50 protein-coding genes and 1 pseudogene (1 of these 51 running past the window's edge) are annotated in these 49,162 nt (G+C 60.4%); 23 read left to right on the forward strand and 28 right to left on the reverse strand.

What is annotated here, in order from left to right; all coding sequences use genetic code 11:
- From K5E37_RS21470 to K5E37_RS21480, 3 genes are all read right to left on the reverse strand, one after another.
- On the reverse strand, window positions 1-692 hold the start of the coding sequence (locus K5E37_RS21470; RefSeq protein WP_085607624.1) for a VOC family protein. It extends 694 nt beyond the left edge of the window; only the first 692 of its 1,386 coding nucleotides appear in the window; the start codon lies at window positions 690-692; its stop codon lies beyond the left edge, outside the window.
- Window positions 693-803: 111 nt separating this feature from the next.
- Complete coding sequence (locus tag K5E37_RS21475) at window positions 804-1,742, reverse strand: alpha/beta fold hydrolase (protein WP_221535085.1); 939 nt, start codon at window positions 1,740-1,742, stop codon at window positions 804-806.
- Window positions 1,743-1,758: 16 nt separating this feature from the next.
- On the reverse strand, window positions 1,759-3,213 hold the full coding sequence (locus K5E37_RS21480; protein ID WP_085607621.1) for an NAD(P)/FAD-dependent oxidoreductase: 1,455 nt from the start codon (window positions 3,211-3,213) through the stop codon (window positions 1,759-1,761).
- A gap of 190 nt (window positions 3,214-3,403) precedes the next feature.
- Here K5E37_RS21480 and K5E37_RS21485 point away from each other — a divergent pair, with 190 nt between their 5' ends.
- Complete coding sequence (locus K5E37_RS21485; RefSeq protein WP_085607619.1) at window positions 3,404-4,477, forward strand: diguanylate cyclase; 1,074 nt, start codon at window positions 3,404-3,406, stop codon at window positions 4,475-4,477.
- Window positions 4,478-4,561: 84 nt separating this feature from the next.
- A complete protein-coding gene (locus K5E37_RS21490) occupies window positions 4,562-5,794 on the forward strand; it encodes a M20/M25/M40 family metallo-hydrolase (protein ID WP_085607617.1) in 1,233 nt (410 codons plus the stop codon).
- Window positions 5,795-5,880: 86 nt separating this feature from the next.
- Here K5E37_RS21490 and K5E37_RS21495 read toward each other — a convergent pair whose 3' ends face one another.
- Both K5E37_RS21495 and K5E37_RS21500 read right to left on the reverse strand, forming a co-directional pair.
- Window positions 5,881-7,221, reverse strand: a complete 1,341-nt coding sequence (locus K5E37_RS21495) for an AAA family ATPase (protein WP_221535086.1) — start codon at window positions 7,219-7,221, stop codon at window positions 5,881-5,883.
- Complete coding sequence (locus tag K5E37_RS21500) at window positions 7,221-8,174, reverse strand: reverse transcriptase domain-containing protein (RefSeq protein WP_221535087.1); 954 nt, start codon at window positions 8,172-8,174, stop codon at window positions 7,221-7,223. Before K5E37_RS21500 ends, K5E37_RS21495 begins: the two co-directional genes overlap by 1 nt.
- Before the next feature lie 795 nt (window positions 8,175-8,969).
- Here K5E37_RS21500 and K5E37_RS21505 point away from each other — a divergent pair.
- Window positions 8,970-9,272: a hypothetical protein gene (locus tag K5E37_RS21505; RefSeq protein ID WP_064595275.1), complete on the forward strand. Its 303-nt coding sequence runs from the start codon at window positions 8,970-8,972 to the stop codon at window positions 9,270-9,272.
- Window positions 9,273-9,350: 78 nt separating this feature from the next.
- Here the strand turns inward: K5E37_RS21505 and K5E37_RS21510 are convergent, their stop codons facing one another.
- From K5E37_RS21510 to K5E37_RS21545, 8 genes are all read right to left on the reverse strand, one after another.
- Window positions 9,351-10,220 carry an oxaloacetate decarboxylase gene (locus tag K5E37_RS21510; protein ID WP_007956238.1) on the reverse strand — a complete coding sequence of 290 codons (870 nt, stop codon included), beginning with the start codon at window positions 10,218-10,220 and terminating at the stop codon, window positions 9,351-9,353.
- 160 nt (window positions 10,221-10,380) lie between these two features.
- Window positions 10,381-11,415, reverse strand: a complete 1,035-nt coding sequence (gene astA / locus K5E37_RS21515; protein WP_221535088.1) for an arginine N-succinyltransferase — start codon at window positions 11,413-11,415, stop codon at window positions 10,381-10,383.
- A 55-nt stretch (window positions 11,416-11,470) separates the two neighbouring features.
- Complete coding sequence (locus K5E37_RS21520) at window positions 11,471-12,487, reverse strand: arginine N-succinyltransferase (protein WP_085607611.1); 1,017 nt, start codon at window positions 12,485-12,487, stop codon at window positions 11,471-11,473.
- Between the two features lie 118 nt (window positions 12,488-12,605).
- Complete coding sequence (locus K5E37_RS21525; protein ID WP_011333496.1) at window positions 12,606-13,955, reverse strand: APC family permease; 1,350 nt, start codon at window positions 13,953-13,955, stop codon at window positions 12,606-12,608.
- A gap of 87 nt (window positions 13,956-14,042) precedes the next feature.
- A complete protein-coding gene (locus tag K5E37_RS21530) occupies window positions 14,043-14,795 on the reverse strand; it encodes an N-formylglutamate amidohydrolase (RefSeq protein WP_221535089.1) in 753 nt (250 codons plus the stop codon).
- The gene (locus tag K5E37_RS21535) at window positions 14,779-16,110 is read right to left on the reverse strand and encodes a glutamine synthetase family protein (RefSeq protein WP_221535090.1); all 1,332 of its coding nucleotides are present in this window, start codon (window positions 16,108-16,110) and stop codon (window positions 14,779-14,781) included. Before K5E37_RS21535 ends, K5E37_RS21530 begins: the two co-directional genes overlap by 17 nt.
- Window positions 16,107-16,751 (reverse strand): isochorismatase family cysteine hydrolase, encoded by a 645-nt coding sequence (locus tag K5E37_RS21540; RefSeq protein WP_221535091.1) that lies wholly within the window; start codon window positions 16,749-16,751, stop codon window positions 16,107-16,109. The genes K5E37_RS21535 and K5E37_RS21540 overlap by 4 nt, the downstream gene beginning before the upstream one ends.
- 2 nt (window positions 16,752-16,753) lie before the next feature.
- On the reverse strand, window positions 16,754-17,608 hold the full coding sequence (locus K5E37_RS21545) for a MurR/RpiR family transcriptional regulator (protein ID WP_007956246.1): 855 nt from the start codon (window positions 17,606-17,608) through the stop codon (window positions 16,754-16,756).
- A gap of 320 nt (window positions 17,609-17,928) precedes the next feature.
- Between K5E37_RS21545 and K5E37_RS21550 the strand changes: the two genes are divergently transcribed.
- Together K5E37_RS21550 and cobF are read left to right on the forward strand one after the other, a co-directional pair.
- The gene (locus K5E37_RS21550) at window positions 17,929-18,498 is read left to right on the forward strand and encodes a histidine phosphatase family protein (protein ID WP_085607601.1); all 570 of its coding nucleotides are present in this window, start codon (window positions 17,929-17,931) and stop codon (window positions 18,496-18,498) included.
- A complete protein-coding gene (gene cobF / locus K5E37_RS21555; RefSeq protein ID WP_221535092.1) occupies window positions 18,498-19,250 on the forward strand; it encodes a precorrin-6A synthase (deacetylating) in 753 nt (250 codons plus the stop codon). The genes K5E37_RS21550 and cobF overlap by 1 nt, the downstream gene beginning before the upstream one ends.
- On the opposite strand, the gene ftrA is transcribed toward cobF, so the two are convergent.
- Window positions 19,219-20,208, reverse strand: coding sequence for a transcriptional regulator FtrA (ftrA, locus tag K5E37_RS21560; RefSeq protein ID WP_221535093.1), 990 nt, complete (start codon window positions 20,206-20,208; stop codon window positions 19,219-19,221). The genes cobF and ftrA overlap by 32 nt on opposite strands.
- 100 nt (window positions 20,209-20,308) lie before the next feature.
- On the opposite strand from ftrA, the gene K5E37_RS21565 reads away from it, so the two are divergent.
- From K5E37_RS21565 to K5E37_RS21580, 4 genes are all read left to right on the forward strand, one after another.
- Complete coding sequence (locus tag K5E37_RS21565; protein ID WP_085607595.1) at window positions 20,309-20,743, forward strand: rhodanese-like domain-containing protein; 435 nt, start codon at window positions 20,309-20,311, stop codon at window positions 20,741-20,743.
- 254 nt (window positions 20,744-20,997) lie between these two features.
- Window positions 20,998-21,777, forward strand: a complete 780-nt coding sequence (locus tag K5E37_RS21570) for an ABC transporter substrate-binding protein (protein WP_221535094.1) — start codon at window positions 20,998-21,000, stop codon at window positions 21,775-21,777.
- A 128-nt stretch (window positions 21,778-21,905) separates the two neighbouring features.
- The gene (locus tag K5E37_RS21575; RefSeq protein WP_221535095.1) at window positions 21,906-23,018 is read left to right on the forward strand and encodes a succinylglutamate desuccinylase/aspartoacylase family protein; all 1,113 of its coding nucleotides are present in this window, start codon (window positions 21,906-21,908) and stop codon (window positions 23,016-23,018) included.
- A gap of 181 nt (window positions 23,019-23,199) precedes the next feature.
- Window positions 23,200-23,913 carry an alpha/beta hydrolase gene (locus tag K5E37_RS21580; RefSeq protein WP_221535096.1) on the forward strand — a complete coding sequence of 238 codons (714 nt, stop codon included), beginning with the start codon at window positions 23,200-23,202 and terminating at the stop codon, window positions 23,911-23,913.
- Between the two features lie 3 nt (window positions 23,914-23,916).
- Here K5E37_RS21580 and K5E37_RS21585 read toward each other — a convergent pair whose 3' ends face one another.
- Both K5E37_RS21585 and K5E37_RS21590 read right to left on the reverse strand, forming a co-directional pair.
- On the reverse strand, window positions 23,917-24,483 hold the full coding sequence (locus tag K5E37_RS21585; protein ID WP_085748241.1) for a hypothetical protein: 567 nt from the start codon (window positions 24,481-24,483) through the stop codon (window positions 23,917-23,919).
- Window positions 24,484-24,569: 86 nt separating this feature from the next.
- On the reverse strand, window positions 24,570-25,343 hold the full coding sequence (locus K5E37_RS21590) for a hypothetical protein (RefSeq protein WP_127797602.1): 774 nt from the start codon (window positions 25,341-25,343) through the stop codon (window positions 24,570-24,572).
- Between the two features lie 148 nt (window positions 25,344-25,491).
- On the opposite strand from K5E37_RS21590, the gene K5E37_RS21595 reads away from it, so the two are divergent.
- Together K5E37_RS21595 and K5E37_RS21600 are read left to right on the forward strand one after the other, a co-directional pair.
- Window positions 25,492-26,031: a chalcone isomerase family protein gene (locus tag K5E37_RS21595; RefSeq protein ID WP_221535097.1), complete on the forward strand. Its 540-nt coding sequence runs from the start codon at window positions 25,492-25,494 to the stop codon at window positions 26,029-26,031.
- A 97-nt stretch (window positions 26,032-26,128) separates the two neighbouring features.
- A complete protein-coding gene (locus K5E37_RS21600; RefSeq protein WP_408980476.1) occupies window positions 26,129-27,427 on the forward strand; it encodes an Nramp family divalent metal transporter in 1,299 nt (432 codons plus the stop codon).
- A gap of 118 nt (window positions 27,428-27,545) precedes the next feature.
- On the opposite strand, the gene K5E37_RS21605 is transcribed toward K5E37_RS21600, so the two are convergent.
- Window positions 27,546-28,436, reverse strand: coding sequence for a LysR family transcriptional regulator (locus K5E37_RS21605; protein WP_221535114.1), 891 nt, complete (start codon window positions 28,434-28,436; stop codon window positions 27,546-27,548).
- A gap of 18 nt (window positions 28,437-28,454) precedes the next feature.
- Between K5E37_RS21605 and K5E37_RS21610 the strand changes: the two genes are divergently transcribed.
- Window positions 28,455-29,153 (forward strand): NADPH-dependent F420 reductase, encoded by a 699-nt coding sequence (locus K5E37_RS21610; protein WP_408980468.1) that lies wholly within the window; start codon window positions 28,455-28,457, stop codon window positions 29,151-29,153.
- A gap of 180 nt (window positions 29,154-29,333) precedes the next feature.
- Here K5E37_RS21610 and K5E37_RS21615 read toward each other — a convergent pair whose 3' ends face one another.
- The 3 genes from K5E37_RS21615 to K5E37_RS21625 are packed head-to-tail and all read right to left on the reverse strand — an operon-like array spanning window position 29,334 to window position 31,915.
- Window positions 29,334-30,515 (reverse strand): acetyl-CoA C-acetyltransferase, encoded by a 1,182-nt coding sequence (locus K5E37_RS21615; protein ID WP_007956270.1) that lies wholly within the window; start codon window positions 30,513-30,515, stop codon window positions 29,334-29,336.
- An 11-nt stretch (window positions 30,516-30,526) separates the two neighbouring features.
- The gene (locus tag K5E37_RS21620; protein WP_007956272.1) at window positions 30,527-31,192 is read right to left on the reverse strand and encodes a CoA transferase subunit B; all 666 of its coding nucleotides are present in this window, start codon (window positions 31,190-31,192) and stop codon (window positions 30,527-30,529) included.
- Between the two features lie 24 nt (window positions 31,193-31,216).
- Entirely contained in the window at window positions 31,217-31,915 is a 699-nt protein-coding gene (locus K5E37_RS21625) for a CoA transferase subunit A (protein WP_007956274.1), read from the reverse strand.
- 284 nt (window positions 31,916-32,199) lie between these two features.
- Between K5E37_RS21625 and K5E37_RS21630 the strand changes: the two genes are divergently transcribed.
- Window positions 32,200-33,078, forward strand: a complete 879-nt coding sequence (locus K5E37_RS21630) for a LysR family transcriptional regulator (RefSeq protein WP_221535100.1) — start codon at window positions 32,200-32,202, stop codon at window positions 33,076-33,078.
- Window positions 33,079-33,088: 10 nt separating this feature from the next.
- On the opposite strand, the gene K5E37_RS21635 is transcribed toward K5E37_RS21630, so the two are convergent.
- Together K5E37_RS21635 and K5E37_RS21640 are read right to left on the reverse strand one after the other, a co-directional pair.
- On the reverse strand, window positions 33,089-33,931 hold the full coding sequence (locus K5E37_RS21635; protein WP_221535101.1) for an NAD-dependent protein deacetylase: 843 nt from the start codon (window positions 33,929-33,931) through the stop codon (window positions 33,089-33,091).
- A gap of 80 nt (window positions 33,932-34,011) precedes the next feature.
- Window positions 34,012-35,058 (reverse strand): class I SAM-dependent methyltransferase, encoded by a 1,047-nt coding sequence (locus K5E37_RS21640; protein ID WP_085607571.1) that lies wholly within the window; start codon window positions 35,056-35,058, stop codon window positions 34,012-34,014.
- Window positions 35,059-35,666: 608 nt separating this feature from the next.
- Here K5E37_RS21640 and K5E37_RS21645 point away from each other — a divergent pair.
- The 3 genes from K5E37_RS21645 (at window position 35,667) to K5E37_RS21655 (ending at window position 38,140) form a co-directional block, all read left to right on the forward strand.
- On the forward strand, window positions 35,667-36,200 hold the full coding sequence (locus tag K5E37_RS21645) for a hypothetical protein (protein ID WP_221535102.1): 534 nt from the start codon (window positions 35,667-35,669) through the stop codon (window positions 36,198-36,200).
- Between the two features lie 358 nt (window positions 36,201-36,558).
- Window positions 36,559-37,398: a DUF692 domain-containing protein gene (locus K5E37_RS21650; RefSeq protein ID WP_221535103.1), complete on the forward strand. Its 840-nt coding sequence runs from the start codon at window positions 36,559-36,561 to the stop codon at window positions 37,396-37,398.
- Window positions 37,391-38,140 carry a DUF2063 domain-containing protein gene (locus tag K5E37_RS21655; RefSeq protein WP_221535104.1) on the forward strand — a complete coding sequence of 250 codons (750 nt, stop codon included), beginning with the start codon at window positions 37,391-37,393 and terminating at the stop codon, window positions 38,138-38,140. The genes K5E37_RS21650 and K5E37_RS21655 overlap by 8 nt, the downstream gene beginning before the upstream one ends.
- Window positions 38,141-38,281: 141 nt before the next feature.
- Here K5E37_RS21655 and K5E37_RS21660 read toward each other — a convergent pair whose 3' ends face one another.
- Together K5E37_RS21660 and K5E37_RS21665 are read right to left on the reverse strand one after the other, a co-directional pair.
- Window positions 38,282-39,589, reverse strand: coding sequence for an ATP-binding protein (locus K5E37_RS21660; RefSeq protein ID WP_221535105.1), 1,308 nt, complete (start codon window positions 39,587-39,589; stop codon window positions 38,282-38,284).
- Entirely contained in the window at window positions 39,586-40,326 is a 741-nt protein-coding gene (locus K5E37_RS21665; RefSeq protein WP_085607563.1) for a response regulator, read from the reverse strand. The genes K5E37_RS21660 and K5E37_RS21665 overlap by 4 nt, the downstream gene beginning before the upstream one ends.
- A gap of 306 nt (window positions 40,327-40,632) precedes the next feature.
- On the opposite strand from K5E37_RS21665, the gene K5E37_RS21670 reads away from it, so the two are divergent.
- From K5E37_RS21670 to K5E37_RS21680, 3 genes are all read left to right on the forward strand, one after another.
- Entirely contained in the window at window positions 40,633-40,902 is a 270-nt protein-coding gene (locus K5E37_RS21670) for a DUF2790 domain-containing protein (protein ID WP_007956290.1), read from the forward strand.
- 29 nt (window positions 40,903-40,931) lie between these two features.
- Complete coding sequence (locus K5E37_RS21675; protein ID WP_221535106.1) at window positions 40,932-41,270, forward strand: hypothetical protein; 339 nt, start codon at window positions 40,932-40,934, stop codon at window positions 41,268-41,270.
- Between the two features lie 77 nt (window positions 41,271-41,347).
- The gene (locus K5E37_RS21680) at window positions 41,348-42,562 is read left to right on the forward strand and encodes a cytochrome c biogenesis protein DipZ (protein ID WP_221535107.1); all 1,215 of its coding nucleotides are present in this window, start codon (window positions 41,348-41,350) and stop codon (window positions 42,560-42,562) included.
- 18 nt (window positions 42,563-42,580) lie between these two features.
- Here K5E37_RS21680 and K5E37_RS21685 read toward each other — a convergent pair whose 3' ends face one another.
- A complete protein-coding gene (locus K5E37_RS21685) occupies window positions 42,581-43,042 on the reverse strand; it encodes a GNAT family N-acetyltransferase (RefSeq protein WP_221535108.1) in 462 nt (153 codons plus the stop codon).
- A gap of 229 nt (window positions 43,043-43,271) precedes the next feature.
- Here K5E37_RS21685 and K5E37_RS21690 point away from each other — a divergent pair, with 229 nt between their 5' ends.
- Window positions 43,272-43,544: a DUF4242 domain-containing protein gene (locus tag K5E37_RS21690; protein ID WP_007957179.1), complete on the forward strand. Its 273-nt coding sequence runs from the start codon at window positions 43,272-43,274 to the stop codon at window positions 43,542-43,544.
- A 25-nt stretch (window positions 43,545-43,569) separates the two neighbouring features.
- On the forward strand, window positions 43,570-44,382 hold the full coding sequence (locus K5E37_RS21695; protein ID WP_007957178.1) for a class I SAM-dependent methyltransferase: 813 nt from the start codon (window positions 43,570-43,572) through the stop codon (window positions 44,380-44,382).
- A gap of 110 nt (window positions 44,383-44,492) precedes the next feature.
- Here K5E37_RS21695 and pcsA read toward each other — a convergent pair whose 3' ends face one another.
- The 3 genes from pcsA to K5E37_RS21710 all read right to left on the reverse strand — a co-directional run bounded on the left by pcsA (window position 44,493) and on the right by K5E37_RS21710 (window position 48,133).
- The gene (gene pcsA / locus K5E37_RS21700; protein WP_221535109.1) at window positions 44,493-45,215 is read right to left on the reverse strand and encodes a phosphatidylcholine synthase; all 723 of its coding nucleotides are present in this window, start codon (window positions 45,213-45,215) and stop codon (window positions 44,493-44,495) included.
- 190 nt (window positions 45,216-45,405) lie between these two features.
- Window positions 45,406-46,707: a cation:dicarboxylate symporter family transporter gene (locus K5E37_RS21705; RefSeq protein ID WP_221535110.1), complete on the reverse strand. Its 1,302-nt coding sequence runs from the start codon at window positions 46,705-46,707 to the stop codon at window positions 45,406-45,408.
- A gap of 70 nt (window positions 46,708-46,777) precedes the next feature.
- On the reverse strand, window positions 46,778-48,133 hold the full coding sequence (locus tag K5E37_RS21710; protein WP_221535111.1) for an adenylosuccinate lyase family protein: 1,356 nt from the start codon (window positions 48,131-48,133) through the stop codon (window positions 46,778-46,780).
- 117 nt (window positions 48,134-48,250) lie between these two features.
- Between K5E37_RS21710 and K5E37_RS21715 the strand changes: the two genes are divergently transcribed.
- Both K5E37_RS21715 and K5E37_RS29500 read left to right on the forward strand, forming a co-directional pair.
- Window positions 48,251-48,985 carry a GntR family transcriptional regulator gene (locus K5E37_RS21715; protein ID WP_064595351.1) on the forward strand — a complete coding sequence of 245 codons (735 nt, stop codon included), beginning with the start codon at window positions 48,251-48,253 and terminating at the stop codon, window positions 48,983-48,985.
- A 92-nt stretch (window positions 48,986-49,077) separates the two neighbouring features.
- Window positions 49,078-49,162, forward strand: a pseudogene (locus K5E37_RS29500) (DUF533 domain-containing protein); the annotation flags it as partial.

Consider the following 49,162-nt stretch of genomic DNA (forward strand, 5'->3'; position numbering starts at 1 on the left):
GTGCGCGGGGTCAGGTGGTTGATATGCGGACCCTTGAAGGCCACGACATCGGCGATCAAGCGATGCTGAGCGCTGAGGGTCTGGTATTGCGCAGCGGTGACGGTGGCGCTGTGGTGCCAGCGAAAAGTCTCCAGCGCTTGCAGGACAAATTCCCCGGCCTCGGATTCATTCAGGCCGCCAGCGGCTTCTGCCTGTTCGATCAGCCTTAGCGCCGAAGGCGTAAAGATCGAACGCTTATCCAGCACTGATTGAGCAAAGGCTCGCAGCTCGGGGTCTTCAATCAATTCCAGTCGCAGCAACGAAGTGAACACCCGGAACGGGCTGACCTGCAGCGCCTCTTCATGCACCGCGCGAAATGCCGTGGAATGCACCGGCACCCCGGCAGGTGTCAGGTCGTAATAGCCTACCGGTTGCATGCCCATCACCGCGAACAGGCGGGCGAGGGTGGCCAGTTCAGCGGCGGTGCCGACGCGGATTGCGCCGTGGCGCTCCATGTCCAGCCGTTCGATTTCGCCGGTGCTGTGCAGTTGACTGGCGATCTGCGGTTCGCGTGCCAGCACGTCGCGGTTGGTCTGTTCCACCAGTTCCATCAACGCGCCGTACAGCGGCACTTCTTCGCGGTACATGTCGGACATCGCTTTGGAGAAGCGTTGGCGGATCAGGTCGGGGCTGACGAAAGGCTGCACGGTCATGAAAAAAATTCCTGGCACGGTCACGTAAAGGATGTCGGAAAAGATCGCAGCCTTCGCCGACGCGGGCAAACGAAGAATCCTACGAACTTCATTCTGCCAACGACTGACCGTTTACCTGTCCTGACGCGAATTCTCCCCCAGAAATTCCCGATACAGACGTGCCGTATTCGACGGTTGCTCGACCATCGGCATATGGCCGACGCCGTCCCAGACATCGACTCGCAAATTGCTGATGCCTTTGCTCCAGACCGGCACGCTGCTGACGTCGATCAACCGGTCCTTGCGGCCCCAGAGCAACAGCGCCGGGCATTTGATGTCCGGCAGTTTCGGCTCCATCGGCGGGCTGGCGCGAAAATCCCGGAAGATCTCTTCCAGTTCATCGCGACATTGCTCGTATCGCTGGGCGATCGCGTCGAGCACCAGACCGGGTACCCACGGTGGTGAGGCCATGGTCATCGCATAGAAGCGTCGGAATTCTTCCCGGGAGTTGATCAGAAACGGATTGTGCCCGCGGGCCAGGTGGCGCTCCATGTCGCTGGCTTCGGGCGCAGTGACGCCGGCCGGGTCGATCAGCGCCACCGAAGCGATGCGGTCCGGGTAGGTCGCCGCCAGCCACGCGGCGATGTAACCGCCCATGGAGTTGCCGATCACATGGACCTTCTCGACGCCGCAGACGTCGAGCAACTGAATCATGCGCTTGGCCTGCACCGGAATGTAGTAGCCACCGCCGGCCTTGAAGCCGGTCTCGCCGTGGCCGGCCAGGTCCGGGATGATCACCCGATACTGCCCGACAAAATGCCGGGCAAAGCGTAGCCACAAGTTCTTTTCGGCACTGTAGCCGTGCAGCATCAAAATGCTGCTTGACGCTTCATAAGGCCCGCCTTGCCAGGTCGACACGGTCATTTCGGCAATCGGAACTTCAATCTTGTGCAACCGGTACAGCCTGGCCTCCAGGGCCGCGCTCAGATCGTAGAGCCAATGGCCGACCGCCGGGTAACTCAACCAGCTCCAGGCCACGAAAACCGCGAGGGCGACAAACAGCAAAAGCATCGTGGGTCTTCCTTGTTCAAGACAGAATGTGGTCAGCCGGTTTCAGCGTCCGGGTCAACCGGTGGTAGCTGAAACTGAAGCCGGGGAACATCGCGATCACGTGACCGCTCCTGCTTTGATACCAACTGTGGCAGCCGCCGGTTTTCCAGACCGTGCGTTCCATCTCCCGGTGAATCATCTGAGTGTAGGTACGTTCTGCTTCGGGGCGAACTTCGATGCTGCGCAGACCTTTGGCCTGCAAGGTGCGGATGCAGTCGAGGATGTAGTTCATCTGCGATTCGATGATGAACAGCGCCGAGGTGTGGCCGATGCCGGTGTTCGGCCCGGTGACGATAAACAGGTTGGGAAAGTCCGGCAGGCTGGTGCCGAGGTAGGCGCGCGGGTATTGCGCCCAGATGTCGCGCAGTTGTACGGCGTTTTTTCCGCTGACCGGGTAGGAAATCACGCCGTCGGTGGCGTCGTAACCGGTCGACCAGACGATCAGATCGACGTCGATGTGCCGGCCGTCTGTGGTGACGATGCCGGTTTCGTCGAGGCTGGCGATTCCCTGTTCGCGGCTGTGCAGCGTGACGTTGGGCAGGGTCAGCGCCGGGTAATAGGTGCTGGAGAGCAGCACCCGTTTGCAGCCGATGGTGAAGTCCGGTGTCAGTTTTTTCCGCAACTCAGGGTCAGTCACCTGGCGTTTGAGAAACTTCAGGGCCTGGCTCTGCACCATGTGAATCGCCGGTTTCGAGTATTTGAAGGCGATGACCCGGGTTTCGAATTGCCAGTAGATCATCCAGCGCAGCAGTTTGTAGGCGGGTTTCAGACCCAGCAGCCAGCGCTGGAACCGACCGAACGTACGGTCGGCCCGGGGCAGCACCCAGTGCGCGGTGCGCTGAAACACGTGCAATCGGGCGACCTTCGGTGCAATCGCCGGAATCACCTGGGCCGCACTGGCACCGCTGCCGACAATCGCCACCCGTTTACTGTGATAGTCGTAGCTGTGGTCCCAATTGTTTGTATGAAAGGTCTTGCCCTGAAAGCGATCCTGGCCGGGGAAGTGTGGGATAACCGGTTGGCTCAGTGGCCCGGTGGCATTGATCAGGAACTGCGCATAAAAAATACCTTTGGTGCCGGTGTGTACGGCCCAGCGTTTTTCGGTGTCGTCCCATTCGACGCGTTCGACGTTGGCCTGCAGTTCCACCCGATCACGCAGGCCGAAGCGTTCGACCACATGGTCGGTGTAGCGGTGCAGTTCAGCCTGTTCGGCGAACATCTGGGTCCAGCGGTAAGGCGCAAAGGACAGGGAATACAGCGGCGACGGTACATCCACCGCTGCACCGGGGTAGGTGTTCTGGCACCAGGTGCCGCCGAAAAAGTCCCGGCGTTCCAGCAAGCGAAAGTCGTCGATACCGGCCTTGAGCAGATTGACCGCCGCGCACTGGCCGCCAAAACCGCTGCCGATGATCAACACTTGGTAGGTTTGCATGGGCCTCCTTCTTAGAGTCTTTTTTCCATTTTCCTACTTTCATGTATAGCCAAACATTTGCCTGCCGTATGGCGGTAATGACGGGGTATTCGGCCCGCTGGCCGGTGATGGCTATTTAACGTCGCCCTGATAGACTCTCAGCACATCCGGTCTGCGGCCTGCGCAGTGCCGTTGAGTGGTCGAGGCCCCTATGGGAAGAACGGGAGGAAAGGGACTTTCACTGGCCAGGAGGCTTTATACATCGCGAACCCTCGGCTTGGTCTTGGGGCTTTTGTGCGTGAGCGTCGCGATGTATCCGCTCGACCCGCCGGCCTGGGTCTGGGCGCTGATGCTGTTTAACGGTCTGGTCTGGCCGCACCTCGCGTATCAATGGGCCCGCCGGGCGAAGGTTCCGTACCACGCCGAACACCGCAACCTGTTGATCGACGCCTTCCTCGGTGGCTTCTGGGTCGCCGCCATGCACTTCAATCCCTTGCCCAGCGCCACGACCATTTCGATGATGGCGATGAACAACGTCGCCATCGGCGGCCTGCGTTTTCTGCTGGCCGGGGCGGCGGCGCAGTTGCTCGGCGTCGGCGTTGGACTGGTGGTGTTTGCCCCCGCGTTTGTCCCGATGACCACACCGGCGCAACTCTATGCCTGTCTGCCGTTGTTGATGCTGTATCCGCTGGCGCTGGGCTGGATCTGCTTTCGCCAGGCCTACACCCTCGGCCTGCATAAACGCGAATTGCTGGCCCTGAGCCGCACCGACAGCCTCACCGGTCTGCTCAATCACGGCGCCTGGAAGGATCAACTGGAAGTCGAATTCGAACGCTGCAAACGCCAGCAGACAGGCGCGGCGATTGCGCTGATCGACATCGACCACTTCAAGGCAATCAACGACACCTACGGCCACGTGGCCGGCGATATCGTCCTGCGCCAGCTGAGCAAGATGCTCAAGCAGAACCTGCGTATGGCCGATGTGGCGGGGCGCTACGGCGGCGACGAGTTTTGCGTGATCCTGCCGGACTTGCCGCTGTTCAACGCGGCGCAGGCGATGGAAGCGTTGCGTGAGCGTTTTTCCTTTCTGGTGTACGAACAGAACCCGGCGCTGAAAGTCAGCCTGAGCATTGGTCTGGCGGCGCTCGATCCGGCTCACGGCGACGCGACACGCTGGCTGGATGACGCCGATCAGGCGCTGTACGAAGCCAAGGCCGGCGGGCGTAACCGGGTGATCTGCTGCAGCGACGACAAGCCACGGCGCGAGGTATTCGATTCGGTTTGAACGGATTGGGTGTCGCATCCGGGATAGAGCCTTGGCGCGATGTCAGGTACGGTTCAGTACCCGACACGAAACAAGGATTGATTCATGACGTTCAAATTCCCTCGTTCCCTGCTGGCCGCCGGTCTCGGCCTGACCCTGTCTTTCGCCACCGCTGGCGCGTTCGCCGAACCGCACAAACAGGTGCTGGCCTACGCAGAACAGTACAAACCCGAAGCCCTGAAGCTGCTCGAACGCCTGGTCAATATCGACTCCGGTTCCGGCTATGAGCCGGGGCTCAAGCAAGTCAGCGACATCGCCATCGATGAGCTGAAAAAGCTCGGCGCCACCATCGAGCTGGTGCCCAACACCCCGGAAAAAACCAACCACGTACTCGCTACGCTCAAAGGCACCGGCAAGGCGAAAATCCTGCTGATGGCACACATGGACACGGTGTTCAAGGAAGGCTCCGCCGCCGAGCGACCGTTCCACATCAAGGACGGCCGCGCCTACGGGCCGGGCGTGATGGACGACAAGGGCGGGATCGTCGCCAGCATCTACGCGCTGAAAATCCTCAAGAACCTCGATTTCAAGGACTACGCGCAAATCACCTTCCTGCTCGATGCCAGCGAGGAAACCGGCTCGGACGTCGCCACCGACCTGATCAAGAAAACCGCCAAGCTTCATGACGTTACCCTCAACCTCGAACCGGGCCGCCCGGCCGATGGTCTGGTGGTGTGGCGCAAGGGCAGCGCAACCGCGCTGGTCGAGGTCAAGGGCAAGGCGGCCCACGCCGGCGTCGCACCGGAACTGGGGCGCAACGCGGCGATGGAGGCGGCGCACCAGATCCTGCAACTGGGCAAGCTCGGCGACGAGGCCAAGAAAACCACCATCAACTTCACCGTGCTCAAGGCCGGCGACCGCACCAACGTGATCCCGGATCAGGCCACGGCCAAGGCTGACGTGCGGGCGGCAGTGCCGGAAGAGTTCGACCGGATCGAGAAGGATCTGGCGCGGGTGTCGCAGGACAAGTTGATTCCTGACACCGAGGTGAAAACTTCATTGCAGCGCGGCTTGCCGCCGATGCCGCAGACGGCGGAGTCGGATCGTTTGATGGCGATGGCCCAGGGGATTTACGGTGAGATTGGCCGCAAGTTGACCGAAGAAGGCAGCGGTGGGGCGGCGGATGCGAGTTTGTCGGCCGGGGTTGGGACGCCGACGCTGGATGGGTTCGGGATTGTTGGCGGCAACATTCATACGCCGGAGGAATACGCGGAGGTGGAGAGTGTGGCACCGCGGATTTATCTGTTGTCGCGGATGATTATGGAGTTGGCGAAATAGTAGTTTGATATATCAGAGTTAAGCAGTCGTCGTGAACGTAGGCTGCTTGCTTTGTTTGTAATAAGCCGAATCATAAAGTGTTCATGTTAGTCAGGTTTTTGAGATAGGAAGCAAGCAATTTCTTTGCTTAGAAGAATTATGTTTTCTTCCGATGTGTTACACAGGTGCTCAAATATAGCAAGGTCGTTAATAAACTTGTTTTCTGTGATAGCTTTGTAGAAGTGCTTGTCTGTGGTGATATGATCAGCACATTTAAAGTCCGGTAGAAACTCAGAGATTTTATGGTCTTCGAAAATTTTCTTCTCAACGCTATCGAAGGGTAAGAAGTAAGTGTTAGGGCAGTTTTTGATGTGTTTGTATATTTTTTGATCCCCGTCCAGGATTGAGATTACGTTTTCTGGACTGGAAAGAAAATGTTCTTTTGCGTTGAGCAATAGTAGTTTTATTACATTTGATCCCCCTCCAATTGGTACGATTTTGTACTGGGAAAAATTAGCTGGGCAGTACTTTGAAATCATGAAGATGAGAAAATTTTTTAGCATCTCATCTTCTGTCAGGATGTATTTGTCCCAGCCAATAAATCCAAACATTATGCTTTTAATATAGTTGTAGGAGGCGGGTGTGATATCGCCTTCACCATGAATGTTTGTCATGTAGAAAAGCTCTTTGTTTTTTAATGTTCTCATTAGGGCGAGTGAATGGGTAGTACATACAATATTTACTTTGTATGTTTCGCAGAATGCGCGGAGTCGCCGTATTAAATGGGCTTGGGTCGCCGCATCTAGCGAAATATCTATCTCATCAATTACGATTAGCTTACAGTGGTTGGTGATTTTTCTGTACAAACTGATCAGGAAGAATTCACCTGAGCTTAGGTGGTCTTCTCTAACATATCTGTCACCCTCAAGTGGTATGCAGTAATATTTCGTGTTTTTTATTTTTATTTCAACAAGATTTTTGAATTTGTCACTGGAATAGATGTCGCTTAGAAACTCAATGAGTTCGTGAGGGTACGTAAACCTTCCTAATATGATCGCTGTTCGTATGTCCTTGTCCGCAGTGCTGATACTTTGGAAATGGTTGAATCGTTGGCCATACGGCATTGGCAGCTCGACATCGATAGTTTTTTTTATTTCTTCAGGGATGGCTGATTTACAGTTAAGGCTGTTGATCGATGTGTCGAAAGTGAACTGAAATTCGTTAGTGCCGAACCTGTATGTTACCTCGCTATCGGCTTTGAATATGCCTGATGAGGTGGTCTTGGAGAAGGTGTCCGCAGATCGGAAATTAAGGATTGCTTTGATGAGCGTTGTTTTTCCTATTCCGTTCTTTCCTACAATGCATGTGAGCTTGTTTTCACTCAAGTCAACGCCAAAAGTCAAACTCTTAACATGCTGTATGTTTTTTAGCTCGACTGATAGTAGCATTATAGTTTGTCCGACTTATGAAGGAACATATCCACGGTAGTTGTGCCGTATTTCTTTCTTAACTTGTCGAGATAGCTGGGGTCGACTGTGTTGTAGTAGTTAAGATGTCCCGATATTTTTTCTATAGCGCCATCGAAGTCTGATCCTACGATTTTTTTGAATGTCTCTTTGTTGGTGAGGTAATAGTGAAGTTTGATTTCTGTATCTTTTTTGAATTTTATGTCTATGGATACTTTTCCGTTTGGAAGGATTACCATTCCTAGTAGCTTGATTTTGTTCCCTGTCTGAGTGTGTTTGCTTTTTGCATCATTGATCGAGAGTTTGTTTTTTGTAATTTCGGATAACTTTTGCGATATGTATTTTTCAGCCTCAAATATTGAGCTTTTTTCCATGGAGGAAATGATTATGTCGTCAGAGTATCTAGAAAAAACTAATGAGTTGTTTTTGCAGTATTCTTGAAGAGTGTTGTCGAAAGTAAAAAGGCATGCATTGCTGAGAGTTGGTGAGGTTGAGAAACCCACAGGTACTGAGTTGTTGACTGTCAAGGTTTTTACTATTTTTTCAATGTGATCTTGAATATCAGATATTGGACATTGTTCGATATTTTTGAGAATTGTTTCTTTTACCATGTCTTCGTCAATGCTGTTGAAGAAGTTTTTTATGTCGGTCTGAAAGAAATATTTGCTACGGGAATGCTTAGATACTGCATCTACGGCATTTACCCCTTTTCTGTATGAAAAAACAACGTCTTCATTTGTATCTAGATGATCAAGAAGTATCAGTTTTATGAAGGAGTGAAAGGTTCTTAGTTTTTTGTTTGGTACGTGTACTTCTCGATCATTGTATTTTTTTGTTTCGTAAAGACTGGTTATCTCGCCTGTGTCTAACTCAGGAAATTCGAATTTCCCCTGATGCATTGCGACTAACAGCTCTTTTAGAGGTCTTTTGTTCATTTTTTACGCCTTGGGAAGACTGCCGCAGCGAGAATACGACTTCGACAAAATATGCCGCAAAGTATCGTGTGAAACAATCGTTTCTAAAAAAAGAGAAGAAGGAGTTCCTGACGTAGGAAAAATGTTTCCTAAGGACGTGATGGGTAGGAAATTTCGGATCAGGTACGGATGAAAAGAATCGATCTGTAGCTGTAATCGATCAAAAGAAGTACGTATCTATTTTGACGACAGAGGATGAGACGACAAGAAACTGTCTGCTTGCGTAGGAGGTTTTACTATTTGTGTGCCTCTTAGCTCAACGCTAAAAGGCACACAAACGTAAAAGGAGACTAGACACCTGTAGAGGCCAGATTTGATGACTGGAGATGCTCCTAGTCACTGGCATGACTCGGACTGTAGATCAAGGAGTCTTGGAAAACAAGGTGTGAATTGGTGCGTAGTCTGAGCGGTCGTGGATGTAGGTGCTTTGGGCTCTTCGAACCCTTAAGCCCTTGTCTTTTTTGCGCACAACTTTCCAAGACCTTTCCTACAACGTACCCTGTTGCCGCGTTTCGGTGCCGACCCCTATAGTCTGGGCTCGCGGAAAAACTCCGCGAACGACCTTGGCCGGTCGGGCAGGCAAAACGCTACAGCGTCATCGTCCAGACATTCTCGTGCCTGGATTCGCTTTATGGCAGCTGTGCGCGGGACACCTTCGGGTGTGCCGGATGTGGTCTGCCCGGTCGGCCAACCCGCACACAGCCGCCACCTTCTTCGCTTGGCCGCGAACGGTGGTTGCTCTATTGGAGTTACACCATGACCGATCAAGTAATCCCCCGCTACCTCCCCATCGACACCTACGACGCCGAATCCCCGGTGCTCTTCATCAATACTCAAAAAGAACTCAGCGACATGGCCGCGTGTGCGATGCACCGTTTTGTGGTCGTGCGCGATCTGGCAGACACGTTTTCCAGTCTCGACCTCAAGGGCATTTCCGATTGTGATCTGACGCGCATTACCAGCGCGGTGCATCTGCTGATGCGAGAGGGCTGCGCCATTCTGAACGTGATTCAGACGCGAGCATTACAGCGGGAGGAAGGCTTCAAGGCAGCGGTGTAGCGGTTTCGCGGCGGGCGCCATGCGAGTGGACTCGTGATGGCGTCGGGCCGCTCTGCCTCTTTGTAGCGTGTTGCGAGGTTACTCTTTGACGCTCATGTATTCCTTGGCCCAGAGGATGTATTCCTCAGGCTGGGTGTAAGTGTGGGTCAGTTCGGTGGCGCTCAGGTCCGAGGCCTGGGTGAAGATCTGGCGTTGTTCGCGCAGGCTGTCGTAAGTCGCCTTGATCGCCGCGAAATAAGCACCGTGGCCGTCGATGGTCACGCGCACACCCAGTTCGGCCAGGCGTTTGTCGTCGCGCAGCGCCGGGTTGCCGTAGGTCACCAGCATCAGCGGGACGGTCAGGTGTTCGGCGATCTGCTCGAGCTGATCGAAATCCTGAATCCCGACCATGCAGATACCGTCGGCACCGGCGGCCTGGTATTGCTTGGTGCGGCTGATGATTTCCTGGTTCGGCAGGATGCCGGCGTTAGTCCGGGCGATGATTGCCATCTCCGAATCGACCCGTGCTTCCAGTGCCGCGCGGATCTTGCCGACGCCTTCGGCGACGGTGATCAGGTCGGTGGATTTACGGCCGAATTGTGCCGGCAGCAGGGTGTCTTCGATGGTCAGCGCGGCGACGCCGGCGCGTTCCAGTTCGACGATGGTGCGCATTACGTTGAGGGCGTTGCCGTAGCCGTGGTCGGCGTCGGCGATCACCGGCAATTGGGCGACGCGGCCGATGCGGGTGGCCTGTTCAGCGAATTCGCTGAGGGTGATCAGGGCAAAGTCCGGAGCGCCCAGCACCTGCAACGAGGCGACCGAGCCGCCGAGAATCCCTACTTCAAAACCCAGGTCAGCGGCGATGCGGGCAGACATCGGATCGAACACCGAGGCGGTGTGATAGCAGGTGTCGGAAGCCAGCAGCTGACGGAAGTTACGGCGCAAATCTTGATGAGAAAGCCTGGTCATACGAGTTCCACCAATACAAAGGAATGGAAAGGCTTGAGCAAAGGTGTCAACGCCGAAGGTGAAAAGGCTATCACGCCAATGGGTCAAGGATCATGACGAATTAACGAGGAAGTTAACCAGGAAAATCCTGTTCAGGCTTTCTTGTTGCAGGCAGAGGCGCTCAGGCCGCCACCGCCTGCTGCTGTTGATTGGGCAGCGGCACCGCCCGCACCGAGTTGCCCGGCTGCAATTGCAGGCGTTTGGCGGTGAGGCGGTCGATCACCAGACTGCTGCCGACCCGACGGCCCGGCGCGACGGTGATGCGGCAGTTTTCCAGGCGCCGATTGTGGATCAACCACAGCGGCGCCTGATCGTCCGGGGTGCCGATGCTCAGGGTCAGTTCCAGGCTGTCGCGCACGGTGCGGATGCTGCGGATCGGTGCTTCGATCACCGGGCCACCGTCGAAGATGTCGATATAGCCTTTGTGAGAGAAACCCTCGGACTGAAGGATTTTCAGTGCCGGTTCGGTATTGGGGTGGGCCTGACCGATCACGGCCTGGGCCTGTTCGGTGAGCAGGCAGGTGTACAGCGGCTGACGTGGCATCAGTTCGGCGATAAACGCTTTATTGCCCAGTCCGGACAGGTGGTCGGCGTGGCTGAAGTCCATCTGGAAGAAGTGCCGGCCCAGACTGTCCCAGAACGGTGAACAGCCTTGCTCGTCGGCACTGCCGCGCAGTTCGGCGATCATCTTCTCGCCGAACAGGTGCGGGAATTCGGCGACAAACAGCAAGCGCCCCAGCGACAGCAAGCGTCCATTGCTGCCGTGGCGCTGGTCATGGCGCAGGAACAGCGAGCACAGTTCCGATTGGCCGGTCAGTTCGTTGTTGAGGAACAGCGTCGGGATCTGCCGTTGAATACCCAGGTCCGGCGCCGAGCTGACGGTCAGCCCGACCCGATAGTTGTACCAGGGCTCACGCAGGCCGACGGCCCCGGCCAGGGCGCTGACCCCGACCACTCGCTGCTCGTCGTCTTCAAGCACGAACAGGTAATCGGCATCGGCCCGTTCGACCTGCTCGGCGAAGGCGCGCTGTGCCCAGCGTACCCGGTGGGCCAGGCGATCTTCGTTGGCGGGCAGGGTGGTGAACCCCGGCCCGGCCTGTTGCACCAGCGTCATCAACGCTGGCAGGTCGCTGACTTGAACCGGACGGACAATCATGCTGCAACTCCTTTTGCGCGCCTGCTCGGGCACTGTCGTTGGGTAGGGGCGCGGTTCACAGGGCGATCAACCGGATCGTGCCGCCAGCGCGGACGTTCAGCGCCGCGCACAGGGCCGGGTCAAGCCCCAGGGGCTGACCGGGCTGGAAATCCAGCTCGGTGACCACCGCCCGAAAGCCATGCAGAGCATCGTTGCTCACCAGATAGCGACCGCGAGCATCGATCAGCGGTTCCTCCTGAACCGTGACTGTCTGGCTCTGCGCGATCGAACGGATGTTGGCGGTGCGGGCATACAAGGTCGGGCCGGCATCGAACAGATCGATGTAGCTGTTGGTTTCAAAACCCTCGCGCTCGAGGATGTCGAAGGCTTCCTGACCGTCCGGGTGGATGCGGCCGATGCAGTCCTGCGCGGCTTGCGGCAGCATCGGCACGTAGATCGGGTATTGCGGCATCAGTTCGGCGAGAAACGTACGGCTCTGCAAACCGCACAGGCGTTCGGCCTCGACGTAGGGCAGGTCGAAGAAATGTTTGCCCAGCGCATCCCAGAACGGTGAATGGCCTTGTTCGTCGCTGTAACCGACGATTTCGGTGATCACCGCTTCGGCAAATCGCGGCGCGTGGGCGGCGATGAACAGCAGCCGTGCCCGCGACAGCAATTCGGAAAAAGGCGTGCGCACCAGCGCTGCGTCGATGTGAAAACCGCGCAGCAGCGTATGCCCGCTCAGGTCGTGACACAGCGACAGCGCCGGCACGCCGTGTTCGATGTTCAGCTCTCGCGAGGCACTGGTGAAGTGGCGGTTGCGCAGGCTGTAGAACGGCTCGTTGAAACCTGCGGTGGCGAGGATTTCCGAGCAGCCGACCAGTCGATGGCTGTCGATGTCTTCCAGCACGAAGAAGTAGTTCTCCGGGCCCTGAGCCGCCGCATCGCTGTCGAACGAGGCGCAGGACGCGGCGATTTTTTCGCCCAGGCGTTCGCTGTCGTCCGGCAGGGATGTGACGCCCACCAGGCTGTCGCGCGCCAATTGTTGCAATTGAGGCAGGTCGTTTGGCTCGACTGGACGTAAGACCAGCATGGATGCACTCCTGTATCAAAAGGTTCGGCCCATTCGCCGAACCTGACTATCACTGTCGGTTTCCACGCGTTAAAGCGGCGGTCGCCTGATTTGTTGTCAGACGCCGCTCTTTTTCTTGTCAGCCATTGCTCGGGTCAGGCAGCGCGGTACTGGCGCCGAGCTTGTTCAGGAAGAACAGGTACACCAGACCCAGTGCGATCCAGATCAGGCCGAGTTTCTGTGCATCGACGCCCATGTTGTACATGATGGCCGCGACGATGATGAAGCCGATCACCGGGCAGATCAGGTGACGGATCACCTGCCCGGATTTCTGCCGGCGCCAGTAGTAGTTGATCACGGTCAGGTGCAGCAGCATGAAGCCGCTCAGGGCGCCGAAGTTGACCAGCGAAGTCAGGGTGTCCACCGAATTGATGAACAGGTAGCAGATCACCAGCGACAGCACGGCCACCAGATAAATGCTCAGGTACGGCGTGTTGTGTTTCGGGTGCACCTTGGCCAGCACTTTCGGCAGCTTGCCGTCGCGGGCCATGCCGAACAGCAGGCGCGAGACCGCCGCTTGCGAAGTGATCGCCACCGCCACACCCCAGGCCAGGGCCGTGGCTACACCGGTCAAGGTTGCGAGCCAGCTGCCAGCTGCGATTTCGGCGATTTCATAGAACGCGGTGTCGGCGGACTTGAAGCCCATGCCCGCTGCCAGATCGGTAGCGATCCAGGTTTGCGCGACGAAAATCACCCCCATCACTACCAGTGTGATCAACGCAGCTTTGCCGACGCTGCGGCCCGGATCGCCCTTGATCTCTTCGGCGAGGGTGGAGATCGCATCGAAGCCGAGGAACGACAGCACCGCAATTGACACCGCTTGCATCAGCAGGGCGAAGTTGAAGGTTTCCGGGTGATACAGCGGCGCCAGGGTCAACTGGCCGTTGCCGCCACCGTTGTGCAGGGCGTTCCAGGCGTAGAACAGGAAAATCCCCAGCACGACCAACTGCGCCAGCAGGAACACAATGTTCATGCGAGCGGTAAAGGTGATGCCACGCAGGTTGACGAACGTGGCGCTGACCAGAAACGCCAGAATGAAGCCGACTTTCGGGATGTCCGGATACAAATGGTTGAGCGCCATCGCCGCATACACGTAAAGCAGCGGCGGAATCAGCAGATAGTCGAGCAGCATCAGCCAGCCGGCGATGAAGCCGACGTGTTGATTCAGGCCCCGTTGCGCGTAGGAATAAACCGATCCGGCAATCGGAAAGGCCCGGGCCATGCTGCCGTAACTCAGCGCGGTGAAGACCATCGCCACCATGCCGATGATGTAAGCCAGAGGCACCATCCCCGGTGCCTCGGCGTTGACGTAGCCATACACGCCGAACGGGGCGATGGGGATCATGAAGATCATCCCGTACACCACCAGGTCGGTCAGTGTCAGGCTACGTTTCAACTCCTGTTTGTAGCCGAACTCTTCTATTTCCATGAAGCGCAACTCCTTGTCAGCCAATCGGTCGTTTTAGTTGTTATATCGGTCCGTCGTTTACAGCGTCAGCAGTGGTTACATCAATCCTTACAGCAATGGAGCCAGATAATCTGCCCAGCGGGTCACCGCTTCCGGGCTGCGCAGCAGGTCGTTGCGCACTTCGATCAACACCGACTCCAGGCCCCGGGCATCGCCGTGCACCGGTACGGTCATGTCGCCCAGCGGGTCGATCCTGTACGGCTGGTTGCCGGCGACTTTCAGCGGGTGTCGTTCCAGAGCGTCGAGCATCCGCTGGGCATAGGCCCGGGCCTGACCGAACAGCACGCCGACTTCCAGCTCGCGCGGCTGGCCGTAGTACACCGGGGTAAAACTGTGAATCCCTACCACCCGCACCGGCCGACCTTCGGCCAGACGTGCATCGATCAGTTGTTGCAGCCGTGTGTGAAACGGCTTGAACAGGCACTGGCGCCGGTATTCGCGGGTGGCTTCGTCGAGCTCGCGGTTACCCGGCACCTGATAGATCTCGCTTTGCGCCGGGATGCTGTCGGGTGCATGCCGGGGGCGGTTGAGGTCGATCAGCAGGCGCGAATAGTTGGCGCTCAGCAGCGTCGCACCCAGCTGCTCCGACAGTTGCTCGGCCAGCGCCAGGGCACCGATGTCCCAGGCGATGTGTTCGCGCGCGGCCGTGTCATCCAGGCCCAGATTGTTCAGGGCCTCGGGGATGTAGCGGCTGGCGTGTTCGCACACCAGAATCAGTGGGTGCGTCGAATCTTCACGGCTCAGGTTGTAGACCGGTCGGGTGTACAACCCAAGCTCGGCGGATTCAGTACAGGCGTGCATAGTGCTCACAAAGGTCAGCGGGCGAGAGCTGTTCCGTCAGCGCCAGTTCCTCGGTTTTAAGGGCGAAAAAAGTCTCGAGCAACGCGCTTGGCAGCGCTTCGACCAGCGCTTCACTGCGACGCAGGCAATCCAGTGCCTGGGCCAGGGAGGCGGGCAGGGCAACGATGCCCCGGGCCTTGCGTTGTTCGTCGTTGAGTGAATCAGGGATTTCATCGGTGATCGCGTTCAGCGCCAGACGTTGCTCGATCCCCAGGCGTCCGGCGATCAGCAGCGCGGCCATTGCCAGATGCGGCGAGGCGGTGGCGTCCATGGCGCGGAATTCCAGGTTGTATTGCTTCGCCACGGGCTTGTTGCCCAGGCTCACGGTCGGGCAGATGCGCAGCGCCGCTTCGCGGTTCTGCTGGCCCAGACAGGCGTAGGACGCGCTCCAGTGATGCGGCTGCAAGCGCTCATACGACACCGACGTCGGTGCAGTGAACGCACACAGTGCCGGCAAGTAATGCAGCACGCCCGCCGCCCAGTGCTGGCCGAGGGTCGACAGACCATTGCTGGTGCCGGCGTCGTAAAGCATTGGCTGACCGGCCAGATCGAGGAGGCTGATGTGCAGGTGCACGCCGTTGCACACCGCGTCGGCAGCGGTTTTTGGCGCAAAGCTCAGATCCAGACCCATCTGCCGGGCGATTTCGCGGGTGATCTCGCGCACGTTGACCGCGCGATCCGCCGCCGCCACGCCTAGGGTTGGGCGGCAGGTGATTTCGTATTGATGCTTGCCGTATTCGGGCAGGAACATTTCCGGCTCGACGCCACCGGCGCGCAACGCACTGAGCAGCCAGCCACCGAATTCGGCGCCCTGGCGCTGGGCTTCCAGCGAGAAAGCCCGGTGTTCGGCAAACCCGGCGTGCAGATTGAATTCGTGTTCGAACGCTGCGTTGACCTGCAAGCCGAGCTCATCGCGATAGCGCTCGACCTCGTTGCGCAACAGGGTGCGCGGGCAGGCGGCCCACGGCCGGCCATCGGTTTCGCGGATATCGCCATGGATGAAATCCAGCGCTGGCGCTGCAGCGTCCGGGCCGTTGCTGACGGTGACGCGGCTGGCCAGATCGGGAATCAGCCGCAGGTCGCCATAAGCGCCCCACGGGCTGGTCGACGCGATGATGTCCTGCGGCGTCAGCGCGCTGTTGGCCGGCACCCAACCACAACCGGCGGCCTGATAATGGTCCAGCTCATCGGTGGGAAACGAACGGCCACGGGTGACGCCGATCAGGTCGGTGGTGACGATGGTGGTCATCGGCAACGGCGACAGGCGTTCGCTCATGGCTGCATCTCCTGCAACCGGCCGAGCACGGTGTCGGTGTCGGTGATCCAGCAGTAGCCCTTGATCGCATTCAGACAGGCGTCGTGGCGTGCTTCGGTGTACGTCGCGCAGGCGTCCGCCACCAGAGTGACGAGGTAGCCACGGTCGGCGGCGTCACGCACGGCCATGTCCACGCATTGGTCGGTGACGATGCCGGCGATGATCAGGTGACGGGTTTCAAGGTTGCGCAGCACGTAGTCGATGTTGGTCGAGTTGAAGACCCCGGACGAAGTCTTCGGCAGCACGATTTCGTTTTCCACCGGGGTCAGTTCAGCAATGACCTGAGCCTGCGGGCTGCCCTTGGGCAGGTGCATGTCCGACAGCTTGTGATCCAGCGAGCGATCGCGGCCGTCGGCGGTCAGGCTTTCGATCAGGGTGTGCAGCACGTTCTGTCGTGCCTCGCGGAAGGCGTTGAGCAATCGGAGCTGATTGGGCACCACTTGCGAGCGCGTGCGGTTGAGGAAGTACGCGGCGTCCGGGCCTTCGAGGTGCGGGTCGAACTGTGGTTCGAGCCAGGCGCGCTGCATGTCCACCAGCAACAGGGCGGTGTGATCGGTGACAAACGGCAGGTCCCGTGGCGAGCGATGGGGAAGGCTGAACATCCTTATTTATCCTCCAGCAAATGGGTGTCGAAGTCGTTGCGCAGGGCATCGATGCCTTCCAGGCGATCGGCCAGGTCCGGGCAACGCAGGGTCAGGCAGGCAATCAATGCCTCGACCTGGGCCAGCGCCGGGACCATGGTGTCGAACGGCGAGGCCGACTCCACCGGAGCGCTGATGATCATGTCGGCCAGTTCGCGCAGCGGCGAGGCATAGATGTCGGTGAACAGCACGACGCGGGCGTTGTTGTTCTTCGCCGCGCTCGCCACGCGCAGGGCCTGGGTCTGGTAGCGGCGATAGTCGAACACCAGCACCACATCCTGACGTTGCAGGTCGAACAGGCGATCCGGCAGTTGCGCGTTGTCTTCCAGCGCAAAGCAGCCGGGGCGCAGCAGGCGCAAATGATTGAGCAGGTAAGTCGCCATCAGGCTGCTGAAGCGCCCGCCGAAGCAGTACACCTGATGCCGGGTGTCGAGCAGCCAGTCGGCCAGAATTCGCACATCTTCCGGTTGAGTCAGGGCCTGGGTTTCGGCCAGCAGGTTGTGGCTGTGAGCCAGATAATGGCTCCAGGCATCGTCTTTATTCTGATGCGAGCGTGGCTGCAACAGGGTGCGCGGCGAGCGCAGGCGATGGTCCATGTCGCTGAGCAGGGCGTCCTGGAATTCGGCATAACCGCCGAAACCGAGCTTTTTCACCAGGCGCACTATAGTTGGATCGCTGACGCCGGCATGTTCGGCCAGGCGCGCCATCGGGCCAAGCCCATTGCGTGGATACTGATCGAGCAAGGCGCGAACGACTTTGCGCTCCGACGGCGTCAGGTCAAGGCCGGGGTCGGTGATCAGGTCTCTTAAAGGGGGCATCCGGGCTCCTGCTGGATGGGGTGTTGAATTCGCTTCACAATCCGTTAAAACAGTATTTATGTAACTGACGCTACATGTCTAGCGAATTTTTCGGCGTTTAAACCAAGCCCCAAAATGGGGCGGGAAGCCCGTAACGCAAGGGTTACACGGATGTCGATCAGTCTTGTAGTCCATTGCCCATTACGGTGTCAGACATTGCCGCTTTCACACGCTCGGATCACCCAATCGACTTGCCCGGAGCATCCCGGTTTACGGCACAATTGCCGCTCTATCCGCGATTACGCCGATGACCGTCCTGTTTTCCAGCCGAGTGACTTCCCGTGCAGACCACCCGTTTGACATTGATCTGCCATGCCAGAACAGTCGCACAAAAATTGGCGTGTTTTCCTACGAACGAAGCTGTTGAAGAAACGGCGCTGGCGTCCTGCTCGCTGGCTTCGCGTTTCGACTCCGCTTCGCGCCTGATTTGCGGCCCGGAGCTGCGCACCCGCCAGACGGCGGCGTGGTTTGGCCCTGAGGTACGCATCGACGAGGCCCTGCGTGATTGCGACTGGGGACGCTGGCAGGGTCAGTCGATCAAGGATTTGCAACGAAACGAACCCGAGGCATTGCAAGCCTGGCTCGAAGATCCGCACGCCGCACCCCATGGCGGTGAGTCGGTGGCGCAACTGCGTGAACGGGTGGCTGCGTGGCTGGTTTCACTGCAAGCCACGCAGGGACACGTGGTGGCGATCACCCATCCGTTCGTGATTCGTGCTGCGTTGATGCAGGTCGTGCAGGGCGAGGCGTTTCACAGCATCGACGTCGAGCCGCTGGCGGTGGTCGATCTGCGGTTTACCGGGCGCTGGCGGCTACGCTTGTCCGGCATGAATCTGGAAGGAGCAGAGTAATGAAGCGATTGCTGGTGATCGGCATCGGTGCCGGCAACCCGGACTACATCACGATGCAGGCGGTGAAGGCGTTGAACCGGGTGGACGTGTTTTTCCTGATGGACAAGGGCCAGAGCAAGGACAAGCTGATCGACCTGCGGCGAGAAATCTGTGAGCGCTACATCACCGATCGTACCTACCGTTTCGCCGAAGCCCACAGCCCTGAGCGCGAGCGCGGTGTGGACTACAGCGCAAGCGTCGATGATCTGAACCGCGCCAAGCAACAAACCTTCGAACGGCTGATCAATGACGAATTGGCTGACGGGCAGTGCGGCGGTTTTCTGGTGTGGGGCGATCCGGCGCTGTACGACAGCACCATTCGCATCCTGCAGGCGATTCTGGCTTCGGGGCGATGTGAGTTTGAATTTGAAGTCATTCCCGGCATCACCAGCGTTCAGGCCCTGGCGGCACAACACAAGGTGCCGTTGAACACCATCGGCCGCTCGATTGAAATCACCACCGGCCGGCGCCTGGCGGCGGGGCAGGTGAGTGACACGGACAGTCTGGTGGTGATGCTCGACGCTGAAGATTCCTACCACCAGGTGGCGGATCAGGAGACAGAGATTTACTGGGGTGCCTACCTCGGCACGCCGGACGAAATCCTCATCCATGGCAAGCTCGGCGACGTTGCCGATGAGATCGAACGGGTGCGCAAGGCTGCCCGGGCCGAGCATGGCTGGATCATGGACACTTATCTGTTGCGCAAGCCTTGATCTCGCGACCGAAGCGCTCGCGATACACCGACGGCGGCACCCCGACCACGCTGCGAAACGCCACACGAAAGCTTTCCACCGAGCGATAGCCACAGCGCAGGGCGATCTGCTCGGTGTTCTGCGGTGTGCTTTCCAGTAATTCCCGGGCCCGGGCCAGACGCTCGTGTTGCAGCCAGGCCTTGGGTGACTGGCCGCTGGCTTCGGTAAATTTGCGCAGGAAGGTGCGTTCGCTCATCGCCGCTTCGCTGGCCAGATCGCGCACTTCCAGCGGTTCGTGCAGGCGCTCGCGGGCCCACTGCATCACGCGCGACAGGTCGCTGCGCGGCGTTGGGCTGACCGGTGTCGGAATGAATTGCGCCTGACCGCCGGTGCGCTGCGGCGACATCACCAGCCGTCGCGCCACCGAGTTGGCGATCTGGGTGCCGAAGTCCCGCGCCACCAGGTGCAGGCAGGCGTCGATCCCGGCCGCGCTGCCGGCCGAAGTAATCAATTGGCCGGAATCGACGTAAAGCACGTCCGGATCGACATCGATGGCCGGGAATCGCTCGGCCAGCTCCGAGGTGTAGCGCCAGTGAGTGGTGGCGCCGTGCCCGTCGAGCAGGCCGCTGGCGGCCAGCACAAACACGCCCGAGCAGATCGACAGCAACCGGGCGCCGCGTGAATGGGCATCACGCAATGCTTCGAGCAAGGCCTCGGGCACTGGCGCACTGCGGTCGCGCCAGCCGGGAATGATGATGGTGCGCGCATCCGCCAGCAGCTCCAAACCACCATCCGCCAGTACCTGGATCCCGCCCATGGCGCGCATCGGGCCTTGATCGACCCCCGCGATGCAGTGCTCGTACCACGGGAAATCGAACTCCGGCCGGGCCAGGCCGAAGATCTCCACGGCGATGCCGAACTCGAATGTGCAGAGGCCGTCGTAGGCCAGAATCGCGACCAATCCAGGTGAATCAGGCATTTGGCGGAAAATTCCCGGTGAGTGTCTTGTGCGCCACTGTAGCGGCAAGCGGCGGCTCGATAAAGTCTGTTCATCCCCACAGACAAAGGAGTGATTCAACATGCCCAGCCTGGTTCGCGAAATTCCTGCCGCCCCTTCGGCGATTGCCCTGATGCATTTCAGCAACCGTCTGACCTTCGAAACCGATTGTTCCGACGTCTTCAGCAGCCAGGAATCCGGCGAAGTCGACTTTGTGCTGGTGGACGTGCGCGGGCCGCTGGCCTTCGAGCGCGGTCACGTGCCGGGGGCGATCAATATTCCGGGGCGGTTGCTGACGGCGGAAGGGCTGGCGGACTACCCGAAAAACACCCTGTTCGTGGTCTATTGCGCCGGCCCTCACTGCAATGGCGCCAACAAGGCCGCGGTGAAGCTGGCGGCGCTGGGTTATCCGGTCAAGGAGATGATCGGCGGGGTGACCGGCTGGCTCGATGAAGGCTTTCAGCTGAGTGTTGCGACACCGCGCGTCGCCGCCGCACCGATCGCCTGCGATTGCTGATAGCCGGAGGGTTGCCGCTTCGGCGGCACCTTTTGTCGGCTTTGTCCTACAACCCTTGCACCGCTCTGGCGCACACTTTTCCCACGTGATGGCACTCGCCGATTTTCTGTAAGTATTTGTCGCTTAAACACAATTTGCCCCGTGCGCGCCGCCATAGACTGCCGGCCACTTCGGTTTCTTTGCGCTACACAGCCCAAGGCCGAACCTGACAATCGAAAGCTGCCAATAAAAGCCTCCGCACACGGGAGTAATAAATGAAAAAGCTGGTTATGTTCGGTGCCCTGGCACTGTCGATGTTGTCCCTGACCGCCGTGGCCGAAGACGCCAAACCGATCCGTATCGGTATCGAAGCCGGTTACCCGCCATTCTCGATGAAAACCCCTGACGGCAAACTGGCCGGTTTCGACGTGGACATCGGCGATGCGCTGTGTGAGCAGATGAAAGTCAAATGCACCTGGGTCGAGCAAGAGTTCGACGGCCTGATCCCGGCGCTGAAAGTGAAGAAGATCGACGCGATCCTGTCCTCGATGACCATCACTGACGACCGCAAGAAAAACGTCGATTTCACCATCAAGTACTACCATACCCCGGCGCGCTTTGTGATGAAGGCAGGCTCCGGTGTGAAAGACCCGCTGGTCGAGCTCAAAGGCAAGAAAGTCGGCGTGCTGCGCGCCAGTACCCACGACCGTTACGCCACCGAAGTGCTGGTGCCGGCCGGCATCGAGCTGGTGCGTTACGGCTCGCAGCAGGAAGCCAACCTGGACATGGTTTCCGGTCGTATCGACGCGATGCTGGCCGACTCGGTCAACCTGAGCGACGGCTTCCTGAAAACCGACGCCGGCAAAGGCTTCGAATTCGTCGGCCCGACCTACGAAGACGCCAAGTACTTCGGCGGCGGCGCCGGTATCGCAGTGCGTAAAGGCGATACCGAGCTGGCGGAGAAATTCAACAGCGCCATCAACGAAATCCGCGCCAACGGCAAGTACAAGCAAGTGCAGGACAAGTACTTCGACTTTGACGTGTACGGCCATTAATACGCCGTAGAAAAAAGTGGCCCCGTTGACGCGGTGGCCACTTTTTTTTCGCCCGTGATTTATCCTGTCAGCACATTTTCAATGCAGTCATTGCCCCGGCAACGACCACAGAATTCCCGGAGTTCCCCATGCAACGCATCGACCATCTTCTGCCCTGGAGCCACCTGGGCAGCGAACGTTCCCTGAGCGTGTTCCGTTACGGCGCCGGCCCGCGCAAGGTCTACATCCAGGCCAGCCTGCACGCCGATGAACTGCCGGGCATGCGCACCGCGTGGGAACTGAAAAAGCGCCTGGCCGAGCTGGAAAGCAACGGTCAGTTGCAAAGCGTGATCGAACTGGTGCCGGTGGCCAACCCGATCGGCCTCGATCAGCACCTGCAAGGCAGCCACATGGGGCGTTTCGAGCTGGGCAGCGGCAAGAACTTCAACCGCTCCTTCGTCGAACTCAGCGCGCCGGTGGCCGAGCGCGTCGGGAGTCAGTTGGGTAGTGATGCCCAAGCCAACATTGCGTTGATCCGCCAGACCATGGGCCAGGTCCTCGACGAACTGCCAGCTCCGGCCTCGCAACTGGAAGCGCTGCACCGCCTGTTGCTGCGCCACGCCTGTGAGGCCGACATCACCCTCGATCTGCATTGCGATTTCGACGCCGCGATTCATATTTACGCACTGCCGCAGCACTGGCCGCAGTGGCAATCCCTCGCCGCACGCCTGAAGGCTGGCGTGGCGCTGCTGTGTGAAGATTCCGGCGGCAGCTCGTTCGACGAATCCTGCTCCTCGCCGTGGTTGCGCCTGGCTCGGGCCTTCCCGAACGCGGCGATTCCGCCGGCCAACCTCGCCACCACCCTTGAGTTGGGCAGCATGGGCGACACCCGCGTCGATCAGGCCCAGGCCAATTGCGAGGCTATCCTCGGCTTCCTGGCCGAGCAGGGCTTCATCAGCGGCGATTGGCCGAAAGCGCCGGACGAATGCTGTGAAGGCATGCCGTTCGAAGGCACCGAATACCTGTTCGCACCGCATCATGGCGTGGTGAGTTTCCTGCGCGATGCCGGTGAATGGGTCGAGCGCGGCGATGCGCTGTTCGAAGTGGTCGATCCGCTGAACGACCGCGTGACCACCGTTCGCGCCGGCACCAGTGGCGTGTTGTTCGCCATCGATCGCGGACGCTACACCCAGCCGGGTATCTGGCAGGCGAAAGTGGCGGGGCGCGAGCCGATTCGAGTCGGGAAGCTGATCAACGACTGAAGGATCTTCGCTGAATTTGATGGCCTCTTCGCGGGCAAGCCAGCTCCCACAGGTTTCGAGGTGTACGCACAATCACTGTGGGAGCGGGCTTGCCCGCGATGGCGATGTCAGCGGCACCGCAATAGCTGGAAAGACAGTGTTAGGCTCTGCCCCGAACCCTGCACTGTGTGAAGGAAGGCTTATGTTGAAGGTGTTTGCGCTGTTGACGCTGCTGGCGTCCACTGCCGTTCAGGCTCAGACCTCGTTGCAAAATGATCTGCCGCTCAACTACCTGGCCCAGGTGCACCCGGACGCCGAACCGCGTCCGCTGGTGATTTTCCTGCATGGATATGGCAGCAACGAAGCAGACTTGATCGGTATGAAATTTCAGCTGCCCAAGCAGTACAACTACCTGTCGGTGCAGGCACCGATGGCGTTGGGGGAAGGGCGTTTCCAGTGGTTTCGCAAGAAAGGCGAAGGTGCCTACAACGGCGAGACCGACGATCTGAAGGCCAGCAGCCAGAAACTGCGGGCCTTTATCGCCGCTGCGGCGCAGAAATATCACGCGCAACCGGAGAAGGTGTACCTGATCGGTTTCAGCCAGGGCGCGATGATGACCTACGAGGTCGGGTTGCGCCAGCCAGCGGCGGTCGGTGGCATTGCCGCGTTGAGCGGGCGGGTGTTGCCGGTGCTCAAGAGCGAGCTGAAGTCAGAGCAGCATCCACCGCTGGAAATCTTCATCGGCCACGGCACGGCAGATGACCGTGTGCCGTACAGCGGTGGCACCGAGGCCGATGCGTTGTTGCAGAAGCTGTCGTACAAACCGCAATTTCATGCCTATCCCGGCGTCGGCCACAGCATCAGCGCGGCCGAGCTTCGGGATTTGAACGACTGGTTGCAGCAACTCAATCCCTGAGAATCACTTTTCCTTGAGGATGGTCTTCACCAATGCCTCGTGACCGCTCTTGTCGCTGGCCCGGGAAATCACCTGGACCAGCGCCATGCGCGTGCCGGAACCGGCCAGCAACGTGGTGTTGAGGGTCTGGCCGCCGCCCTGGGTGGCGGTGCTGTCGACCTGACGCAAGCCCAGGCCGTTACCTTTCTGGGTCAGGCTCTTTTCGCTGAGTTTGTTGAAGTCCGGCAGGGCTTTGCGCTGGGCGTCGATGAAATCGGAGACGGTGCCGTCGAGGAACGCACTGTCGTTGTCCTTGACGTTGTTGCCTTCGGGAATCTGGTTTTCGGCGACGATGACCACAGTCTTGGTGGCATCGTTGCTGTACATGGTGCCCTTGGCACCGGTCGGCCCGGCCGGCAGCGGGTCGCCGACAAAGCCCTTGGGCAGGACAAAACTGAATTTGCCGTCGAGCATCGAGACCTTCTCGGTGACAGCCTTCTCTTTGGCCTTGGCTGCCTGAGCATTGATGGCGCCGAAACCGGCCACCGCCGCCAACAACAGGACGACGGCTTTCTTGCTAAGCAATGACATTCGAATCTCCGAGGGATGGTCGCGCTTGGGCGGCGATCATCCCACGGAGCACACCCGGCACTCCAGAGCGGTTTGTCCGGGCGGGCTCAGTTCGGCGACGGTGCCGGCGCGGGTTTGGCCAGCAACTGCCGGGTGACGCCCAGCATCGCCACCGAAACGGCCACGGCCACCACGAAACCGCCGAAACCCAGATTGGGAACCGTCAGCGCCAGCACCAGACAAAACGCCGAAAACGAATACATCCCCGTCGCTGTCGCCCGCAACAACGCGGCGGTAAACGCCGGGCCACGGGTCTGCTGGGAAAACACCGCCATCACGCTGCCGAGCACCGGGAACACCGCGAGCAGACCGCTCCAGCGTTCGCCGACGGTGCTGGCCAGCATCGTCACCACCAGCGTCAACGCGGCCCCGGCGATCATCCGCCAGACCAGTTTGTCCGACTTCGGCGCCGAGCCACCGACCACCGGTTGCACCTTGGGGAACAGGTATGGCGCGGCGAGAAGGGCAGTTGCAGCGGCGGCAATCGAGAAGGGCAGAGAGGCCGGTATCAGCGACAGGATCAACGCCAGCACGGCCCAGACCGATAACGAAACCACCAATGCCAGCGGCCAGTTCGCCCGCTGCGCCACCTGCGCATAAGTGACGCAAAACGCGATCATCGCAAACATGGCCGACAGCGCCGCGACCGCCGATTGCGCGGCAAACGCCGGCCCTTGCTCGATGGCGAGGAAAAACAGAATCGGCCCGACCACCACCGGCAATCCCGACAGCCAACCGGCAACGCTGGGGCCCCAACGCTTCCCGGCCAGGGAAATCAGCAGCAAAAAACCGGGAATCAGCAGCAGTTTGAGGATCAGCACGCAGGTGTCTCCGTGGGGTTGAATGAGGGCCACGTTAGCATTGTCGTGAACGGATTGCTGCACTTGTATGCAAAAGATGTATACAAAATGCCGAGCGCGATAGCGGGCTATGCTCTGAGTATCAGGGTTTACCGGAGTCGATGCCGCGATGAGCAGTACACCGAAGGTGTTGCGTGGATGCTGCGGGATCGGCTTGTGGGCCTTGTTGCTGACCCCCACCTGGGCCAGTTGGCAGGACGCGGTGCCCGGCGCACAGATCATCGGCACCGGCGATTTCAGCGTGTTCGGTTTCGACGTCTACAACGCCCGGTTGTGGAGCGCGGCGCGACCGCTGGCCGATGGGCAGCCCTTTGCACTTGAGCTGATCTACCGGCGCTCCATTTCCCGCGATGACCTGGTGAAGGCCAGCGTCGATGAGATCAGGCGTCTGGCCGGTGCTTCCCTCAGCCCGGTGCAACTGGCCGTGTGGCAAACCCAGATGCAGCAATCGTTCGTTGATGTTCAGGCCGGCACGCGGATCACCGGGGTGTACCTGCCGGGGCAGGGTGCGCGGTTCTTTGTCGGCCAACAATTGCAGCATGAAATCGACGATCCGCAGTTTGCCCGGGCGTTTTTCGACATCTGGCTCGACCCGCGTACGCGCAGTCCCGAGCTGCGCCAGCAATTGCTTGGCAACGGTAAACCCTGAACGCAGCACATCTGCGCTTGGGCACGTCGACTGAAACGTCTAAGCTGCGTCTTTCGACTTGTTTCTGGATGTGTGCGTGAAATTCAGTTTGCCCAAAATCGCCACCGCGCCGTTCTGCCCGCCGGAAGTAGCCGGCAGTGTTCCGGTCGATCCCAATGCCTCGTTCTTCAAACGCGTGCTGCGCTTTGCCGGCCCCGGTTTGCTGGTGTCGATCGGCTATATGGATCCGGGCAACTGGGCCACCGCGATCGAGGCCGGTTCGCGCTTCGGCTACAGCCTGTTGTTCGTGGTGTTGCTGGCGAGTCTGGCGGGCATGGTTGTGCAATGCCTGTGCTCGCGATTGGGCATCGCCACCGGGCGCGATCTGGCGCAGCTGTCCCGCGAACGCTACAGCACTCCGACGGCGCGGCTGCAATGGGTGCTGGCGGAAATCTCGATCATCGCCACCGACCTTGCGGAAGTACTCGGCTGCGCGCTGGCGTTTCACCTGTTGCTGGGGTGTTCGCTGACGTTCGGCATCGCCCTGACCGCATTCGATACGTTGCTGGTGCTGGCCCTGCAAAACCGTGGTTTCCGCCGGCTGGAGGCGATCATGCTGGTGCTGGTGGGCACCATCGGCGCGTGCTTCTTTGTTGAATTGCTGTTGATCAAACCGTACTGGCCGGACGTCGCCCAAAGCTTCAAACCGTCACTGTCGGCGATCAGCGATGCCGCGCCGTTGTACCTGGCCATCGGCATCCTCGGCGCCACCGTCATGCCGCACAACCTGTACCTGCACACGTCGATCGTGCAGACACGGCTGATCGGCAAGGATCTGGCCAGCAAGCAGGACGCGGTGAAACTGGCGCGCATCGACACCATCGGTTCGCTGGCGCTGGCGTTGCTGGTCAACGCGGCGATCCTGATTCTCGCGGCGGCTGCCTTTCATCAGTCCGGGCATACCGACGTGGTCGACATCCAGGATGCCTATCATTTGCTCGATCCGCTGGTGGGCGGCGCGCTGGCTAGCGTGCTGTTCGGAGTGGCGCTGCTGGCGTCGGGGCAGAGTTCGACCTTCACCGGCACCATCGCCGGGCAAGTGATCATGGAAGGCTATTTGAACCTGCGGATTCCCTGCTGGCAGCGGCGCCTGATCACCCGCGGGCTGGCGCTGATCCCGGCATTCATCGGCGTGTGGCTGATGGGCGACGGCGCGGTGGGCAAGTTGCTGGTGCTGAGCCAGGTGGTGTTGAGCCTGCAACTGCCGTTTGCGCTGTATCCGCTGATTCGCATGACTAACGACAAACAGTTGATGGGGCCGTTTGTGAATCGCTGGCCGACGCGCCTGCTAGCGTGGGGATTGTTTGTGGTGATCAGCGGGGCGAATGCCTGGCTGATTCTGCAATTGGCGGCGTAATCGGCGTGATCGGCCCCACTCTCCGGGTTCCAATGGGACGCAGAGCGTCCCCGGCTGCATTCCCACGCAGAGCGTGGGAACGATCATGCGTGAAGCGTGGGAGGGATCATTACGATCATCAGCCAAACGCCTCGACCACAAAATCAATGAACACCCGGGTCTTGGCCGGCAGCAAGGTGCGGCTCGGGTAGTACAGCGAAATCGCCCCGGCATCGCACTGCCAGTCGGGCAGCAGCCGCACCAGCTCACCGCGTTCGATCTGCGCGCTGACATCGGGCAGCACCAGCATCGTCACACCCAGACCCAACAGCGCAGCGGTGCGCATGGCCATCGGGTCATTCAGCACGATGTTCGGGTTGAGCAGGGCGCTGGCCTGTTCGCCGGTTTCGTTGTGCATCTGCCATTGGCGCAGGCGCCCGGTGCGCAGGCCGCGCATGACGATGCCGTGGTGATCGGCGAGATCAGCCGGATGTTGCGGCAGGGCACGTCCGGCCAGATACGCCGGCGACGCCACCGCGAGCACTTCGGCGGACGACAATGGCCGGGCGACCACGCCGGGCGTCAGTTCGAATCCGCCGCCGATCGCCACGTCGTAGCCCTCGGCGATCAAATCCACCTGACGATTCTCGAAGTGCCATTCCGGGCGAATCAGCGGATAGCGCGCCAGAAACTCCGGCAGCAGCGGCAGCATGTGATCGATGCCGAACGTCGGCGGCAGGCTGACCTTGAGCACGCCCGCCGGCTCGCCGCGCTCGGTCGCCACCGTCGCAATCGCGGCCTGCAAGGCATCGAGATTGCCGCCGATGCTCGCCAGAAAACCTTCACCGGCCTCGGTCAGCGACAGCTTGCGGGTCGAGCGCTGAAACAGCCGCACGCCGAGGTTGCGTTCAAGAATCGCCACGTTGCGACTGACCGCCGCCGGGGTTAGCGCCAGCAACCGTGCGGCGGCGGAGAAACTGCCGGTCTCGGCGCTGCGGACGAAAGATTCCAGATTGGCAAGGGTTTCCATAGGTTCGACCTGATAGCGATGCTTGAAGATCATTTAAGGCATTACCGGCTAATCAAGTGGGAATGGCAAGCGCAAGATTCGTTTCGAGTCTTACCCCACTTTGAGGAGAACACCATGAGCACTATCGGAATCATCGGCGCCGGCGCCATCGGTTCAGCGTTTGCCAAAGCCTTGTCGCGTCAGGGCACCCCGTTGGTCATCGCCAACAGTCGCGGGCCGGAGACCCTGGCCGAACTGGTCGCAGAACTCGGCCCGACCGCCCGCGCCGTTACCCGTGAAGAAGCCGCCGCCCAGGACATTGTGCTGGTCGCGGTGAACTGGTCGAAATTGCCGACGGCACTGGCCGGGCTGCCGGACTTCGGCGGGCGGATCGTCATCGACGCCAACAACTCGATTGAAGCGCCGTCGTTCAAACCGGTGGACTTGCAGGGGCGGCCGTCCAGCGAAGTGTTCGCCGAATGGGTGCCGGGCGCGCGGGTGGTCAAGGCGTTCAACCACTTGCTGGCGCGTTTGCTGGAAGCGGATCCGGCGTCGGAGGGCGGCAAGCGTGTGTTGTTCCTGTCCGGGGATGATGCGCAAGCCAAGGCTGAAGTGGGTACGCTGATCGATCAGCTCGGCTTCTTCGGTATCGATCTGGGCGAGTTAAGCGTGGGTGCGCGACTGGTGCAGTTCCCGGGCGGGCCGTTGCCGGTGCTGAATCTGGTGAAGTTCGCCTGATTCGATTGCTGAACTCAAACCAAAGTGGGAGCGAGCTTGCTCGCGAAAGTGGCTTTACATTCAACAATAATGTTGACTGTGCCGCCGTCATCGCGAGCAAGCTCGCTCCCACAGTTTTTTTGCGGCAGACAGCGAGCGGATGTCGTGGATCCACCCGCTGTCTGTTATTGCTCTTTGCGTTTAAGCGCGTTCCAGCGCCAGGGCCACGCCTTGACCGCCGCCGATGCACAGGGTCGCCAGACCCTTTTTCGCATCACGCTTGATCATTTCATGCAGCAAAGTCACCAGCACACGGCAGCCCGATGCACCGATCGGGTGACCGAGAGCGATGGCGCCGCCGTTGACGTTGACCTTGTCCAGATCCCATTGCAGATCCTTGGCCACCGCCAGCGATTGCGCGGCGAAGGCTTCGTTGGCTTCGATCAGATCGAGCTGGCCGATGCTCCAGCCGGCCTTGTCCAGGCAGCGACGAGTGGCCGACACCGGGCCGATGCCCATGATCGCCGGGTCAACGCCGGCGTTGGCGTAGGCAGCGATTTTCGCCAGTACCGGCAGGCCCAGGGCCTTGGCTTTTTCGGCGCTCATCAGAATGACCGCAGCCGCGCCGTCGTTCAGCGAAGAGGCGTTGCCAGCGGTGACGCTGCCGTCCTTCTTGAAAGCCGGACGCAGTTTGGCCAGGGATTCGGCGGTGGTGTCGCCGCGTGGCTGCTCGTCAACCTTGAACGCCACCGGATCGCCTTTGCGCTGCGGGATCAGGATCGGGGTGATTTCATCGACAAACCGGCCGGCCTCGATGGCAGCGGCGGCTTTCTGTTGCGACGCGGCAGCGAAGGCGTCCTGCTGCTCGCGGCTGATCTCGTACTTCTCGACCAGGTTTTCGGCGGTGATGCCCATGTGGTAATCGTTGAACGCATCCCACAGGCCATCGCTGATCATGGTGTCGACGATTTGCGCGTGACCCATGCGCAGGCCGGTGCGCGCGCCCGGCATGACGTAGTTGGCCAGACTCATGTTTTCCTGGCCGCCGGCGATGATCACGTCCGCGTCGCCGCAACGGATCGCCTGGGCGCCGAGGTGCAGGGCCTTGAGGCCCGAGCCGCAAACCTTGTTCAGGGTCATGGCCGGTACGGCGTGCGGCAGGCCGGCCTTGATCGCCGACTGGCGCGCCGGGTTCTGGCCGGCGCCGGCGGTCAGCACCTGGCCCATGATCACTTCATCGACCTGAGCACCGTCCAGACCGGTCTGCTCAAGCAACTGGCGGATGACCGCTGCGCCCAGATCCACGGCGGAGACGGTGGCCAGCGATCCCTGGAAACTGCCGATCGCGGTACGCGTGGCGGCAACAATGACGACGTCTTGCATTTTCGAATTCCTCACTCGGCAGCGAACTGCATTTCCGGTACGTGATCCGGGACGATCAGTTTACCAGCGGTTTTGGCGACGATTTCCTCGACGCTGACGCCAGGTGCGCGTTCCTTGAGGACAAAAGCGCCATTTTCGATTTCCAGGTACGCAAGGTCGGTCAGGACGCGCTTGATGCAGCCGGCGCCGGTCAGCGGCAGGCTGCACTGGCTCAGCAACTTGGACTCACCGTCCTTGGAGGCGTGGGTCATGATGACGATGATGTTGTCGGCGCCGGCTACGAGGTCCATCGCACCGCCCATGCCCTTGACCAGTTTGCCGGGGATCATCCATGAGGCGATGTTGCCTTGCACGTCCACTTCGAAGGCGCCAAGTACGGTCAGGTCGACATGACCGCCACGGATCATTGCGAAGGATTCGGCAGAGCTGAAGATCGAAGCGCCGATACGCGCGGTCACGGTCTGCTTGCCGGCGTTGATCATGTCGGCATCGATGGTGTCTTCAGTCGGGAAAGGGCCCATGCCGAGCAGGCCGTTTTCCGATTGCAGCATGACTTCCATGCCTTCGGGGATGTAGTTGGCGACCAGGGTCGGAATGCCGATGCCGAGGTTCACGTAGTAGCCGTCCTGCATTTCGCGGGCGACGCGTTGAGCCATTTGTTCGCGGGTAAGTGCCATGTTCTTGTTCTCTGTCAGCCTGGATTATTTGCGGATGGTGCGTTGTTCGATGCGTTTTTCGAACGTGCCGCAAATGACCCGGTCGACGTAGATGCCGGGCGTGTGGATGTGTGCCGGATCCAGCTCGCCGGGTTCGACGATTTCTTCGACTTCGACCACGGTGATCTTGCCGGCGGTGGCGGCCAGCGGGTTGAAGTTCTGGGCGGTGTGGCGGTAGATGACGTTGCCGAAGTGGTCGGCTTTCCAGCCTTTGACGATGGCGAAGTCGCCGGTGATGGACTCTTCCATCAGGTACTTGCGACCGTGGAATTCACGCACTTCCTTGCCTTCGGCAACCGGAGTGCCGACGCCGGTTGCGGTGAAAAAGGCCGGGATGCCGGCGCCGCCTGCGCGCATTTTTTCGGCGAGGGTGCCTTGCGGAGTCAGGACGACTTCGATGTCGCCTTTGAGCAGTTGCTCTTCGAACAGTTTGTTTTCGCCGACGTAGGAGGCGACCACCTTGCTGATCTGGCGGTCGGTCAGCAGCACGCCGAGGCCGAAGCCATCAACGCCGCAGTTGTTGGAGACGACGGTGAGGTCGCGGGTGCCCTTGCGCTTGATCTCGGCGATCAGGTTTTCCGGAATGCCGCACAGGCCGAAGCCGCCGGCGATCACGGTCATGCCGTCTTCAAGACCTGCCATGGCTTCCTCGTAGGAATACACGCGCTTGTCGAAACCTGCCATATGCACCTCTTTTATTGTTTGTCGGGCGGCTGGCTAGCCGAATGACTGGAGTGTCGCGCTGAAGGATATATTTGTTAAGTTGATTTTTAAGGTTGATTGATTGATAAAGCTCAATAATTAACCTCGTTGATCGTTCCCACGCTCTGCGTGGGAATGCCTCTAGGGACGCTCCGCGTCCCAGTGACGCGGAGCGTCACGGGCTGCGTTACCACGCAGACGGTTCGACGCCTCGACGTGGGAACGATCAATGAGGTGTTCAGCTTAGTCCCTTGAGTGAATCGTTCATGACCATCAAGCAGATCCGCGCCTTTCTTGCCGTGGCCCAGAGCCTGAGCTTCGCCGTGGCCTGCGAGCGCCTGCACCTCTCGCAATCGGCGCTGAGCCTGACCATCAAGGCGCTGGAAGAAGGCCTGGGCGGGCGCCTGTTCAGCCGCAACACGCGCAACGTGGCGTTGACCCCGGAGGGCGAATCGCTGCTGCCGCTGGCCCGGCGCCTGATCGCCGACTGGGACAACGCCGAAGACGAAATGCGCCAGCGCTTCAGCCTTCAGCGCGGGCGGGTGACGCTGGCGGCGATGCCATCGTTTGCCGGCAACCTGCTGCCGCCGATCCTCAAGACCTTCCGCGCGCGTTATCCGAACGTCAACGTCACGGTCAACGACGTGATCAACGAGCAAGTGCTGGAAATGGTCCGCGATCGTCAGGTGGAACTCGGCGTGGCCTTCGAGCCGATGCAGAGCACCTCGCTGACCTTCACGCCGCTTTACCGGGATCGCTTCGTCGCCGTCGTGCCGCAGGATTCGCCGCTGGCCACCCGGAGCGACATTGATTGGCAGACCTTGTTGCAGGAACCGTTCATCACCCTGCAACGACCATCCACGGTTCGGGTGATGCTGGAAGAACACTTGCAGGCCCGAGGGATGAAACTGCCGGTGGAATTTGAAAGCCATCAACTGGCGACGGTCGGGCGGATGGTGGCGAGCGGGCTGGGCGTGAGTGCGGTGCCGGCGTTGTGTGCCGGGCAGATGCGCGAACTGGGCGCGCATTGCCTGACCTTGCACGAGCCGGTGGTGGAGCGGGCGATTGGCGTGCTGACGGATCCGGGGAATGAATTGTCGGCGGCGGCGCAGGCGCTTTTTGACATTCTCAAGGCTGAGCACTGACTTTGGGAGGTCACGAAGTCAGGCGTTGTGTCAGTAGCGGCAATAGCTGTTCGCAGGACGCTTCAATCTTCAAATCCAGCAACTCATCCGCCCGCGTCTTCCCCAGATTGATCGCAATCAGCGGCTTGCCCCGATCCGCAATCACCCGGCACAGGCGAAACGCCGAATACGCCATCAGCGACGAACCGACCACCAGCATCCCGGCGGCATTTTCCGCCAGCGCCATGGCCCGCGCCGCTGTCGGCTGCGCCACGTTCTCACCAAAAAACACCACATCCGGTTTCATCCGCTCGCCAGCGCAATGCGGGCAATGCGGCACCTGAAAGCGTGCCTCGAAGGCCGGGTCGAGCAGGGTGTCGCCGTCCGGTGCCTGCACGGCATCGACACCCGCCAGATATGGATTCTGCGTTTCCATCAAGTGCTGAATCGAATCCCGCTCGCTGCGCTGGCCGCAATCCAGACACAGCACCCGGTGCAGGCTGCCGTGCAGCTCGATGACGTCGTGACTGCCAGCCTGATCGTGCAGGGTGTCGACATTCTGGGTAATCAGGCCGCCAATCCGCCCGTGGCTTTGCAGACTGGCCAGCGCCTCATGGGCGGCGTTCGGCCGCGCCTGACGTACGCGCGGCCAGCCGAGCATGGCCCGGGCCCAATAGCGGCGGCGCGATTCCGGGGCGGCGAGGAATTCCTGGTACATCATCGGCTGCCGGCCACGGCGTACGCCGTCAGTGTCGCGATAATCCGGGATGCCTGACGGCGTGCTGATGCCGGCGCCGGTCAGCACAATGAAGTCGCCGTCGGCCATGACCTGTTGCAGATAGTCGAGCGGGTCGGGGAGGGGACGGTCGAGCATGATCAGCGCTCCGCAGGCTGTAAGTGCCTTGCAGGTTAGCACCGACGGACGCCTCTTTTCAGAGGCGTCCGCTGCCGAGGTTACTTGCGAGCCTCCAGAATCAGGTTGAACGGCGTCTGCGTCGCCCGCCGGAAGTGTTTGAAGCCCGCTTCGGTAAACACTTTGCGCAAGCGCGACTCGCCCGCCTGCGCACCGAGACCGAGTCCCACTTCCTGGGACAGCGAGTTTGGCGTGCAGATGAACGTCGACGCGGCATAGAACAAGCGCCCGACCGGCGTGATGTTTTCGTCCAGGGTGTCGTTGGCAAACGGCTCGACCAGCAGCACGGTGCCGTCGTCTTTCAGGGATTCAAAGGCATGTTTGGCAGCGCCGACCGGATCGCCCATGTCGTGCAGGCAGTCGAAATAGCAGATCAGGTCATAGTCATCGCCGGGATAGCTTTTCGCGGTGCCCTGGAAGAACCGCGCGCGACTGCTAACGCCGCCTTCTTCGGCCCGTTGGGTGGCGACGGTGATCGAAGGCGCGTGATAGTCGAAGCCGACGAACCGCGAGTTGGGATAGGCCTGAGCCATGATCACCGTGGACGCACCGTGACCGCAGCCGATGTCGGCGACCTTGGCGCCTTCTTCGAGTTTGGCCACCACACCGTCCAGCGCCGGCAGCCACTCGGCGATCAAATGCCCCTTGTAGCCGGGGCGGAAGAATCGTTCGGTGCCGGTGAACATGCACGGATGGTGATCGCCCCAGGGCAGGGCGCCGTTGCCGCGCATGGCTTTGACCAGTTTGTCCTTGTCATGGAAAAACGACGCCACCACCCCGAGGCCGCCGGCCACGTACACCGGCGAATCTTCCTTGGCCAGGGCCAGCGCCTGTTCTTCCGGCAGACGAAACTTGCCGTCGTGGTGTTCCATGTAGCCGGACGCCGCGTGGGCGCTCAGCCATTCGCGCACCAGTCGCGGGTTGCAGGTGGTTTTTGCTGCGAGGGATTCGGGGCTGACCGGCTGGCTGTCGGCCATCGCCCGATACAGGCCGAGTTCTTCGCCGACAATGACATTGGCCAGCATCGCCGCGCCGCCCATGTCGTTGACCAGTTTGCCCATGAATTCGTTGAGTCTGGCCTCGTCCATTTCATGTGCTCCTTTGACAGGATCACAGTCCGGTGGCGTTGGGGGTCGAGGCATTCACCACCGGGCGGTGGTCGTGGAAACGGGCAGGGCGACACTGCTGTCCTGCGTCCCCCTCGACTGGGTACTGATTGAGTCTAGCCGCTGTTGGCGCCGGTGGGAGCGGGTTGCGTTGATTTCGAGGCTGTGAATCGTTGTGTATCGCGACGGTGCGTGGATACGCCCTAACAAGGCCGGCAGATCGAAGGCCAGTTCCAGCGCTTTTTTTGACGGGGACGCCTGCGCTGAAAGAAAGGCCAGCAAGACGACGTCTGCTGAAAAGCACGATAGGCGCACTTCCTTACGCAACACGCAGACGTTGCCTACACCTTCGACGTGACGCTATCCCATATTCTGAATCGACTCGGTCGAGGCAAGGACTTTTGAGTGCTGAAGTCTTTGTTTATCTGCGAAGTCCGAAGCCACTTCCTCGCACAGACTGATTGCATCCGCCGAGAAACCGTCCCCGCTACAAGGTATGAGCTCTGTCTTCTTGCCGAGTTACTCACCAATGGTGAACGTGAGCCAAAGCGCAGCAATAAATTAATGCATTGGATGCAACGGAGAGCGAATTGACCGCCTACTTTCCACCGCTGTGCATAGGCGGATTGACGTACAACCTTTCTCATCTCGAACCCTTTACATTCACGATTCAGAGCCAATTGGCGAAGCGTGATTTACGCGTGCATGTCACTTTTACGAATCATTGTTTCAGCAAGGGTTACGATCAAACTTTACATCCGGCTGAAGAGCCAATCCTGCTCGACCATGCCCAGCGCCAGCGTACCTTTTGCATGATCCGCTACCGCCTTTCACTGTCACTGCCGCCAGTGATCAAGGCGTTGAATCATCCACAGGCGAAGGTCCGTGAAACGGCGGCGATGCGAAACTGGGCGTACTCCATCACGATTGAGGATCCGAGCGGGCCCTACCATGTCTTTTTTGAGTTACGCCGTGCTGCAGAAGGGAAGCCGCAAGATCTCAATCTGGTCGTGGAAAGCGCCTACCACCAGACTGAAAAGCCGCCCAGGCTATTCGGGAAAATGGGATTTATGCTGCTGTGCGGTAAGGTCTACCTTCGTCAACCGACCTCCACCAAACGCTGACCCCAGAAACGAAAAAAGGCGCCAAAGGCGCCTTTTTCGATTCGGTAAAGCAGATCCAGACACCACTTGCGAACCGCCTTGCGCGGTTACAGCTCTCGCTGCTGGGAAGCGCTCAATCTCATCTGGTCAGTCGCTTCGATGGGGGCAAAGCTAACGAAAACCGGCGAATACGTCAATGAATTCGTAACTCGCCGTTCGCTAAGAAGGCAGCAGTTCTGTATCCCACTGTGTACAGACTCACCGCCGATACAAAACCCGCCACTTCCCGCGCATTGGCCACATAGCCGCGATACACCCGCCGGTTTAACTGAGCCTGTCAGTCGCCACACCCGGCGGCTCCTCAGCAGAGATCTTGCCCATGCAGATTCCCCACCCCACCTTGCAGGCCAGCGTCGGCCTCGGCCTGCGTCGCGGCCTGATGAAAGACCTGCAAGCCGCCCGCACCGGCGATTTCGATTTTCTGGAAGTCGCCCCGGAAAACTGGATCGGCGTCGGCGGTGCCCATGGCGCCGCGTTGCGTGAGCTGGCCGAGCGGTATCCGTTGTCCTGCCACGGATTGTCGTTGTCGCTCGGTGGCTCGGCGCCGCTGGACGTCGGTTTTCTCCGGGAAGTGCGGGCCTTTCTCGATCATCACAAGGTGCCGCTGTACAGCGAGCACCTGAGTTATTGCAGCGACGACGGTCACCTCTACGACCTGCTGCCGTTGCCGTTCACCGAAGAGGCGGTACACCACGTCGCCGCGCGGATCCGCCAGGCCCAGGACATTCTCGGCCGGCGGCTGGCGGTGGAAAACGTTTCCTACTACGCCGCGCCCCGGCAGGACATGGACGAAGTGACCTTCACCAACGCCGTGCTGCGCGAGGCCGATTGCGATCTGCTGCTGGACGTCAACAACGTCTACGTCAATTCGATCAACCACGGTTTCGATCCGCAGACATTTCTGGCTGCCATCGAGCCGGGCCGGGTGGTCGGGATGCACGTGGCGGGGCATTTCGACGAGTCCGACACGTTGAAGATCGACACCCATGGTGCCTCGGTCAAACCGGTGGTCTGGTCGTTGCTGGCCGACGCTTATGGCCGATTCGGTGCGCAGCCAACCTTGCTGGAACGGGATTTCAATTTCCCGGCGTTTTCTGAACTGGTGGCCGAGTTGCAAACCATCCGCCGCCTGCAAGCCGAAGGAGGCTCGCGTGGATAATCTTCTGCTGCAACAACAGGCGTTGACCCGCTATTTGCGCGATCCAGACCATGAAGCGCCGCCGGCTGACATGAACGCGGCGCGGGTCAATGTCTATCGCGACCTGGTGTTCAACAATGTCTCGCAACTGCTGGGCGGTACGTTTCCGGTGCTGATCCGGATCATCGGCCAGGAACGCTGGCGCACGTTGATCCGCGGTTTCCTGCGGGACTACCGCGCGCAGACGCCGAAATTCGGCGAGATCGCTGAGGAGTTCGTCGGTTACCTCGCCTCGGAGCCGGCCGTATTGGGCGACATTAAATGGCCGGCTTTTCTGGTGGAGTTGGCGCATTACGAATGGGTGGAAATGGTGTTGCAGCAGTCCGACGCCGAAGCCTTGCCCGCGAGCGATCCGGCGCAGTTGCTGGAGCGGTCGTTGCAGGTTTCGGCACTGGCCTGGCCGTTGGCGTACACCTGGCCGGTGCAGATGCTGGGGCCGGATCATCAACCGGCCACGCCACCAGCCCAGCCGACGCTTTTGTTGGTACGGCGCACGACGGACTGGAACGTGAAGTTTTCCGAGCTGAGTCCGCTGGCCTGGCGGTTGTTGCAGCGCATTGGCGAGTTCCCTGCGCTGAACGGTCATGAACAACTGGAAGGGCTGGCGATGGAGGCGGGTTTGCCGGTAACGGCATCGTTCATGGACAGCGGTCTGGCGTTGTTGCGGCAGATGCATGAGGACGGTGTGTTAGGCATTACCTGATTTCGCAAACACCGCAAATCCTGTGGGAGCGGGCTTGGTCCGGGCGGCGATCCGACGAAGAGGCCGGTACAGTCAATGTATTCATCGACTGAACAGACGCCTTCGCGGGCAAGCCCGCTCCCACAGGAATTTATGTTTGGTTTAGGTGTGCAGGGGTAACTTCAGCTCCGCACACAACCCGCCACCTTCACGGTTGCTCAGATTCAGCGAACCGCCCAGCGCCATCGCCAGTTGCTGGGCAATCGCCAGCCCCAGCCCGGTGCCGCCAGTGCTGCGGTTACGAGAGTTTTCCACGCGGTAGAACGGCTCCATCACCTGGGCCAGTTCTTCTTCGGCGATGCCCGGGCCGCGATCCATGACCTTGATCGAAAGGCCGTTCTTGTCCCGTTGAATCAGCAACTCGGCAGCCCCCGCGAACTTCAGCGCGTTGTCGGTCAGGTTGACCAGCACCCGGCGCAACGCGTGGGGGCGGGTGTCGATGACCGCCTCACTCTTGCCGCTCAATTGCACTTCCTTGCCCATGTCCTGATAGTCGAACACCAGGCTGTCGAGGAACGAATCCAGATTGGTGCGTCGGCTTTCCTCGGTCGAGCCGTGGATGCTGCGGGCATAGGCCACGCCTTCGCGCACCAGATGTTCCATCTCGCCGAGGTCGTTCCACAGTTTGTCTTTCTCGGCCGAATCGTCCATGAACTCCGCCCGCAGTTTCATGCGGGTGATCGGGGTTTGCAGGTCGTGGGAGATCGCCGCCAGCAGTTGCATGCGCTCTTTCAGGTACGCGGCGATGCGCGCCTGCATCGAGTTGAAGGCGCGGGCGGCGTAGGCCACTTCATTCGGGCCTTTTTCGTCGAGGTTGATCGGGTGGGCGTTGGGGTCGAGGGTTTCCACCGCGTTGGCGAGGCGGGTGAGGGGGCGGATGGCGATGCGCACCGCCAGCCAGGTGCAGGCGAGCATCAGCGCCAGTTGTCCGAGCAACACCACCGGCAGCCACGGCGACAGCGGCACCATCGACGGACGCACATCGATGGTCACCGGGCTGCCGTCGCTCAGGCGCAGGTGGCCCTGAAAGTGTTTTTTCGGGCCGGGAATGTCGGTGAACGTCAGCGGATAGGCCTCGCCAATTGCATCGGTAATCGAGGTGACGGCAATCGGCACGTCCTGCGGATCCAGCGGTGTGCCCGGTTCACCCTCGCTCAGCAGATAGCCGTAATTCTTGCGGGCCAGGCGCTTGAGCCACATCGGGCGCTCTTCGGCGGGCAGGCGGTCGAGGATGGCAATCGAGGTCGAGACGTCGGTTTCGAGGTTGCCGAGCATGGTGTTCTTCGCGCTTTCGTAGCGCTCGTAATATTGCGCGCCGAACGACAGCGCCTGAGCGAGGATCAGGCCGATCAGGAAAATCAGCGACAAGCGGGAGGCGAGGGTGCGCGGCCAGCGCAGGGCGACATTCATGCGGGGGCTCCGAGGACTTCGACCGGCAGCGAAAACACATAGCCTTCGCTGCGCACGGTCTTGATGTAGGCCGGTTCGCGGGCGTCATCCAGCAGGCGCTGGCGCAGACGGCTGACCAGCAGATCGATGGAACGGTCGAACAGATCGGCGTCGCGGCCCTGGGTCAGGTTGAGCAACTGATCGCGGCTCAGCACCCGTTGCGGATGGTCGAGGAACACCCGCAACAAACGGTATTCCGCGCCACTGAGCGCGACCATGGTGCCGTCGGTGTCCAGCAGATGCCGGGCCGACGTGTCGAGCTGCCAGCGACCGAACGCCAGCAGCCGACCGCTTTCGGTGACCACCAGATTCGGCGGCAGCATCCGTGTGCGCCGCAGCACGGCATTGATCCGCGCGAGCAGCTCGCGTGCGGCGAAGGGTTTGGTCAGGTAGTCGTCGGCGCCCATTTCCAGACCGAGGATGCGGTCGGTTTCATCGTTGCGCGCGGTGAGCATCAGGATCGGCGTGGCCCTGTGTTTGCCCGAGCGTAATTCGCGGCACAGCAGCAAGCCGTCGTCGCCGGGCATCATGATGTCGAGCACGATCAGGTCGACGGTGTTGGCTTCCAGAAAACTGCGCATCTGCCGGCCATCGGCAACCACTGTGGTGCGCAGGCCGTTCTTCTTCAGGTAATTGCCGACCAGTTCGCGAATCTCGCGGTCGTCGTCGACGATCAGGATGTGATCGACATGTTCCATGGGGCCAAACCTCAATCAAAGGGGATTGCCGGGCAGTCTATCGAGCCTGCGCGAGGCCGCCTGCCTGCCTTTGTATTGCAGTGTATCCAGCGCTGTGACGGATACACGCCGACGCAAAAAGCGGATTTTTACAGGGTTTTGTATCGCTGTGTATCCCGGGCGCGTGCGGATACGTAGCGATTTATACACGGCATTTGCCGACACATGCGCGATACCTCGCGAGCTTTAAATGAGCTCCATCGAGGCACACACAGAACGCCTCGGCCAAATCAACGATTCAACCATTGAAGCCCCGAGGAAAACGCCATGAACACCAAGACCAAATCGATCGCTGCCGCTTGCCTGTTTGCCGCTTTGAACATCTGCACCCTGTCGGCCCGCGCCGAAGCCGATGTCACCCCGCAAACCTACTCCTACGGCAGCCACCTGGACATCCAGAAAGTGGTGTCGCTGAAACAGGACAACTCGATGACCTGCGGCATCGTCGACGCCCGCCTGACCTACCTCGACTCGGCCGGCAAGACCCAGGTGCTCGACTACCGCAAATTCGCCGACGGCTGCAACGAAGACAACTGATTACCCACCTCTATAAAAGGAACATCGCCATGAACAACGTATCGCGCTATCTGACCGCTGTTGCCTTCTCCCTCGCCGGCGTCGCGGCCCACGCCAACGCCGCTGTCGAACAGAACAGCTGTGGCAGCAGCACCTGCTTCCAACTGGCTCCAGTGGCCAAGCCGGGCAGCGACGGCCTGATCGCCGCCGACGGTTCCAGTCGTACGCCACAAGGCCAAACACTGGCTGCCGACGGCTCCAGCCGCACGCCACAGGGCCAGACACTGGCCGCCGACGGTTCCAGCCATACGCCGCAAGGCCAGATGGTGGCTGAAAACGGTGCCAGCCGTACGCCGCAAAGCCAATGGCTGGAGAACCAGACGGCTTGAGGATTGAAGGGTGCTGCCCGTAACGGGCGGCCCCCGAACCACTCAACAGACCACCCCTCATTCAAAAGGTGAACCTCATGTTTCTCATCGCTTTCCTGGGCGGTCTGTTGACTGTCCTCAGTCCGTGCATTCTGCCGGTGGTGCCGTTTCTGTTCGCCGGTGCCGACCGCACCCGTTCTTCGATCCTGCTGACCCTCGGCGGCATGGCCCTGACCTTTGCCCTGATCTCCAGTCTGGCGGTGGTCAGCAGCGAGTGGGTGATCCAGGCCAGCAACACCGGTCGCCACATTGCGCTGGCGGTGATGGTGCTGTTTGCGCTGTCGCTGATTTCCGCCCGTATCGGTGACTGGCTGGCCCGGCCCTTCGTGCTGCTGGGCAATCGCCTCGACCCGGACAGCCGGAAAAAAGCCGGCCCGATGGCGTCGATCATGATTGGTGTCGCCACCGGTCTGTTGTGGGCGCCGTGCGCCGGGCCGATCCTCGGCGTGATCCTTACCGGCGCCATGCTGCAAGGCGCCAACGCCCAGACCAGCCTGTTGCTGCTGGCCTACGGTGCGGGCAGTGCGTTGTCGCTGGGGACGCTGATCTTCGCCGGTCGCGGGCTGGTCAACCGGCTGAAACCGTCGATTCCGTTCACCGGCTGGTTCCGTCGCGGTGCGGGTGTCGCGGTGCTGGCGACGGCGGCGGTGATCGCCACCGGTGCCGATAATCTGCTGCTGGCCAACACCTCGTCCCAAGGCGTGGCGTCGGTCGAGAAAAGCGTGCTGGAAAACGTGCCGAAGGTGGTGGACTACTTCGTCAGCAAAGTCCGTGCGGACTCGACCGAAGACGAAGCCGGCAAAGGCGCGATGCCGTCGCTGTCCGGCGCGGTGCAGTGGCTGAACTCGCCGGAACTGACGGCTGAGTCCCTGCGCGGCAAAGTGGTGCTGGTGGACTTCTGGACCTACGACTGCATCAACTGCCAGCACACACTGCCGTATGTGAAGGAGTGGGAGAAGAAGTACGGCAAGGACGGCCTAGTGGTGATCGGCGTGCACACCCCGGAATACGGCTACGAGCGGATCATCGACAACGTCAAGGATCAGGTGAAGAAGCTCGGCATCACCTACCCGGTGGCCATCGACAACAACTACGCGATCTGGCGCAACTTCGATAACCAGTACTGGCCGGCGCATTACCTGGTCGACGCCAAGGGGCAGGTGCGTTACACCCACTTCGGCGAAGGCAGTTATCAGGCGCAGGAGCAGATGATTCAACAGCTGCTCAAAGAGGCCAAGGCGCCCGCTGCGTAAACCGCAAAACTCAATGGCTCACAGGTCGCGCACCATGAGCCATTGTTCGTTGCCCCAGGCGTGAAAACGCTCCAGCACCGTCCAGCCGCGTTTGGCGTAATAGTCCTGTTTGCTCTGGGTGTGCAGGTAGAAACGCGGCAGGCCCCGGTGTTTCGCTTCTTCAGTAATTCCCTCGATCAGCCTTTCTGCCAGACCCTGGCCGCGTGACTCAGGGCTGACCAGCACACAGGCCAGCCACGGTCCCAGATCCGGTCGAAGGGCAAGGTCCGCCCGGGCCAGTGCCGCACCGCCCAGCAGTCGATCCCCGTCCAGCGCAATCAGGCAACGCCAGTCGCCATTGGTCTGGCCCTCGGCAAATTCGCGCTGCCATTCGGCCAGGGGTTGCTCGGCATATTCGTAATGAAACTGTTGATGGATCCATGCCGCGTAAGTGTCGCTGTGCTGCATGTGATCGGCGAGCCATTCGAAGCGCAAGGACATGATCGAATTCCGTTCCGGGGGAGGGCCTGCATGAGAGCCGATCAGCCGGCGCGTTGGCAACCCCCCGACAGTGTTTCGGGGCCTTTACATAATCCCGCCATTCATCGGCCAGCGCCCGGTTTTACAGGCTCTCCGGACGATTGGCAGGGACGCCGGACAGCGCCCGCGCGATAGTGGGCGAGCAGGGCCGCCACGGCCCTGACATCCATAAAAAGAAAGCGAGGTTGCCATGCCGAAGTTCGTGATTGAACGCGAGATTCCAGGAGCCGGAAAGCTATCGGAGCAAGAACTCAAAGCCGTATCGCAAACGTCCTGCAACGTACTGCGTGAACTCGGGCCAGAGGTGCAGTGGCTGCAGAGTTATGTGACGGCCGACAAGATCTACTGCGTGTACATCGCACCCAACGAAGAGCTGGTGCGCGAACACGCCAAGCGTGGGGGATTTCCAGCCAACAGCGTGTCTCGGGTGACGAGCATCATCGACCCGACCACCGCCGATTGACCCCTCTGCCGCGGAGCACCCATTCATGAGTACCCCCATTGATCTCACTGCCCTGAAGGAACGCCAGAAAGTCGCCTGGGCCAGCGGCGACTACGCCGTGATCGGCACCACCTTGCAGATCGTCGGCGAAACCCTCGCCGAAGCCTGCGACCTGCGCTGCGATGAAGAAGTGCTGGATGTCGCCGCCGGCAACGGCAATGCCACGCTGGCGGCGGCACGCCGTGGTTGTCTGGTGACGTCCACCGACTATGTCGCGGCGTTGCTGGAACGCGGCCAGGACCGGGCGCGCGCCGAGCATCTGGACGTGACCTTTCAGGTCGCCGATGCCGAAGCGCTGCCGTTTGCCGATTCCAGTTTCGACGCGGTGTTGTCGACCTTCGGCGTGATGTTCGCCCCGGATCAGGCCAAGGCGGCCAAGGAACTGGCGCGGGTCTGTCGTCGTGGCGGGCGGATCGGCCTGGCCAACTGGACGCCGGAAGGCTTCGTCGGCCAGATGTTCAAGACCCTCGGCCGGCATCTGCCGCCGCCACCCGGTGCGCAACCGCCCTCGAACTGGGGCGCGGAAGCCTGGCTGCATTCGCATTTCGACGATCGCCAGTTCCAGGTGCAGGTGACTCGCCGCCACTTCAACTTCCGCTATCGCTCGGCGGCGCACTTCATTGATGTGTTTCGCCACTGGTACGGTCCGGTGCACAAGGCGTTCGCGGCGTTGCCGCCGGAGAGCGGGCAGGCGCTGGAAGGGGATTTGACGCAACTGATCGACGGACTGAATCGGGCGGGGGCGGAATCGATGGTGCTGCCGAGTGAGTATCTGGAGGTGGTGATTACTAAGCGTTAGCCATTGTGGGAGCGAGCTTGCTCGCGAATGCAGACTGACATTCAACATCTCTGTTGGCTGACACGCCGCATTCGCGAGCAAGCTCGCTCCCACAGGACCCCGACGGGCCTCTATTTCAGATGCGCACTGTCAAACCACTCCAGCGCCGTGCGCCAGATGCAGATGCCGAGGAAGTACGCCGACGCCAGCAGCCAAAGGCCCATCACCAGCGGGTTGATCACCGGGTGGTTCAGCACCAGCGACAGACTGCACAGCAGCCAGATCGCCGTCACCGCAATGTTGATCGGCATGAACCGGCGTACCCGGAACGGGTGCAAAAACTTCATTCGGGTCACGGTCAGCAGCGCCAGGCCAATCACCGTCAGAAAGGTGATCCACGGCCCCGGATCGATGATGTACAGACACAACGCAACTACGTTCCAGGCAGCAGGGTAGCCGACGAAGTAGTTGTCCTTGCTCTTCATGTTGACGTTGCAGAAGCAGAACAGCGACGACACCAGAATCAGCGACACGGTCAGCAGCAGGGTGTAATCGGGCAGGGGAATGTAGCGATAGATGAACAGCGCCGGGATGAACACGTAGGTCAGGTAATCGATCACCAGATCGAGGATCGATCCGTCGAAACTCGGCAGCACCGACTGCACGTTGACCTTGCGCGCCAGCGCCCCGTCGAGGCCGTCGACGATCAGCGCCACGCCCAGCCACATCAGGCAGTGGGTCGGCTGGTTTTCCAGCAGGGCAAGGGTGGCCAGAAAAGCGGTGACCACGCCGGTCGCGGTGAAACCATGGGCGCCCCAGGCCTTGAGCCTGGCGATGTGGACGGTCGATATCACGAAGGCGTTCTCCAGAAAGTGCAGCAAGCCGCATAAACCCTTGGGCAGCAAGGGTGGCGACTAACCGGGTCGGGGTTGCAGCTATCGACCGGTCGGGCCGGGTCAAGGTTCACCCATTCTTGAAGATTAGCTGGCCCTGAAAAAAATACCCCGGCAGGGCCGGGGCATTTTTATGTGACATCGGTAACCGTCAGAGCGCGGCTTCCGGACTGCGCCCGAACACCCGGTTGTATTCAGCCTTGGCGGTCTGCTCGGTGAACTCCCCCGACCACTTCGACACCACCACGGTGGCCACGCTATTGCCGATGGTGTTGCAGGTGGCAATGGCCATCGACATGAAGCGGTAGACGCCGAACAGCAGCGCCAGACCTTCCACCGGCAGTACGCCAATCGCTGTGACGGTCGCGGCGAACACCACGAAGCTGCCACCGGACACCGCCGCCGCGCCTTTGGAGGTCACCAGCATGATCGCGATGGTACCCAGTTGTTGTTCCCAGCTCATCGGCACCCCGTAGGCATTGGCGATAAACAGCACGCACAACGACATGTAAATGGAGGTGCCGTCGAGGTTGAACGCATAACCGGTGGGCAACACCAGACCGACGCTCTGTTTCGAGCAACCGAACTTCTCGAGTTTTTGCAGCAGGCGCGGCAGGGCGCTTTCCGATGAAGCGGTGCCGAGCACGATGAAAATCTCATCCTTGATGTACTTGAGGAACCGCCACAGGCTGAACCCGGAAATACGGCAGACCGCACCCAGTACGACAAAGATGAAAAACGCCACGCCGACATAGAACATCAGCACCAGATTGGCCAGCGACATCAGCACCGCCGAGCCGTTGCTGCCAACCGCGTACGCCACCGAACCGAACGCGCCGAGCGGAGCGAACTTCATGATCAGGTTGATGAACTCGAAGAAGCACTCCGAGACCCGGCTCAGGCCATCCTCGATCACGCTGCGACGTTCCGGTTTCAGCGCCAGCAGGGCGAAGCCGAACAGCACCGAAATCACCAGCACTTGCAGCAATTGCCCGCCGGCAAAGGCGCCGACGAAGTTGTCCGGGAAAATCCCGTAGATGAAGTCCAGAGTCGACGCCGGGGCATGGCCCTTGGCGACGGCGGCACTGGCGGCTGCGGCGGTGGCGCTGCTCGGGTGAGCGTCGTGCATGCCGGAGCCGATGTTCAGCAGGTTGCCCCAGAGCAGGCCGATGGCCAGGGCAATGGTCGACACCACTTCGAAGTAAATCAGCGCACGCAGGCCGACTTTGCCCACGCGTTTGATATCGCCGGCCGAGGCGATGCCGTGGACCACGGTGAAGAACACCAGTGGTGCCACGGCGGTCTTGATCAGCTTGAGGAAGATGTCGCCGAGAATCTTGAAACTGGCCGCCAGTTCCGGCGCCAGAAAGCCAAAGGCAATCCCCAGCAGCATGGCGGCGATCACCTGAAAGGTCAGGTCCTTGTACAGCGGCTTCTTGTCGGGGGTGGTCATGTCTGCGGTCTCGTTGTTGTTATTGGCGAGCGATGGGCAGAGGGCTCGCGCGCGGCGAGCCCGGTGAGGATCAGCGTTTGACCGAACCCTCACGCGCCAGGGCGATGTCGACCATCTGCGGCGCAAGGCCGATGTAGTTGGCCGGATCGGTCAGGCGCTTGAGTTCCTCGACATCCAGTTGCGCGGTGGCTTCACCCTGGGCCAGCAGCGCGTCGAGCAGGCTGGTGCCCTGATCGTTGGCCATGCGGCAGGCGGCATAGACCACGTCATGCGCAACCTGACGACCGAGTGCCGGCGCCAGCCCCATCATTACGGCTTCAGCGACGATCAGTCCTTGGGTCATGTCGAGGTTTTTGCGCATGCGCTCGGTGCACACTTCAAGGCCGGCGAGCATGAACTTCGCCTGACCCAGCGAGGCAGCGCTGAGGGCGAAGGCTTCCGGGATGGCGATCCATTCGGCTTGCCATGGGCCGGTGGAGCGCTCGAAGTCCTGAATCATCGCGTCGAGCATCAGACCCGCCTGCTGGCGCACGCCTTTGGCAGCGGCATACATCAGCTCGCAGGAAATCGGATTGCGCTTTTGCGGCATGGTGCTGCTGGCGCCACGGCCCTTGACGAACGGCTCGTACACTTCACCCAGTTCGCTGGTCATCATCATCATGACGTCGAGGGCAATCTTGCCCAGCGAGCCGGTGACCAGACCGAGGAAGTTCAGGGTTTCCGCCAGACCATCGCGGGCGACGTGCCAGGTGGCTTGTGGCACGCCCAGGCCCAGTTCGGCCATCAGCGCTTCCTGCACTTCCAGGCCTTTGTCGCCAAGGGAGGCGAGGGTGCCCGCCGCGCCGGCGAACTGGCCGATTTCCACCCGTGGACGCAGTTCCACCAGACGTTCGGCGTGGCGGTCGAACATGCTCAGCCACACCGCGCACTTGTAGCCGAAGGTGATCGGCAGTGCGTGCTGCAAATGCGTGCGGCCGGCCATTGGCGTGTCGCGATAGCGCTTGGCAAGGTCGGCGAGCAAGCCGCGCACCGCTTGAATGTCGCGCTCGACGATGGCCAGCGCGGCGCGGACTTGCAGGACGACGGCGGTGTCCATGATGTCCTGGGTAGTTGCGCCCCAGTGCACGTAACGGCCGGCTTCACCGCAGGTTTTCGACAGCTGCTCCACCAGCGGCAGGATCGGGTAACCGACGATTTCGGTCTCGTGCTGCATCAATGCCAGATCGAGCGAGGCATAGGTCGCCAGCTCGGCAATCTGTTCGGCGGCAGCCGCCGGGATCACGCCGCAGCGCGCTTCGGCCCGGGCCAGGGCGACTTCCACTTCAATGTAGCGTTCGATCAGGGCTTGGTCGGAAAACACGCTGCGCATCTCGGCGGTGCCGAACATGTCGCGGAACAGGGCGGAGTCGAAGACAGTGCTGGACATGAGGGAATCCTGAATATGTTTGTTATTGATCGGACATATTTATTATGTCCGTACATAATTCTTGCGCCCTCGCTGATACACTGTCAACTCGCTTAACCATCGGGACTGATGAAAGGTATGAACACGCGCTATGCGGTCGTTGCAAAAGACTTGATGGAGGGCATCTCCAGCGGTCGCTATCCGCTCGGATCGTTGCTGCCGACCGAGTTCGAACTGTGCGAGCTGTACGACGTGAGCCGGCACACTGTGCGGGCGGCCATTACGCAGTTGCAGAATCAGGGGCTGGTCTCGCGGCGCAAGCGGGTCGGCACCCGCGTCGAGTCCATCTCGCCCAAGGGCGGGTACTCGCAGTCGCTGGCCTCGGTGTCCGACCTGGTGCACCTGGCGGAAACCCAGATGCGCAGCATTCAGAACGTCTCCCGTTTTGTCGCCGACATCGCCCAGGCCCGACGCCTGGGCATGGAGCCGGGGGAGCATTATTTTTGCGTGTCGAGCATTCGCGTCGACGAGGAGAACCGGCGGGCGCCGCTGTGCTGGACCGATGTCTACGCGCAGGAAACCTATGCCGAAGTCATCGAGCTGGCTGAACAGCATCCGGACGAACTGATCGCCGCGCTGATCGAGCGCCATTTCGGCCGGCACATCGACGTGGTCGACCAACAGGTACGCGCGGTGTTGCTGAGTCCGGAGATCGCCAAAAGCCTCAACGCCGAAGCCGGGTCGCCGGGGCTGAACATCATTCGCCAGTACCGTGACGAGGACGGCGCCCTGATGGTGGTATCGGAAACCACGCACCCCGAAGACCGCTTCACGCTGGTGACACAGATGCGCCGGGAAAAGAGTCCGGGTTGATGCCCGGTGTCAGCCCAACGGTGCTGGCACATCGCATCAAGAGGACTATCGTTGCCTGACGCAGTCATACCCCTTTGCCTGAGGACGACGTCATGAACACCAGTGATCTGCTCGAACAACTGCTGCGAGGCCAGGCCTCGGCGGGACAACAAGCTAGCGCGTCGGCCGGCGGGGGAC

Source organism: Pseudomonas sp. RIT778 (assembly GCF_019718735.1).
GTDB lineage: Bacteria > Pseudomonadota > Gammaproteobacteria > Pseudomonadales > Pseudomonadaceae > Aquipseudomonas > Aquipseudomonas aphyarum.

Coding starts and splice junctions, on each gene's coding strand:
- K5E37_RS21475 (WP_221535085.1), bottom strand. CDS start 1,742: ATGCTTTTGCTGTTTGTCGCCCTCGCGGTTTTCGTGGCCTGGAGCTGG.
- K5E37_RS21480 (WP_085607621.1), bottom strand. CDS start 3,213: ATGCAAACCTACCAAGTGTTGATCATCGGCAGCGGTTTTGGCGGCCAG.
- K5E37_RS21485 (WP_085607619.1), top strand. CDS start 3,404: ATGGGAAGAACGGGAGGAAAGGGACTTTCACTGGCCAGGAGGCTTTAT.
- K5E37_RS21490 (WP_085607617.1), top strand. CDS start 4,562: ATGACGTTCAAATTCCCTCGTTCCCTGCTGGCCGCCGGTCTCGGCCTG.
- K5E37_RS21495 (WP_221535086.1), bottom strand. CDS start 7,221: ATGCTACTATCAGTCGAGCTAAAAAACATACAGCATGTTAAGAGTTTG.
- K5E37_RS21500 (WP_221535087.1), bottom strand. CDS start 8,174: ATGAACAAAAGACCTCTAAAAGAGCTGTTAGTCGCAATGCATCAGGGG.
- K5E37_RS21505 (WP_064595275.1), top strand. CDS start 8,970: ATGACCGATCAAGTAATCCCCCGCTACCTCCCCATCGACACCTACGAC.
- K5E37_RS21510 (WP_007956238.1), bottom strand. CDS start 10,220: ATGACCAGGCTTTCTCATCAAGATTTGCGCCGTAACTTCCGTCAGCTG.
- astA (WP_221535088.1), bottom strand. CDS start 11,415: ATGATTGTCCGTCCGGTTCAAGTCAGCGACCTGCCAGCGTTGATGACG.
- K5E37_RS21520 (WP_085607611.1), bottom strand. CDS start 12,487: ATGCTGGTCTTACGTCCAGTCGAGCCAAACGACCTGCCTCAATTGCAA.
- K5E37_RS21525 (WP_011333496.1), bottom strand. CDS start 13,955: ATGGAAATAGAAGAGTTCGGCTACAAACAGGAGTTGAAACGTAGCCTG.
- K5E37_RS21530 (WP_221535089.1), bottom strand. CDS start 14,795: ATGCACGCCTGTACTGAATCCGCCGAGCTTGGGTTGTACACCCGACCG.
- K5E37_RS21535 (WP_221535090.1), bottom strand. CDS start 16,110: ATGAGCGAACGCCTGTCGCCGTTGCCGATGACCACCATCGTCACCACC.
- K5E37_RS21540 (WP_221535091.1), bottom strand. CDS start 16,751: ATGTTCAGCCTTCCCCATCGCTCGCCACGGGACCTGCCGTTTGTCACC.
- K5E37_RS21545 (WP_007956246.1), bottom strand. CDS start 17,608: ATGCCCCCTTTAAGAGACCTGATCACCGACCCCGGCCTTGACCTGACG.
- cobF (WP_221535092.1), top strand. CDS start 18,498: ATGAAGCGATTGCTGGTGATCGGCATCGGTGCCGGCAACCCGGACTAC.
- ftrA (WP_221535093.1), bottom strand. CDS start 20,208: ATGCCTGATTCACCTGGATTGGTCGCGATTCTGGCCTACGACGGCCTC.
- K5E37_RS21565 (WP_085607595.1), top strand. CDS start 20,309: ATGCCCAGCCTGGTTCGCGAAATTCCTGCCGCCCCTTCGGCGATTGCC.
- K5E37_RS21570 (WP_221535094.1), top strand. CDS start 20,998: ATGAAAAAGCTGGTTATGTTCGGTGCCCTGGCACTGTCGATGTTGTCC.
- K5E37_RS21575 (WP_221535095.1), top strand. CDS start 21,906: ATGCAACGCATCGACCATCTTCTGCCCTGGAGCCACCTGGGCAGCGAA.
- K5E37_RS21580 (WP_221535096.1), top strand. CDS start 23,200: ATGTTGAAGGTGTTTGCGCTGTTGACGCTGCTGGCGTCCACTGCCGTT.
- K5E37_RS21585 (WP_085748241.1), bottom strand. CDS start 24,483: ATGTCATTGCTTAGCAAGAAAGCCGTCGTCCTGTTGTTGGCGGCGGTG.
- K5E37_RS21595 (WP_221535097.1), top strand. CDS start 25,492: ATGAGCAGTACACCGAAGGTGTTGCGTGGATGCTGCGGGATCGGCTTG.
- K5E37_RS21605 (WP_221535114.1), bottom strand. CDS start 28,436: ATGGAAACCCTTGCCAATCTGGAATCTTTCGTCCGCAGCGCCGAGACC.
- K5E37_RS21610 (WP_408980468.1), top strand. CDS start 28,455: ATGCTTGAAGATCATTTAAGGCATTACCGGCTAATCAAGTGGGAATGG.
- K5E37_RS21615 (WP_007956270.1), bottom strand. CDS start 30,515: ATGCAAGACGTCGTCATTGTTGCCGCCACGCGTACCGCGATCGGCAGT.
- K5E37_RS21620 (WP_007956272.1), bottom strand. CDS start 31,192: ATGGCACTTACCCGCGAACAAATGGCTCAACGCGTCGCCCGCGAAATG.
- K5E37_RS21625 (WP_007956274.1), bottom strand. CDS start 31,915: ATGGCAGGTTTCGACAAGCGCGTGTATTCCTACGAGGAAGCCATGGCA.
- K5E37_RS21630 (WP_221535100.1), top strand. CDS start 32,200: ATGACCATCAAGCAGATCCGCGCCTTTCTTGCCGTGGCCCAGAGCCTG.
- K5E37_RS21635 (WP_221535101.1), bottom strand. CDS start 33,931: ATGCTCGACCGTCCCCTCCCCGACCCGCTCGACTATCTGCAACAGGTC.
- K5E37_RS21640 (WP_085607571.1), bottom strand. CDS start 35,058: ATGGACGAGGCCAGACTCAACGAATTCATGGGCAAACTGGTCAACGAC.
- K5E37_RS21650 (WP_221535103.1), top strand. CDS start 36,559: ATGCAGATTCCCCACCCCACCTTGCAGGCCAGCGTCGGCCTCGGCCTG.
- K5E37_RS21660 (WP_221535105.1), bottom strand. CDS start 39,589: ATGAATGTCGCCCTGCGCTGGCCGCGCACCCTCGCCTCCCGCTTGTCG.
- K5E37_RS21665 (WP_085607563.1), bottom strand. CDS start 40,326: ATGGAACATGTCGATCACATCCTGATCGTCGACGACGACCGCGAGATT.
- K5E37_RS21670 (WP_007956290.1), top strand. CDS start 40,633: ATGAACACCAAGACCAAATCGATCGCTGCCGCTTGCCTGTTTGCCGCT.
- K5E37_RS21675 (WP_221535106.1), top strand. CDS start 40,932: ATGAACAACGTATCGCGCTATCTGACCGCTGTTGCCTTCTCCCTCGCC.
- K5E37_RS21680 (WP_221535107.1), top strand. CDS start 41,348: ATGTTTCTCATCGCTTTCCTGGGCGGTCTGTTGACTGTCCTCAGTCCG.
- K5E37_RS21685 (WP_221535108.1), bottom strand. CDS start 43,042: ATGTCCTTGCGCTTCGAATGGCTCGCCGATCACATGCAGCACAGCGAC.
- K5E37_RS21690 (WP_007957179.1), top strand. CDS start 43,272: ATGCCGAAGTTCGTGATTGAACGCGAGATTCCAGGAGCCGGAAAGCTA.
- K5E37_RS21695 (WP_007957178.1), top strand. CDS start 43,570: ATGAGTACCCCCATTGATCTCACTGCCCTGAAGGAACGCCAGAAAGTC.
- K5E37_RS21705 (WP_221535110.1), bottom strand. CDS start 46,707: ATGACCACCCCCGACAAGAAGCCGCTGTACAAGGACCTGACCTTTCAG.
- K5E37_RS21710 (WP_221535111.1), bottom strand. CDS start 48,133: ATGTCCAGCACTGTCTTCGACTCCGCCCTGTTCCGCGACATGTTCGGC.
- K5E37_RS21715 (WP_064595351.1), top strand. CDS start 48,251: ATGAACACGCGCTATGCGGTCGTTGCAAAAGACTTGATGGAGGGCATC.